General features: G+C 68.4%; 35 protein-coding genes (1 of these 35 cut by a window edge). 19 read left to right on the top strand and 16 right to left on the bottom strand.

Going from position 1 to position 46,200, the window contains the following annotated elements; translation table 11 throughout:
• Nucleotides 1–233 precede the first annotated feature (233 nt).
• The 3 genes from HGB44_RS20865 to pglW form a co-directional block, all read right to left on the bottom strand.
• Entirely contained in the window at nucleotides 234–1,487 is a 1,254-nt protein-coding gene (locus tag HGB44_RS20865) for a phospholipase D-like domain-containing protein (RefSeq protein ID WP_168444087.1), read from the bottom strand.
• A 136-nt stretch (nucleotides 1,488–1,623) separates the two neighbouring features.
• Nucleotides 1,624–5,082, bottom strand: a complete 3,459-nt coding sequence (locus HGB44_RS20860; RefSeq protein ID WP_210751931.1) for a serine/threonine-protein kinase — start codon at nucleotides 5,080–5,082, stop codon at nucleotides 1,624–1,626.
• A gap of 827 nt (nucleotides 5,083–5,909) precedes the next feature.
• Nucleotides 5,910–10,178: a BREX system serine/threonine kinase PglW gene (gene pglW, locus HGB44_RS20855; protein WP_061080237.1), complete on the bottom strand. Its 4,269-nt coding sequence runs from the start codon at nucleotides 10,176–10,178 to the stop codon at nucleotides 5,910–5,912.
• 235 nt (nucleotides 10,179–10,413) lie between these two features.
• Between pglW and HGB44_RS20850 the strand changes: the two genes are divergently transcribed.
• The 5 genes from HGB44_RS20850 (at nucleotide 10,414) to HGB44_RS20830 (ending at nucleotide 15,184) form a co-directional block, all read left to right on the top strand.
• Nucleotides 10,414–11,028, top strand: a complete 615-nt coding sequence (locus tag HGB44_RS20850; protein WP_061080236.1) for a restriction endonuclease — start codon at nucleotides 10,414–10,416, stop codon at nucleotides 11,026–11,028.
• Entirely contained in the window at nucleotides 11,025–11,807 is a 783-nt protein-coding gene (locus HGB44_RS20845) for a CBS domain-containing protein (RefSeq protein WP_061080235.1), read from the top strand. Before HGB44_RS20850 ends, HGB44_RS20845 begins: the two co-directional genes overlap by 4 nt.
• A gap of 220 nt (nucleotides 11,808–12,027) precedes the next feature.
• A complete protein-coding gene (locus HGB44_RS20840; RefSeq protein ID WP_061080234.1) occupies nucleotides 12,028–13,797 on the top strand; it encodes a hypothetical protein in 1,770 nt (589 codons plus the stop codon).
• Nucleotides 13,798–13,801: 4 nt separating this feature from the next.
• Nucleotides 13,802–14,344, top strand: a complete 543-nt coding sequence (locus tag HGB44_RS20835; protein WP_061080233.1) for a hypothetical protein — start codon at nucleotides 13,802–13,804, stop codon at nucleotides 14,342–14,344.
• Nucleotides 14,345–14,467: 123 nt separating this feature from the next.
• Nucleotides 14,468–15,184: a DcrB/PsbP domain-containing protein gene (locus HGB44_RS20830; RefSeq protein WP_168444086.1), complete on the top strand. Its 717-nt coding sequence runs from the start codon at nucleotides 14,468–14,470 to the stop codon at nucleotides 15,182–15,184.
• 74 nt (nucleotides 15,185–15,258) lie between these two features.
• Here the strand turns inward: HGB44_RS20830 and HGB44_RS20825 are convergent, their stop codons facing one another.
• Nucleotides 15,259–15,774: an SWIM zinc finger family protein gene (locus HGB44_RS20825; protein ID WP_061080231.1), complete on the bottom strand. Its 516-nt coding sequence runs from the start codon at nucleotides 15,772–15,774 to the stop codon at nucleotides 15,259–15,261.
• Nucleotides 15,775–15,898: 124 nt separating this feature from the next.
• Between HGB44_RS20825 and HGB44_RS20820 the strand changes: the two genes are divergently transcribed.
• Entirely contained in the window at nucleotides 15,899–16,198 is a 300-nt protein-coding gene (locus HGB44_RS20820; protein ID WP_061080230.1) for an NIPSNAP family protein, read from the top strand.
• 114 nt (nucleotides 16,199–16,312) lie between these two features.
• Here HGB44_RS20820 and HGB44_RS20815 read toward each other — a convergent pair whose 3' ends face one another.
• Together HGB44_RS20815 and HGB44_RS20810 are read right to left on the bottom strand one after the other, a co-directional pair.
• Nucleotides 16,313–16,831, bottom strand: coding sequence for an RloB family protein (locus HGB44_RS20815; protein ID WP_061080229.1), 519 nt, complete (start codon nucleotides 16,829–16,831; stop codon nucleotides 16,313–16,315).
• A 34-nt stretch (nucleotides 16,832–16,865) separates the two neighbouring features.
• Nucleotides 16,866–18,278, bottom strand: coding sequence for an AAA family ATPase (locus HGB44_RS20810; RefSeq protein ID WP_168444085.1), 1,413 nt, complete (start codon nucleotides 18,276–18,278; stop codon nucleotides 16,866–16,868).
• Nucleotides 18,279–18,791: 513 nt separating this feature from the next.
• Here HGB44_RS20810 and HGB44_RS20805 point away from each other — a divergent pair.
• The 9 genes from HGB44_RS20805 (at nucleotide 18,792) to HGB44_RS20765 (ending at nucleotide 29,409) form a co-directional block, all read left to right on the top strand.
• A complete protein-coding gene (locus tag HGB44_RS20805; RefSeq protein WP_061080227.1) occupies nucleotides 18,792–19,145 on the top strand; it encodes a DUF6507 family protein in 354 nt (117 codons plus the stop codon).
• A 130-nt stretch (nucleotides 19,146–19,275) separates the two neighbouring features.
• Nucleotides 19,276–21,609: a hypothetical protein gene (locus HGB44_RS20800; RefSeq protein WP_061080226.1), complete on the top strand. Its 2,334-nt coding sequence runs from the start codon at nucleotides 19,276–19,278 to the stop codon at nucleotides 21,607–21,609.
• An 8-nt stretch (nucleotides 21,610–21,617) separates the two neighbouring features.
• Complete coding sequence (locus HGB44_RS20795; protein ID WP_061080225.1) at nucleotides 21,618–21,941, top strand: hypothetical protein; 324 nt, start codon at nucleotides 21,618–21,620, stop codon at nucleotides 21,939–21,941.
• A gap of 121 nt (nucleotides 21,942–22,062) precedes the next feature.
• The gene (locus HGB44_RS20790; RefSeq protein WP_210751930.1) at nucleotides 22,063–23,574 is read left to right on the top strand and encodes a DUF6177 family protein; all 1,512 of its coding nucleotides are present in this window, start codon (nucleotides 22,063–22,065) and stop codon (nucleotides 23,572–23,574) included.
• 60 nt (nucleotides 23,575–23,634) lie between these two features.
• Nucleotides 23,635–24,657: a hypothetical protein gene (locus HGB44_RS20785; RefSeq protein ID WP_061080224.1), complete on the top strand. Its 1,023-nt coding sequence runs from the start codon at nucleotides 23,635–23,637 to the stop codon at nucleotides 24,655–24,657.
• 374 nt (nucleotides 24,658–25,031) lie between these two features.
• On the top strand, nucleotides 25,032–25,301 hold the full coding sequence (locus tag HGB44_RS20780; protein ID WP_061080223.1) for a hypothetical protein: 270 nt from the start codon (nucleotides 25,032–25,034) through the stop codon (nucleotides 25,299–25,301).
• Entirely contained in the window at nucleotides 25,294–25,905 is a 612-nt protein-coding gene (locus HGB44_RS20775) for a DUF6879 family protein (protein ID WP_061080222.1), read from the top strand. The genes HGB44_RS20780 and HGB44_RS20775 overlap by 8 nt, the downstream gene beginning before the upstream one ends.
• Nucleotides 25,906–25,966: 61 nt before the next feature.
• Nucleotides 25,967–28,342 (top strand): ATP-binding protein, encoded by a 2,376-nt coding sequence (locus HGB44_RS20770; RefSeq protein ID WP_061080221.1) that lies wholly within the window; start codon nucleotides 25,967–25,969, stop codon nucleotides 28,340–28,342.
• A gap of 503 nt (nucleotides 28,343–28,845) precedes the next feature.
• Nucleotides 28,846–29,409 carry a hemerythrin domain-containing protein gene (locus HGB44_RS20765; protein WP_061080220.1) on the top strand — a complete coding sequence of 188 codons (564 nt, stop codon included), beginning with the start codon at nucleotides 28,846–28,848 and terminating at the stop codon, nucleotides 29,407–29,409.
• 225 nt (nucleotides 29,410–29,634) lie between these two features.
• On the opposite strand, the gene HGB44_RS20760 is transcribed toward HGB44_RS20765, so the two are convergent.
• Nucleotides 29,635–30,045 carry a hypothetical protein gene (locus HGB44_RS20760; RefSeq protein ID WP_061080240.1) on the bottom strand — a complete coding sequence of 137 codons (411 nt, stop codon included), beginning with the start codon at nucleotides 30,043–30,045 and terminating at the stop codon, nucleotides 29,635–29,637.
• 619 nt (nucleotides 30,046–30,664) lie between these two features.
• Here HGB44_RS20760 and HGB44_RS20755 point away from each other — a divergent pair.
• Nucleotides 30,665–31,633, top strand: coding sequence for a hypothetical protein (locus tag HGB44_RS20755; protein WP_061080219.1), 969 nt, complete (start codon nucleotides 30,665–30,667; stop codon nucleotides 31,631–31,633).
• Here the strand turns inward: HGB44_RS20755 and HGB44_RS20750 are convergent.
• The 4 genes from HGB44_RS20750 to HGB44_RS20735 form a co-directional block, all read right to left on the bottom strand.
• On the bottom strand, nucleotides 31,582–32,205 hold the full coding sequence (locus HGB44_RS20750) for a hypothetical protein (protein WP_061080218.1): 624 nt from the start codon (nucleotides 32,203–32,205) through the stop codon (nucleotides 31,582–31,584). The genes HGB44_RS20755 and HGB44_RS20750 overlap by 52 nt on opposite strands.
• 215 nt (nucleotides 32,206–32,420) lie before the next feature.
• On the bottom strand, nucleotides 32,421–33,434 hold the full coding sequence (locus HGB44_RS20745) for an SEC-C metal-binding domain-containing protein (RefSeq protein ID WP_061080217.1): 1,014 nt from the start codon (nucleotides 33,432–33,434) through the stop codon (nucleotides 32,421–32,423).
• 170 nt (nucleotides 33,435–33,604) lie between these two features.
• A complete protein-coding gene (locus HGB44_RS20740) occupies nucleotides 33,605–34,042 on the bottom strand; it encodes a hypothetical protein (protein WP_168444084.1) in 438 nt (145 codons plus the stop codon).
• Between the two features lie 114 nt (nucleotides 34,043–34,156).
• Nucleotides 34,157–34,864, bottom strand: coding sequence for an MgtC/SapB family protein (locus tag HGB44_RS20735; protein ID WP_061080215.1), 708 nt, complete (start codon nucleotides 34,862–34,864; stop codon nucleotides 34,157–34,159).
• Nucleotides 34,865–35,127: 263 nt separating this feature from the next.
• On the opposite strand from HGB44_RS20735, the gene HGB44_RS20730 reads away from it, so the two are divergent.
• Nucleotides 35,128–37,272 (top strand): N-6 DNA methylase, encoded by a 2,145-nt coding sequence (locus HGB44_RS20730; protein ID WP_061080214.1) that lies wholly within the window; start codon nucleotides 35,128–35,130, stop codon nucleotides 37,270–37,272.
• Nucleotides 37,273–37,348: 76 nt separating this feature from the next.
• On the opposite strand, the gene HGB44_RS20725 is transcribed toward HGB44_RS20730, so the two are convergent.
• The gene (locus tag HGB44_RS20725) at nucleotides 37,349–38,311 is read right to left on the bottom strand and encodes a helix-turn-helix transcriptional regulator (RefSeq protein WP_061080239.1); all 963 of its coding nucleotides are present in this window, start codon (nucleotides 38,309–38,311) and stop codon (nucleotides 37,349–37,351) included.
• 63 nt (nucleotides 38,312–38,374) lie between these two features.
• Here HGB44_RS20725 and HGB44_RS20720 point away from each other — a divergent pair, with 63 nt between their 5' ends.
• Nucleotides 38,375–39,517 (top strand): epoxide hydrolase family protein, encoded by a 1,143-nt coding sequence (locus HGB44_RS20720; RefSeq protein ID WP_061080213.1) that lies wholly within the window; start codon nucleotides 38,375–38,377, stop codon nucleotides 39,515–39,517.
• A 117-nt stretch (nucleotides 39,518–39,634) separates the two neighbouring features.
• On the opposite strand, the gene HGB44_RS20715 is transcribed toward HGB44_RS20720, so the two are convergent.
• From HGB44_RS20715 to HGB44_RS20700, 4 genes are all read right to left on the bottom strand, one after another.
• On the bottom strand, nucleotides 39,635–40,930 hold the full coding sequence (locus HGB44_RS20715) for a purple acid phosphatase family protein (protein WP_061080212.1): 1,296 nt from the start codon (nucleotides 40,928–40,930) through the stop codon (nucleotides 39,635–39,637).
• 98 nt (nucleotides 40,931–41,028) lie between these two features.
• Nucleotides 41,029–42,690, bottom strand: a complete 1,662-nt coding sequence (locus HGB44_RS20710) for a hypothetical protein (RefSeq protein WP_061080211.1) — start codon at nucleotides 42,688–42,690, stop codon at nucleotides 41,029–41,031.
• Nucleotides 42,691–42,820: 130 nt separating this feature from the next.
• Nucleotides 42,821–43,255 carry a YchJ family protein gene (locus HGB44_RS20705; protein ID WP_061080210.1) on the bottom strand — a complete coding sequence of 145 codons (435 nt, stop codon included), beginning with the start codon at nucleotides 43,253–43,255 and terminating at the stop codon, nucleotides 42,821–42,823.
• 168 nt (nucleotides 43,256–43,423) lie between these two features.
• Nucleotides 43,424–44,383 (bottom strand): serine hydrolase, encoded by a 960-nt coding sequence (locus HGB44_RS20700; protein WP_061080209.1) that lies wholly within the window; start codon nucleotides 44,381–44,383, stop codon nucleotides 43,424–43,426.
• 578 nt (nucleotides 44,384–44,961) lie between these two features.
• On the opposite strand from HGB44_RS20700, the gene HGB44_RS20695 reads away from it, so the two are divergent.
• On the top strand, nucleotides 44,962–46,200 hold the 5' portion of the coding sequence (locus HGB44_RS20695) for a VMAP-C domain-containing protein (protein ID WP_061080208.1). Its footprint extends 651 nt past the window's final position; 1,239 of the gene's 1,890 nt are visible here — the first part of the coding sequence; the start codon lies at nucleotides 44,962–44,964; its stop codon lies off the right edge, out of view.

The following is a 46,200-nucleotide window of genomic DNA, read 5'->3' as shown; positions in this document are numbered from 1 at the left end:
TCGACCAGCTCGCCGTTTTGATGCGCGCTCGACTCAGACCCATGCAGTACCGTCCCGAGCTGCTCAAGGGGTGTCTGGCCGGAACTGGACTGTCCTTGGAGATATAACCCCACAAATTAAAAGTCAGCACCAGGCCCCTCCACCGACGGACACCAGAGAACTTAAGGTCAGGCGAACCTCCGCACCCTACGACCGGCGAGCTCGAACTTCACCCCGAGAGACCACTCGAAAAATCAAAGGCGGTTATTTTCAATTTGCCCAACGTAACTCCCGAACTGGGCATCAACAATATCGTTCCCCCGAACCAGGGTACCCTCTTCCATTCGATACGTACGGTCCCGAGACCCCCGGAAGCTTAGCCAGTTGAAGCTCGTGTTGATCCAGACGTCATCAAAAATAAGAATCTTTGCGTGCGTACTCTTCACTCGCACCAGGGAAAGTTGTTCCGGATAACGCTTTTCCAGGTTGGCCAAGCGCTTCAAAGCGTGAGCATCGGAATCGGAATCGTCCCCGTCCTTCCTGATTCCGTACGCGATACGCACATCAACCTTACGCTTAAGGCACATCTCTAGCTTTCTGATAAACTCCGTATCCACAATGGCGTTCTTCACCCATGGTGAGATGATCAGGATTCTCTTCTTGGCCTTCAGAAGTGCTTCGCTGAGCAGTTCGGGGTGCTCATACACGGCCACGGCTCGGATTTCTCTCTCCGGGGTAACATCTCCAGCATCAGCTTCCTTGAGAGCTGGCCCAGGAGTCGCCTGCCGGGCGACCTCCTCCCTGAGTTTACGAGTGACCTCATGAAGTGGAATCCGGTCGCGCTCCAAAATCGGATCCAACTGAGGACGCTGCTCTGGGGCATCTACCTTGATACCCAGTGCGTCCGCTCCACCTGATTCGATCAGAGACAACTCGTGATCATTGCTGATTTCACCGTCGACGACTACCCCAATCTGAATATCGGAGCGCTCACTGTCCGAATACAGCAGCACCTGAACCGGAAGGAACCGCCGCCCTCTACGTTGACTTACGCCTTTCACCATCAGGATCTCGCGCTTGGAATCACCTCGATCGCGAAGTAGCGCGTTGATCTCCGACGGAGAGATGTCCGATGGCCCCAGACGTTGCTTCCGCAGGCGAGGAAGCATCAGCAAACCGTCATCCTTTGCCCTGGACTGGGATATGGTTTCGTTCCGACGAAAGGGACCGATTTTACAAAGAAGCTCATCGTAGACCAGATCCAATTCATCCTGAACCGGGGCGATGGAAGCCAGCTCCTTGGCAGCGATCCGACCCCTCGGTGTCAACGCCAAACGGCGACCGCCATCATCCGCCCCGCGGGGACCGCTAGCATAGGTAAGGTAATCCGAAGAGAAATGGTCCGCGATGGTCTGTGTAACCAGACTCATTGGCAGACCGAGAAAATCTCTAATAGATTGCCCGGTATTGACCCCAGAGTCGACCAGGCGAAGAACAAACTCTTCCATTAGTGGAAGATCCTTCCGGTCCTGCGCTAGGACGTCTACGGTGATCTGTCCTACTGGGAGGGCTGCGTCAACAATAGCCACCAGGTCCAACCCCGAACGGGAATCGCCGAACTGAGAAGCCAGGACACTATCAGGACTAAATGTTGACATCACGAACCTCGCATTCTTCAGGGTGATTTCTCATGTAGTCAAGGACATCACGGAGTGCGCCTTGTTTGCTACCACTGAAGGCAGCGTCACCAACAACGACAAGTCCGTATCGAGCCCTCGAGAGCGCAACGTTGATACGCCTCCAATATGGTTCTCCCAGAAATCCGAAATCACCACGATTGTTGCTTCGCGTGACGGAGAATACTGCCAAGTCACACTCCCTGCCCTGCACCGCATCAACAGACAAAACTTCCGCATCAATATTACTCATTCGAACCGCAGCCAGGGAACGTTTGAGTTCGTCCACCTGGCGAGAGTAAGGCGCGATCACCAAAACTTCGAGCTTTTTCTTCCCGGAAATCTTGATGAGACCACGGCCAATCGACTTTTCCAGCGTTTCCAGATGCCTGATCGCGATCTTGGCTTCTGTCCGATTGGAGATACTCGTCTGCGCAGCACTACGCTCGGACTCAAGACGCTGATTACCAAGACGGCTGGTGTCGAGCCACAGAACCGGTTTGCTCACCCTGTCGTAGCCAGCAAGCTGTTGGCGACCCGGAGAACGCAGCTCCCCATTGTAGAAACAGTTTGAAATCAAGTTCCCGATCGCGGGGGTCATTCGATACTGTTCACGCAGCATGTGCTTGACCGGAGACTGAGTCTTTTCTGCCAGATATTGAAAGAGTGTGGTCTTGACCAGCTCCGGATCGAGTTGGTACTCCACCATCAGCGGCCGGTCACGAAGAATTTCTTCGTCGATGGGAGGCAGCTGCCGAGTGTCACCGACCAGGACCCAACGCTGTGCACGGGCGAGTGGTACCAAAGCCTCGGTTGCCGTCGCCTTGGATGCCTCGTCAAAAATACACAAGTCGAACTGAAGATCTCGCGCGGCTGGATGTCCAAGGAAACCCAGCGCGGTCCCGCCAATGACTTTGCTATCCTTCAGGAAGGACGATACTAGATTCTGATCACTACCGATACGCTGAAGCCACTCCCCCTGGAGTTCGACAAGGCCCATCAGCCTCTGACCATAGCCATCATTTCCAAGTAGCGCCTCAACACCAGCCCTCGCCTCACTGGACGACATCTCCTCCCGAAGAGTCAGATCACCGTCCAGAACAGCCTGAGTCCTGTCGAAAAGCTCACGGCGCTGGTCCCTTAGTTTTTCCCGTCGTTGTCGGGCATCGACCATCTGCTCACCCAGTTCCCGGGTGGAAGTGGTTCGTTCTGAATAGGTACGATCGTCCAAAGATTCCAGATGCTTTTCGACTGTTGTGAGGGTGTCGGCGACTGATGCCAATTCTTGTAGCAGCAATGCAGCCTTGAGATGGCGTGTTTCCACCCCTTGACTTCCAGCCAGTCGGTCCATGTGGGCTTCAGCTTTGGAGCGAACCTCCTTGGACCATCGCTTCACTCGCTTGTCGAGCAGGAGGTGTTGAGCACTGTCCGCCACTCGCGAATCATCGGGACGCCCAAGGCGTACCAGTCCGCTAATGCCAGCATCCTCGAGTCGGAGCAGGGCGTTATCGATGGCAATGTGCGTCTGGCTAACAATCAGGATGCGAACGTTAGGTGAGCGCTTGAGCGTCTGCTCAACGATCTCAGCGATGACTGTCGTCTTACCCGTACCCGGAGGACCTTCGACCAGAAGAAGATCCTGCGTTCCCAGAGCGTGCTTCACCACCTCACGTTTGCTACCGTCAAGATCTTTTCGAAACCATTGACTGATTTCCGCAGGCGGCCCTACAGAGATTTGTGACGGATCCTCGATAACCTCACGCAACAACTTATTCTTACTCTGCCCGTGAGCGACACTGTTCAGGGCAGATTTTTGACGGTTGAGAGCAGTTTGAGTAGGACCCAAGTAAGGCTTTAGGAAACCCTTTTGAGGCATGCGAACGTCGGCCTTGCTAAACCTCAGAGTAACCGATTTATCTCCTTGGCGCACAACTTCACCTCGGTCCAAGGAGCGCCTGTTGGTGTAGTCGAATACAGTCCACTCCTCACCTTGCATCACAACGTCATTCGGCAAGGTCAAATGAAACTCGATACTGCGCCCCTGCCCGGAGACACGTTCGTATTCAAGTTGTTTTCGCCCTCCGGCGGCTGATTCCTCACGAGCATCGAGCAGCCTCCGCCAACCCTCGAAAAGATCTCCAAGGTTCTGCGATCGGAGTGACTCTTTGGATTTCTGGCGAAGATCGCTGTGCTCCTTCAAACGATCCATCAGGGATTTCAATCCCTCAACTGCAGCATGCTCACCTGGATCAGCAAAGGCCCAGGTCAGTGACAGCCCAACGGGGTATGCTTTTTCTCGCTGCCGTTCAATCCACTCGTCGCCCTTGTTCAGGACGGTGACAATAACAGCGCGGTCGTCAGAGTCATCAGCAAGCTTGAGAAGATAGAGGCAGGATCGACCAATGAGCCTGATCGTATCGAACTCGACCTCTTCAGACTGCCTATTGTAGCTGAACTCAGCATGCACCTGGTCGCTCAGGTCATTCAGAATGGCGCTCTCCGCCTGATCCCAGTTAACGTCATCCCCCCTCTTCAACCCGAGAACCTTTTCTGCGGCGCTTCGCGTGCACTTCATCCACAAGGCATTACGCTTGCGTGACTTTCGGTCCCCGCAGACCCTGAATGCCTCTCTAATTCTCTGCTCGAGGATCGTTGCGTTAGCAGGCCGCCGCGCCGGGTTGAAATCAACACAGTCCCGCAGGATATCGCGGAACTCTGAATCTACATCCATGCCTTCCAGAGTCGGCGTCAGATCTGTATGGCTTCCGATCTTGCTGCCTGTTATCGCTTGAATAGCAAGCACGCCATAGCTGAAAACATCACGCACGTAGGGAACTTCGTCTTCACCCCCCGGCGGGGCGTAGAGGCTGGACCGGAAGTCAGCCACAGTTTCGTCTGACTCAAGCACCTTGGAGCGGATTTTGGCGATTCCGAAGTCGGCAAGCTTCGGCCGCCCCTTCGAATCTATCAAAACATTGCCGGGTTTGACGTCTCGGTGCTCGATCTCCAGGGAATGAGCATGCGACAGGGCCTCCACCAGGGGGATGCCGATTTTCTCGAAGTAGGACTCCCAGGCCATGGGACTCCCTTCGGGAAGAACATCCTTCAGGCTGCGATCAACCCACTCCAAGGCAATGTAATACTGCCCAAGAGTCTCGTCCCAACCCGAGTCCAGCATCTGCACAATGTTGGGATGACGAAGTTCCTTCAAGGACTCCGTCTCGCGATCAAGGAAAATCTTGATAATCTCATCATCGCGCTTCCTGAGCACCTTTACAGCTACAAAGACACCGTCTTCACTGTTGGTATCCACCGCCTTCTTGACTTCCGACAGGCCGCCAATACGCGGGGATACTCCCAGCAGAAGAAACCTGTCGCCAATCATGTTTTTCACGCAGACACCTATCTCAAGAAGGGGTTTATTCACTTATTTAGGATTAAATATAGCACTCGACAGAAGCTCATTCAAGACCCTTGCATAGATATTCCTTGAGCAATTTCGCCTTCACGACAGGACCACAATTAAGCATTGGACACGGACTCAACCCGATTCAGTGCTTCCACCCTCCGAAGCCAATGACCAATCATTCGACATGGACTGTCGGATAGATTTTTCACATTAGGGCGTAAGCTGGCGGAGACAGCGCATCTCATACCCCGGCCAGGTACCACTGGGCCTTCAGGTCCGGGGCGGCCATGTGGACCTCGTGCCCGTCCCACCACTCCAGTCCCCGCATCCCTCCACAGCCTCGCCGCGGTCCGCCCGGCCGAGCACGCGCACGACCCCAGCGCGAGCTGGGCAGCTATGAACACACAGCGAAGTCGTTCGGGACCGTACGTCTCCGGTACGAGGGAGCACACGACGTAGATCTGCCGGTGGGGATGCAGCCATTCCCCGAGCCGGAGCAGCTGCCGGAGGTCGTTCGTGGCGAGCCCGCACCCTCGGGCCTGCACGCAGGTGAGGGCCCCGTACTGGCCGGCCACGATCGCGAGAGCTGCGGTCATGGGACCCGGGGCAGCGTGGCGCTGAAGGGCGCGGCCCTGGAGCACGGCGGGACCCTGAGCGGTATCGCGCTGGGTGGCACGGTGTTGCGCAGGGCTCATACCCTCAACTATCGGCGTGCGCCCACGCGCCACGGCCGGCCTCTCACCTGTAGACAACCAGCCACCCCCTCGGCGAACCCCCGTCCCGGAGTCACTTTCGATCGCCCCCATGACTCGGCGAAGGGGCTCACCGTGCAGCGCATATCCGGTTCACCCCACCGGTGCGGCCTCCGGTGCCGCGAAGCCCTTCGGCAGCAGCACCTGTTCGACGTCGCTGATGATTCCCGCCGGGTGACCGTCCAGGGTCGCGGGCCCCTGGGGGCCGCGCATCGGGCACAGCAGCCACAGTCCGTACGGACTGGTGCCCGCCTCACGTGCCTCCTGGACGAGGGCACCCAACAGGGCGCGGCCCGGCGCGTAGCGAGCCAGGGGGGTCGCCCGGTACAGCAGTACCACCGCGTCCTCGCCGGGTCCCGCGGGCCCCGCCGAACGCACCCGGTGGCCGAGCCGTTCGAAGACGTCGCTCAGCATACGCTCGAAGGCCGCGGGACGGCTGTTGTCGGCCTCGGCCAGGACATCCCAGTCCAGGCCGCCGCCGATCTCGCCCAGTACCTCGTCGACGACCGCGACGAACTCGGCGGAGACGTCGAAGGGCACCACTCCGGGGGTGCGGGCCAGGGCCTCGGCGCTGCGCTCGGTGTCGGGCATCCACGTCTTGAGCGCACGGAAACCCCCGCTTCCCACCGAGGCCTCCAACTGCTGCCAGGCTCGGGCGGAGGCGGCGTCGAGCTGCCCCGGAGCATGGTGCGGCCCCGTGTGCGTGGAGGGCTGGTACGTGGTCAGCTCCGGCTCCAGGTACCAGTAGGTGGTGCCCTGGTGTTCGCGCCTGCGGAGCTTGGGGTACTTGTCGGCCAGCAGGTTCCACAGCTGCCCGTCCCCGGGAGCCTCGAGCGCGGGGAAGCGCGCCCTCACCCGGTCGCGTACCTGCTGCGGGGTGATACCGGGCGCGCCCAGGTAACCGACGGCCTGGGTGAGCTGGAGCGCCCGTTCCAGGTCCAAGTCGACCGGGTAGAGCTCCAGCCGGGGCGTGACCTCGGCACGGCCGGAGGCCACCGCGGCCAACTGCACCAGGTCGGTGTCGCTCAGGGGCTCCATTCCCTCGGGCGGAGTGACGGCGCGCAGCGCCTGTCGGACCGTGGCAGGGGTGGGCAGGGGCTCCCCGGGCCGGACGCGGACCAGCTCGTCCGCGCGGTGAGCGAGCGCCTCGGCATAGTCGAACAACTCACCCTCCACCGGGACGGAGGGGTCGTCGTCGATGACCTGTGCGACCAGGACCCTGCGGTCGTAGCGGCGAACGACGAACCTCTGGTCGGTGCGGCGCTCCTCGCACTCCACCGCCACGCGCAGCGCCGCCATCGCGTAGGCGGCGCGGGCGTCCCCCTCCAGTGAGGTGCCGCGCAGGGTGAGCAGTTCCGCGGCGATCTGCCCGACCTCGCGGACACGGCCGTTGCGGGCGAGGATCTCCACCACGTCGTCGCGGACCGAGCTCAGGAGCGAGGCGCTCTTGGACCAGTAGGTGACGGCGTGTTGCAGGTCCCGGTCCACGAGTTCCTGGGGAAGCCCCACGCGCTCGGCGACCCTGCGATGGGTGGGCCACCAGCCGGTGCGGGCCGCGGCCTTCTCGGGGATGCCGAGCAGTTCGCGCACCGCCCGTACCCACTGCCCGTTGGCCTCGGTGGAGGTCGGGATGAACTGGCGGATCACCTGGTCGAGGGTGGCCTTCCTCTTTTCGTCACCGTCAGCGCCGCGGGGCAGCTTGGAGCGTGTGGCGACCGCGTACTCGGCCACGTCCAGGCGCTTGCGCCAGTCGGTGACCGCTTTGACCAGTTCGTTGCGCGTGGGCAGGGAGACACCGCGCAGGCGGTGGAGTTCCCGGACGGGTTTGGTGAGCAGGTCGCCAACCGTCTCGCACTTCAGCACCCGGGTGGCGGTGTCCAGGGCGAGCGGGGTGAGCCCGGCCAGGTGCAACGGCGTGTTCAGGTCCGCGCTCTCGGCGTTGCGTCGGCGGGTCTCCTCGCTCTCTACCACGGCCTCGGCCACCGGAGAGGCCGCGTAGAGGGCCGCCTCCCAGGCACTGCGCATGTCCTGGAGCGTGGCAAAGCGCCGCTCCACCCTGCGGTGCAGCGCGCGGTGGAAGAAGGAGAGCAGGAGGGACCGGTTCTGTTCGGGGAAGGCGTCCTCGGAGAGTCGCGGAAGCTCGACGTCGTCAGCCAGGAACTCGGGGCCGACCCCGTCGTCGTCCCACACGGGGAGTTCTCCGGTGGCCATCTCGTGCAGGGTCACGGCCAGGGCGTAGCGTTCGGCGGACTCGTCGTAGGGGCGGTCCGGACCCAGGAACGGATCGAGGTAACCGCGCGTCCCCGCCGCGGTGTTCTCACACGGTGTCCTGGACAGGGAGAAGTCGAAGAGCATCAGGGTACGACCCTGTTTGGGGGGCTCCTGGACACCGAGGTTGGCCGGCTTGATGTCGCGGTGGAAGACCTTCTTGCTCTCCAGGTGCTCGACCGCGTCGAACAGGTGCTGCCCGAACCGGAGCAACTCACCGGTGCCCAGGGCCCCCTGGCGGGACAGATAGTCCGCGAGCGTGCTCTCCCCCGCGTGTTGCAGGGGGAGGACGGTGCGCTCGCCGATCTCGCGCACACCCGTTTCCTGGTCCGCTCCGGCGGAGGCCAGGGCCACGATCCTGGGACCGGAACCGACGATCCGCAGTGTCTGGGCCTCCCCCCGCAGCGCGGCGGCCGCCGAACCGGAGTTGAGGGCGACCTTGTGGACGACCTCCACACCCTTCGGCCCGCTCATGAGCAGGGCGCGCGCCGTGGCGCCCCTGCCCAGGACCTCCCGGACCCTCCACCCCTGTTCGGTCTCGTCGCCGGGTCGCGCGGTGAGCGGGTCGGTCTTGACCTCGGGCTGGGTCAGGTACTCCTCGACCTGGTCGAGCATGCGTAGGAAGGCCTGGACCGTCGACAGGCGGTCACCGGGGGAACGGCGGGTGGCCTCGCGAACGAGCGTGTCCAACTGGGGGACGATGTCGTCGCTCACCGCGGCCGGGGTGAGGCAGCCGTGCTCCTGGATCTGTCGGCTCATCTCGCGGCGGTTGCGGCCCGGCGGTTGGCCGGTGAAGACGAGGTAGGTGAGCGCACCGAGGCCGAAGATGTCCTGGGGGGCGGCCCTGCCCCCGTAGTCGGGGAACTCCGGTGCCAGATAGGCCTGGGCGGCCGCCTCGACGTGCGCGGCCAGGGCGCGTTCGCCCAGCGCGGCCTCCAGGTGCTCCGTCGCGGCCCCGCCATCGGAGGTGTGACGCGTGTGGCCTCCGCTGCGCAGGCGCAGGCTCTCACGGGAGGCCACCTGCCAGTCGGCGATGTACAGCCGCGGGAAGGAGCCGTCCAGCTCCACCCACACGCTGCGCGCGGCCAGGGCACGGTGGAAGAGGCGGTTGCGGTGGGCGTGGTTGACCGCCTCGGCCAGTTGGCGGACCATCTCCATCCGGGTGTCGATCTCGAGGTCGTCCCCGTGTTCGGCCATGAAGTGGTCCAGCCGCTTCCAGGAGGAGTGGTGCCGGAAGGCGATGCCCGGACCGATCTGGTCGACGACCCCGAAGTACTCGGCCTTGACGATTCCCTCGTGGGAGATGCCCTCCAGGGACATGTACTCGCGCTTGGCCGCACGCTCGACCGAACGGCGGTCGTCCTCGCTCGGGGACTCGCCGTAGTGGTAGAGGCGCACCCGGCTGCTGCTGCCCAACTGCTGGTGCCGGGCCCGGTAGTCGGTCCAGGTGGGTCCGCTGTCGAAGGAGCGCTTCTCCAGCGTGTACTCGCCCAGTTTCAGCGCGCGGTCCAGCGACTGGACACCGATCGTCTCCATCAGGAGCGAGACGTTCTTGAGAAAACCCGGGCTGACCGTGGTGTGGGGGCGGCCGAGCAGACCGCTCCAGATGCCGTCCAGGCCGGTCTGCTTCTCCAGGCCCTCCCGGCCGTAGACCTCCGCCAGCTGTACCTCGTCGAAGTCACAGCGCAGGTCGTCGGCGGAGAGGAAGACCGCGGCCTTGATGAAGGGGATCCGCACGTTGTCGGGCAGGCCCAGTTTCCTGGCCGCCCACTGGAGACGATCCTTGAGTTCCTTGGCCTTCTGCTCAGTCAGGTGCAGCGGGTTCGTGATGGTCCGGCGGTGGCCGTTGGTGAAGGTCCACTCACTGCCCCGGTTGGTGGCGCGCCCCGGGTGGCTCTTGATTTCGACGAGGAAGGCGCCGGTGGGGGTGACGGCGAACAGGTCGCACTCGCGGACGCGGTTGTTGCGCGCGGTGAAGGACATGCCCTGCCAGGCGCGGTAGGGCTCCCGATCGGGGAAGTACTCGCGGATGTGGTCCAGGGCCGACTGTTCCCAACGGAACTCCGAGGGTTTACCCCACCATCGGTTCGCCATCCGGCCGCTCCCTCTCCAGTTCTGCCCCGCCTGACTGCCCGTCCAGCATAGGTGGCAGCGGTGACAGAGGCACGTCCGGACCGAAAAGGTACGCGTGGCAGCCCACGAAGGCCGTGCCTCTCATCGTCCACGCAACGATTCTGATCTCGTTCTCCTCGGTGGTCGCGACAGGCGATAACCTCTTGCCCCGCCCACCTCACGATCGTGCCGTTTTCGTGGGGAAGAAGCGAAGTCCATGAGCGAGGTTGCCCCAACCGCCTGGTTGATCCGGTCCGGACACCATGGCGGGCGCGAGAGCATGTGCCTCCGGGAAGGCATGGTCATCGTCGGCTGGCACATCGGCGATATCAACGAGTGCCGCACTCGGGGGGAACTGAAGCGCCGGGTCCGCGCTGCCTACCCGGATGCGACCAAGGGCAGTGTCGTCAACTGGACGGGGCAACTGTGGCGCTTCGCCCGCCTCATCCAGGAGGGCGATCACGTGGTCATGCCGCTCAAGAACTCTTCCAAGTCCTCCCAAAAGGTGGCGCTCGGTCAGGTCGTTGGCCGCTACGCGTACGGCGACCAGGTTCCCGAAGGGTTCCGCCACATGCGCAGGGTCGAGTGGCTGCGCAAGGACGTCCCCCGCACCGCGATCCAACAGGACCTGCTCGACAGTATGGGATCCCTGCTCACGGTGTGCGGGCTGACCCGGTTCGACGCCGCCCGGCGTGTGGCGGTCCTGGCTGGGAGAGATAAGGATCCCGGAGCTCCGACCGTGGCGGAGAAGGAGGAGTGGCACGAGGCCGAAGGCCACGCCGAGGTTCTGGCCCAAGCCGCGGCGAGGGATCCCCACGACCCATCACGATGACGATCCGCAAGTTCCCGTCCTACTGGAACGTGGCGCGACGTACCCCTTCCTCCGAGGCGGCGATTCAAAGCGACCTGGAGGAGAAGGGACTGACCACACAGCCCTCGTTCACCGAAGGATGGATCGACAACACCATCGACATCGTCCGGGCCGGGGAGGAACCCACCAACGAGGAAGCCACGTCCACTCCGCTACGAGAGAACGAGGTCGAGGAACCCTTCGAGTCCACGTCGTCCACGCTCCGGGGCGGGGGTCTGGAGGCCGCGAACCGGAAGGTTGTCTCAGTCAGGCCCCAGGACACGGTCCGCAAGGCGGTCACCACCATGATCTCCCGCAACTTCTCCCAGTTGGCGGTCATCGCCGATGACGGTCTCCGCCATGGAGTGGTGAGCTGGGAGTCCATCGGCAAGATGAGGCTGGGCGGTTTCGAACCCACGTCCGTGGACCAGGTGAAGGCAAGCGTCCCCGTCGTCGAGCAGGACGACCTGCTCTTGAACCAGATTCCGCACATCTACGGCCACGGCTTCGTTCTTGTGCGCAACTCCGACCTGAAGAGCGTGTCAGGCATCATTACCACGGCGGTTCCCCCGCGCCAGGGGCGAGGGTCAGGACACCGAATCCGCCTGGTCCGCGCGAGGAATCTCCGCGTCTCTGACTTCCGAGGAGATTCGAGGATTCCCAAGGATTTTTCCCCAGGACACCAAAGGCGACTGTTCCCCCAAGACCCCACAAGGTTACAGAATTACGCCAGAACCACACCTTGCCCCCTTACCACATGAATACTGATGTTTTTATAGTTACTCCGGCCAGATGGCCTGCCCCTCCCTCCATCTCGAATTCGCTCTCCAATGACCAGAGAAATTCACATATGCTGAGCACCACTCGCTCCCAAGACCTGGAGTCGACTTCCCCTCCGTCCCTGGCAACCCCCTGGAGCGACGCGTGGCCCGACCGAATCTCCCCGACAGCACCATGGGAAGCACGTCGCCCACACCGCCCGTGCCATCCACGTCGCCCCTGCCGCCCACCGCCTCCTACACCCACAGCAAGGCCACCCGCCTTCTGTGCGCAGGGGCCTACCTCGACCCCGAGTTCCGCGAAACCGCCATCACCGAACTCATCGAACACCCCGAACGCACGGTCCCCCCGTCCCTGGGCTACGACGTCGCGACCGTGCTCCGGCACTGCCTGCGGGCCAGGAGCATGGACATGAAGGCCGCGAGCCTGGTCCTGGCGATCGTGATAGTCCTGGTGGTTTGGGGCCTGGTGGCTGGAAGCCTGAGGATCGAGAGCCTGGTGGCCCTGTTCTCGTTGATCAACCCGCCCGACTTCCTGATCCTGTTCGATGCGACGGACCCGCCCGAGTTGACGGACCAGGAGAACTCGACCGCGAGGGCGATGGGAACGGCCGCACTCATCTCCTTGGCCCTGTTCGCCTTCGTCGGTCTGTTCTCCCGACGCCGCCAGAAGCTTCTGGGCCGGAGTGCACCATTCCTGACGGCGAGCGGCCGACGCACCACCGGTCCGGTCAGCCGGGGCCGTCGCTTCCGCGCCCTGGTCCTGGCCCTCCTCAACCTGGCACTGACGGTGCTGTGGATCCTGTTCGCGTATTCGTTCCTTGGAGCAGGCCACGTTCCCGTGGCTCTGGCCCTCCTCTCCCCGCCGGCGCTCCTCCTCGCGATCGGTGTGTGGCACCAACTCGACCTCTCCAGGGTCCTGTGGACGGAACTGACCCGCCATTCCTTCACCGGCACATCCCCGGAGGTCGCCCCTTCCCTGTTCACGAAACAGCGCGCGGGCACCATGGCCGCGATCGACAGGGAGCAGTTCTCCCGCCTCATCCTCTACAACGAGGACGATCCCTTCCTCGGCGCCGGCGACCCCTACCGCCCCTGGTCGTTGGCACTGGAACTCGAACGCCGCCCCGACACCCCGGACAGCGCCAAGCCCCTGGACGGCCGCCGCGTCCTCGACCTCATCACCCCGCGGTTGGCGAAACTCGCCGAAGTCTCCTCCCGGACCAGCAGGGACCGGCTCAAGGACATGGAGCTACAGGAGTGCGTCCTCCTCCCCGCCGCCCTCCCCACTGATGCGCGACGCGCCAAGCTTCCCTACGGGGACGGCAACATCCGTAGACACCTCGAAGAAGCCACCGGTGAAGGCGCGGAGCAGCGGCGGCACTTCCTTCGGATCCGGGTGGGCGGTTGGGGAGAGGAGGTCGTCACCACCGTCTTCGTGCGGGTGCACACCCAGGGCGATCTCCTCATCCTCGAAGTTCTGCCCTACGTCCTGCCACCGCTGCGGAGCGCCTTCCACGAGGTGGACACCCTCACCGAGCGGTCGACCCGCTTCCGGATGTCGGCCCTGGTGGCCGCGCCCGCGATGACGATGACCGTCCTGGCCCGCGGGACGGGCACCCTCAGGTCGTGGTGGTTCGAATGGCGCGGGCCCGCGGGTGGGAGGGCCCAGAGGGCGCCTCAGCTCAGCGTCCGCGAGTTGGGCTCACGCGGCACACGGTCGATGCTCCAGGAGATGGACGTCAAGCGGTACGTCAAGACCATCCAGGACCGCATCACCTCCGGGGCACACCAGGCCCTGGCCGAAGCCGGCTACAAGACCGAGGAGTTCCAACAGCAGGTCGTGAACATCAGCCGCGGAGGCGTGTTCATCGGCGGTTCCATGACCGGATCGATCGCCACCGGGGCCAGCGCGCAGGCCGTCACCGGCACCGATCCGACAGCCACGGCAAAAGAAGAGGACAAGAGGTAACACCATGGCCCACGACGACACCACACCGGCCGCGGGCTCGGTGTCCATCGACGGCTCGCTGCACGGCGGAGCGGTCTCCACCGGCACGGGCGGCTCCGCCGAGGCGTCCGCCCCGGCGGCTGCCGGCCCCAGGGAGGAAACCCGCCGGAGCGGCCCGGTCACACCCCCGAGGAGGACAACCAGGAACCGCGCCCCCGGTTCCGTCACCATCGGCGGCGACGCCCGGGAGGTGGCGATCGCCACCGGGGACCACGGCACCGCGCGCTTCGAGGCCTCCTCCGACGCCGTTCTGGACGAGCGCTACCGGGAGCTGCTGGAACAGGTCCTCCTGCTGCGCCAACAGCTTCCCCTGTTCGCCGGCGCGGAGGGGGTCGCCGAGGTGGAGGCGGAACTGGTCGAGGCGGAGGAGGAGATCACACAGACCGGTACCGCAGCCCCAGGCCGGCTGCGCAGGTTGTGGGAGCGGTTGGAGCAGGCGAACACCGCACTGGGCGCACTGTCCTCGGCGACCGCTCTGGCCGAGACGGTGCGGCAACTCACCGGTTGAGGAGGAGCCATGTCCGATTCCACGGATATGCGTTGGGACCCCGACCAGCAATGCTGGGTCGAAAGAACGCGCCCGGGGTCTGCTGGAGGCGGAAGAGCGAAGCAGGTGAACATATCGGCCCTGGTGCTGGTGTCACTGCTCGTCGTGCTCGTCGTGTTGGCGGCCGGTGTCTACGCGAACGCCCCCGATACGAACGCTCCCGACGGGAACGGCTCTCCCCTCGCGGGTGGGACCGGTGCCACGGAGCCGCCCGAAACCCCGCCCGAAACCCCGGATGAGGACGGGTGCGCAGACGGGTTGGGCGGTGAGCACTGCGACGACGAGGCGAGCCCGGCAGAAGAAGACCCGGCAGCAGAGGACCCGGTACCGGAGGGGTACGAGCTCCACGAGGACGCCAGGGGATTCGCTTTCTACCTCCCCGAGGGGTGGCAGCGCGATGACGAGGGACTGTCGGAGGACATCTTCTATTACCAAGGTAGCCGGAACCGCCTCATCCGGATCACCGATTTCGGGGGCGCACACGACTCTCCCGAGAAGGCCATGCAAGCCTTGGAAGCCGACCACCAGGACAGGCCCGGGTACTCCGTCCACGAGAGGTCACGGCGGTACCTGGGCAGGGAATCCCTGAACATGGAGATCGACTACGCCTACCACCTCAACTACCTCTACGAACACCCAGAACTCGGCCCCCGGGATGTGTACGCACGCACCTTCCTCGGCGGAGACGGCAAGGTCTACATGGTGTCGGCCGCCGGACCGCAGGACGACTGGGGTCCCACCGAGAAGCTCTACGCGAGGGCCGCGGACTCGTTCTGCGTGGCCGACTACGACTGTCCCTGACCGGGACGGCCTCTCCAGGGCTCCGCTTGCCGCCCCGCGCGAGGGCACGCCCGGCCGCCTCAGGAGCGGCACGATCAATCCGTCATACGGCCGATCCGCTCGTACATGGGCGCCAGCCGGGAGGCGACGCCCGGGGTGGAATCCTCCCAGTGCGCGAGCGGGTCGAAGGAACGGGGCGGGGCCAGCCGCACGGGCTCGCCCACGGCCCAGAAGTCGGCGACGTGATCGACCAACGGCGCCACCTCCACTCCCAGTTCTCCGCCCGGCCCGCTCCTGCTTCTCGAGGCGTCCAGGGCGGCGATCACCTCGTCCTCGGCCCTTCCCAGCCACGCGAAGAGCAGCAGCGGGGCGTCGTCGAGCGCCGAAGCCCACGTGTACAGGACCGCGGCGCCGTGTTTGCAGGGATGCCCCCGGTCCGGGCAGGTGCAGTGGACGTCGAGGTCGTCGGCGGAGTCGGGGAAGAGCCGCACCCCGTGGCGGGCGAACACCTCCTCGGCATCCCCGGGAAGTTCGTCGGCGAGCAGGTCAGTGGTGGCGTCGGGGTCCTGTGCCAGGTCCTCCAGGATCCGGTCCCACCGAAGCCGGTACATGCCATCCCTCCGGCCCGGGCTGGGACCACGACCTCACACGGGCATGACCAGCGGGTACGTGCGCGGGAACCCGCGGGACCGGCGCTGATCGATCCCGCGTCCACCACTTCGGAGAGGCGACAGCATGGCCGTCACCACCCAGGTACGCACCTACACCGTCCGAGAGGGTCTGCTCGACGAGTGGGTCCGGCGTTGGAGGGAGGAGATCGTTCCCCTGCGTCTGGAGTTCGGCTTCTCCCTCGGCGGCGCCTGGATCGACCGGGAGAGCCACCACTTCATCTGGGAGATCTCCTACGACGGCCCCGAGTCCTTCAATGAGAGCAACCGCCAGTACTGGAACTCCCCCAAGCGCGAGGCGATGGACCTGGACCCCGAGGACTACCTGGTCTCCACCGACGCCCGCGAGGTCACCCGGGTCCACTGACCCCGCGTCTCCTCCTCAGCGATGGCGAGCAGGTGCGCGCGGCGCTCCTCCGGAGTCAAAGCCCGGAAGGTGCGCCGCCGTGCCACGCGCGTCAGTTCTGATCACTCCGCGTCCTCACGCGTGGTCGAGAAGACCGCGAACCAAACGGTGGACGTTCGTCCAGGGGTTCTTCTTGCTCGGGTGGAGGGTCTCCTGGTGCCGCTTCTCCAACAGTTCGGCGCGTCTGATCGCCTCCTGCTGGGGCTGACCGAGGAAGTGCTCGGGATCGAAGTCCTTGCGCCTGCTGTAACAGCACCCCAGCCCCTCCATCTTCGCGATGGCCTGCTCCGTGGTCAGGTATCCCGCGGGCTCCCTCTGGTGCAGGTACAACCAGAGCTCGAAGCACGGATTGGCGTAGGCGATCTCGATCCCGCTGTCCCGCGCCAGGCCCATCGCCCGGTCCAGCGAATCATGGGGACGGGGTGCCTCGACGTCGATCACACACCACACCTCGTCGTACTCGGTGCCCTGGTCCCCGCGCCGCCTGTGCGCGAACTCCTGTCTCTTCTGCGCGGCCAGGACCAGGCCGTACGGCTCTCCGTGTCTGTCACCAATGTCGATCGACACGTTCGAGAAGCGCTGCTTCTCCTTCATCTTCGTGAAGTAGGTCGTCCCGCCATAGGTGTCCTCACAGAAGATGAGATATCTGCGCTTGAGGTTCTTCGTCCCGGTTTTCTTCGGGCTGAGAGAGGTGTTTCGCTTCTTCTTCGGCGCCACACCGGCACGTTAGCGCACGTTCGGCGACAAGACGGGTGAGTTCGTCACTTATGCCGCCATCGAAAACCGGCACAGCGGAAAAAGCGCCCAGAAGGTACTTCTTCACCACATCATCGCGGTCATCGCGCACCTTGTACTCGCGCAACGCGACCAGTTCGGTGGCTCCGTCCGCCCCCTTCTCGGTGAACCACGTCTGGTCCCGGGTCAGGTATCCGAAGGAACGACGGCTCAGCAGAGTGACGTCGTGGGTGTTGAACACGAGCTGGGCGCCACGGGGGTTGGTCTCCGGCTCGGAGAAGAGCCGCACCAGCTGTCCGGCCAGGTTCGGGTGCAGCCGTGCGTCCAGTTCGTCGACGACGAGCACACGCCCCTGTTCCAACGCCCGGACCACCACACCGACCAGTTCCAGCCAGGTGTGCGTACCGTGGGACTCCGCGCCGTAGGGCAGCTCCACGCTGCCGCCGGGGGTCCGGTGCTCGACGACGATCTCGGGTGACTGGCGCCAGCCCTCCGGGTCCGTGGGGGGCCCTTCGGGGTGGAGCACCCGGAAACCCGCCGCGAAGTGCGCCGTGGCCTCCTTGGGCATCTCCTTCTCCTCCGAACGAACACCGGTGATCCCCAGGTCCGCGTATCTGAGCAGGAGGGTGCACAGGTCCCGTTCGGGCCCCGTGAGCATGCGCAACGTCAGGTCCAGGCGTACGGGAGCGTTCGTGTCGAAGGCCATCGTGATCCGGTCGACCCAGTCGTAGACGCTGGTGAGCAACGGGTGGTTGCCCGCCGCTCCCGCTGACACGAAGAGGCTGTTGGGACGGACGGACTCCTGGACCATCCGGGTCCGGTTTCCGAAGCCCCGACGCAGGCCGGGGCCGAGCTCGATCTCCTGGCCCTCACGTTCGAAGAGTGTCCGCATACGGCCGCGCGGCCAGCTGTACAGCCACTCCGAGGTCACCGCGCCGTCGTCCACCGCGAAGCCGTACTCGTGGCGATCACCGTCAAGGACGAAGTCGAAGGCGAACTCCGATCGCCTGGCCACCGCGGCCTCGTCGAGGAGGAAGGGAACACGGCCGGTCCCACCGCGGGGGTGCCACCGGTTGTGCGAATACCGGACGGCGTCGCGCGCGTAGGCCATCGCCGTCATCAGGTTGGACTTTCCCGAGGCGTTCGCGCCCAGGACCCCGACCACGGGCAGCGCCTTCAGCCCGGTTCCGGGAATCTCCCGCATCGCAAGGTCCTCGTGATCGTCGGCAGCGACCAGGCTCAACTCCTGTTCGTCCCGGATGGACGCCCAGTTCGCCACACGGAACCGCAGGAGCACGGTCGCCACCTCCCTGACTCTCACAAAGGATTTCGCTAGTCACCGTAGCCCGTCCGACTCACTTCTATGCATCTTTCCAGCATCAAATTCGGAGAATTTTTCCCTGAACCAATCTGGAACGAACACCGGCAAGTGCGCTCAGTCCCATGAGGCGGCCTGGGACACCGATGCCGCGCTCGGACCCCGGAGTCCAGGACCTCGATGACCGCATCCGGCCATATCCCCAGCGCCGATGCGCACGTGCGTGACCTGGGCGTACTCCCGGGAGAAGCTCCTCCACCACGCACCCTGGGCAGTGACGTGCGCCACTCGGGCTCCACGCCCCTCCTCGTGCTTCCCTGGTCATTCCTCGTCTTCACCTGCACATACGCGCATATCTATGCCACACCGACCTGACCTTCGGAAACCACGCAAAGGATGGGAAAACGTCTCACCCCTGTGGAACTCTCGGTGAGTGCGCGGCCACCAGACATGCGGTCCGCCACCGCCCTCCACCGCCCCCGACGGAGAAGGAGCCCCCACATGTCCGCGTGGAACATCCAGGTGTCCGAGGTCAACGGAGTCCTGCGCAACGTCTCCGGTCTCATCGGTGACGAGGAGGGCACCACCGGGCTGTCCGGTGAGTACACCGACCTCGGCACGCGCTTGGAGGAGGTGAACTCCGCGGCTTCGAGCGTCCCCATCAGCATCGCGCTCGGGGAGTTCGGCACGCACTTCCTCGGCGTCGTCGGGGAGATGATCACCCTGAGCGCGAGCGCCACCGGAGGCGCGGGCGAGGCCACGATGCACTACGCGAACGGCAACCTGGAGATGGCCGAGAACGCCCAGGCCAACGCCGGAACGGTGCCCGACCCTCCCGCGATCCAGCCGCACTGACCCTCCGCCCGGATGCTCCCCAGGCCCACCGGCGCGCCGGGCAAGGCGCCGCGGCCAACGTGCCCCTTTCCATCCCCGTCTCCCCTGATGCCCCTCCGGCCCTCTGCCCTCCCCCGTCCCCAAAGGCCCCATGGAATTCACCTCCTTCTCCACAGAGTCGTGCGCACCCGCCAGCGACGGCGGGATCGTACCCGGCTTGGTCCCCATCCCCAACGTCGATCCCGACGAGCTCGAAGAGGCCGCCGGCCGGCTGCGCGCCGTCGGCGAGGCCATCGAGGAGTCGGGTGAGGGCATCACCTCCACCTGGGCCTCCCTCACCGGCATCTACGTGGCGCCGGAGGCCGACACCCTACTCAGCGCCTTGGACCCGGTCTCCTCCGACGGGTCCGCGGTCGCGTCCGGCGTCAGAGACGCCGCCGGTGCGCTGGAGACCTTCGCCGAGACCGCGCGCGAGCTCAAGTCCCGCCTGACCGGCCTCAAGGCGGAGGCCGAGGCTTTCCGCGCCGACGTGGGCTGGGACAGGGAGTGGCTGGAGGACGAGGACGAGCGCGAGCGCAACAACGACCTGAACAACCGGGTCGCCGCGGCCGTCCACGAGTACCAGGAGGCCGAACGCGCCTGCGCCAACGCGATCGGCCAGCACTACGGCGGTACCTTCTTCACCGGCCACAGCGACAAGGCCAACCACGACCAGACCTCCACCGGCGGCGACCGCACCTGGCAGGTGTACGGCACGGCTTCGGCCCCCGTCGACCAGGCCAACCCGTGGGGTTCAGCGGTGGACGAGCCACCCGGCGCCCTGGAGAACCTGTTCTGGAGTGTGGGCGACATCGCCATCGGTGCGGTGGTCGGCCTGGGGGTCACCACCGGGCTGTACCGGGACGGCCGGTTCGTCTATCCCTTCGGTACCGAGCACGGCCAGAACCTCCTTGCGAACTGGGAGGAGGCCAAGAGCAGCTTCTGGGCATTGGCAGGCTCGGACGGACAGGGCGAGTGGATCGCGCCGGACAGCCTGGACGCGCAGTACGCCAACGCGAAGGAGGCGTGGCAGGCGTACGGCGACTCCATCGTTCCGGTGAGTGAGTGGGACCACCGGCCCGAGTACACCATCGTGAACGGAGCCGGGAACATCGCGCTCATGGCTTCTCCCCTGGGCTGGAGCAGGGTCTTCCTTGACGGCCCCGACCTGGGGTCAGGGTCCGGGTCGGGATCGGGATCGGGGTCCGACGGTAACGGCTCCCCTGGCGGCGGCCACAGCACCCACGGTGTGAACGGCGCTGGCAACGGGCTCCGCGGCACCGACACGGTGGGCATGGCCACCACAGCCCCCGCCGCAGGTCAGCCCGACCCGGGCGGTGCCGTAGGCGGGATGCACGAGGCCCTGGCCGGTCTGGAGAGCCAGCTCGGCGGATCTCCCAGTACCGAGGGGACACCGCACGGCTCCCCGCCCCCGGCAGCTCCTCCGGCACCGGAGACCCCCACCGCTCCCGTGGGAGACGCTCCCTCCCCGAGCGGGGACGGAACGGTCCCGAGCAGCGAGGGCACCCCGGTGGGGGGCGAGGCCGATGCGCCGAGGGAGACCAACGCCCCGACCGCCCGGGAGCTGCATGAGGGCACCTCGGACAGCGGCGCCGGCACCTCCCGTGACCCCTGGGCGGCCTCCCCCGTCGATGACGGCTCCACCTCGGGGCAGGAGAGTCCCGCGGCCCCGGTCACCAGTCCCACCGACGCGGACAAACCCACAAGCGACACTGTTGCCAACAAAGATGCGGTTGGCGCCGACAGCAACCCGAACGGAGGGCACAGCGGCCATCCGGACGGCGACGCGGCCACCCCGGCGGAACCCGGTGGAGGACACAATGGTGGAGGGCATGGTGATGGCTCCGACGGACCTCCCGTCAGCCCGGATGACGGGCAAGGGGAAGAGCCCGACGATAATCCAAGCGATGCCCATTCGAGAGGCGGACCAGCACAGCGGGTCCTGCTGGATGCATTCAATGGCTCCATTTCCGACAGCACGCTCCCACCCCCGGAAAACCTGGCGCCCGGACGCTACAGGGAAGAACAACCAAAATTCAATGACATCGAGAGCAGGATCGGCGAAGGATGGGAGCACTTTTCCGAAAAAGAGAAATCCATTGCGAGCTTCCTGGAGGACCACGGAATCAGCACACTCTCGGTCGACGAGTCCACAATAGAAGGCAAAAAATCACCAGAATCCGTGATATCAGGAACCCAGCTCACCCTTGAGTTCAAGACAGCCGAATCCGACAGCAAAAACGCCGTCATTCAGAACATCCGCAGCGGGAAGAAGCAGTCCAGCCGCCTGGCCATCGACCTGCGAGCAGCGGGGACCACCCAGGATACAGCCTTTTCAGCACTACGGTCAGCACTCCCCAGAAATGGCGGAGACATTGATGAGCTCATTTTGATCGGTAATGACTACGTGATCACCTGGCCATAAGGAGAAAAGTGGCGCGCTCAGAATTTATCATGACTTCCGAAGGAGTGGACGAAGTCGTCGCCAAGATCCGCTCCATGCCGGACTATGAACACGAGAAAGCAATCGTCGACACGGTCGAGGTTCACCTGGGGGGGATGATCCTCGATATTGAAGAGCTCGACATCTATGATGGGTTCAGCACATCCATAGAAGTTTACGGATCAGACTGGAACGAAGTATCGAGGAATGCTGAGTATATTTTTCACCTACTGGAAAATGAGACCGGCTGGCGCCTGGGAATGCGATTCGACGGAGATGACAACCCTACATGGGAGCGACCCGGGCTGCCCTGAACTCAGAGCACGTTAAATGTTTCCGGCTGACTCCACGAGAAACTGCGTGAGGAAGCCGAGGGCAGAGCCACCGAGTAGGACCAGCCACGTCCCCGCATCCGTTCTTGAAGGAGCTTTTCCCGTGAGCCGCACCCTGGTCGCCCTCCTGGAGCACCCGCCGGGCGTCCCCGGGCTGACACGCGCCCTTGCCGCGGCCGGGCCGTCACTGCGCGTGCGCCTGGTCGCCGACGGCGCGCTCGTCCAGCTACGCGACGGGGCGGGGCACCTCGTCGCGGCGGTGCACGCCGCCCAACGGCTCGCGGTGTCGGCCGAGGCCGAACGGCTCCTGGACACCACGCTTCCCGACACCCTGCCCGCACAGCCCTGGTGGGTGGAGGCCCGCACCACCGAGGCGGGTCTGGCCGACCCCACCACCCGGCAGGCGATGCGCCGCTTCGCCGACACCCTGGTGGAGTGGTACGGCGGGCTGGTGTGGCAGCCGGAGCAAGGCCTGCCGCGGCTCGACGGGCTGCCCGTCCGGGACACAGGGCATCCGATGGTCTCCGCGCTCACCGAGGAGGCCGCCGTCGTGGTCGAGGACCGGCCCGTCGTCCCGGTCTCGGCCTGGCTGACCGACGCCCTGGCCGCTCACGCGCGCCAGGGCCGAGCCCTTCAGCTGGTGACGCCCCCGGGTTCACGCCTCACCGAACCGCTGGCGACCCTGCTGACCGCGCCCCTGGCCCGCTGGGCGGTGGCCGACGGAGACGGGTTCCGCGACGGGTTCTCCGGCCGCCCGCTGCACTGGGATGAACGCTACGGCCTCATCGCCGACCCGCCCGGCACCCCGGTGGCCGACTCCCCGCTGCGGACCGAACCGGCCCCGGAGGAGACCGACCACCAACTCCAGGTCACCCTCAAGGCCGACCACCCGGCCGATCCGAACCTGGTCCTGGGCCAGACCGTCGAGCTGCTCACCGAGACCCTGGCCGGAGCCGCGCCCTCCCTGTTCGGCCCCACCGAACCCGCCACCCTGGCATGGGAGACCGACGCCCTCACGGACCTGTGCCGGAACCGGTCTCCCCGTCCCTCGTGGCTGGTGTTCGCCGGACCGCCCGGGTCGGTGCGTCCCGAGGGCGTACGCGCCTTCTGCGGCACTCTGCGGGTGCGCCGGACCCGGGAGGGCGTCCGCGAGACCGTCACGCTCACGGTGAGCCATCCGCCGGGGGACGAACCGGATGTGTCCTCCCTGGTGCCGATCGTGCGGGAGCTGACCGAGTGGGGCGTACTGCACGTGATGGAGGTGCGCCGCCGCCGAGGCCGCGCGGACCTGAACCGGAGTCCCCACCGGACGGGCGGACCGACACCGGTGGGCGTGGCCCTGGGGGTGGAGACCGTCGCTTCCCTGGGAGTCGACCGCGCCCTGGACGCACCCGTGCGCGCCGTCCCGGTCGGACCTGCGATGACCCCGGCCGTCTGGTACGACCTCACCGGTGGCGGTGGCCACGGCGGCGGGGGCTGGGCTGGCTTCGGCGCGCTCCTGACCCACGTGGACCCCGACAGGGAATCCGGGCAACAGTCACCGGGACAGGGCGAGGAAGCGGACACGGACACCGTCCCGGTGATCAGGTTCCGGATGCCCGCGACCACCGACTGACCGGAGCCCCTCAGAGAGCTCTACGATGCCGGGGAACCGGAACCGACGAGAGGGGACCCGATGCGGGAGACGCGTCTGCTGGGCGAGGACTGGCACGGGGCACGCCTCCAACTGGTCAGAGACACCTTGCTGGTCGTCGTGGACGACGAGTCCGAACTCGGTCTCCTGAACGACGGCTTCCTCGCGGCCGCCTTCGACTTGAGGAGCCGCCGCCCCCTGGGCCCCGCGCTCTCCTTCGCCTCGCCGATCCACCTGGTCGACCTTCCCGCACTCGGACCCGAACCGGTCCTGGCGTTCACCACCTCCAAGGACCTGGTGATCGCCGACGTGCGTGACGGGTCCGTCCTGGAGACCTTCCCCCTCCCCGGCACACGGACGGGGGAACAGGTCTACGACATGTGCTACCTGGCCCTGGGCCACTACGGTGGCCGTGACCTGCTCTTCCTGCATGAGGGCGGCTACGGGACCTACGACCACTGGGTGTCGGCGATGGACCTGGCCACCGGCGAGCCCGTCCCCGCGATGACCTACGAGCACTACCGATACCGGGAGGTCAGCGAGCGGCTCACCCTACGGCACGGTTACCTGGCTTGGCCCAGCACCGAGGAGGTCGTCGAGTTCGGGGCCGAAGACTTCAGCGTCTTCGACAAGTGCTTCGTCTACGTGCAGCGGGCGGATGACGGCGCATGGGTGGGAAAGGTGGGTCTGTACAGCGGGGTTCCCGAGGACCGGGACGTCGAGATCGCTCACGCGGCCGGACGCACCTACCTCGCCGAGGCCGGGAACATCGTCACCCTGCCCGACCTGGAGCCGGTGTTCCCGGAGGATCCGTGGGTGCTGGTGTCGCGGGTGACCGAGTGGGGCGGCCGTCCGGTCGCCGTCCTCATCCAGAGGCGGCGCTACCTACAGGAGCCTTCGGGACAGTTGTGTCATCTGTTCCTGGACACGGACGCCCCGGAGAAGGCCGTCATCCCCTGGTCGGTGCCGCCACAGGTACACGACCTCCTGGCCACACCCGACGGCACGATCGTGGTCTCCTCCGCCGAGGGCGTCCACGTGCTCGACGTCGACCCCGTGCCGTGACGGAACCGTGCGCGCCTCGTATGCGAATCCGCCATAGGTTACCCGCGAACAGGGAATTCAGGGACCAAAGACCCTTGTTTCCCTCCCGCACCATGGCCGGATGCGGACAAACCACATTTCACTTCAGCAAAAGCCGAGAAACAGTCTCACCGCCACACCAGAAGGCAAAAAGCCACCCTTGGCACCACACACCCCCTGACCTGTCCTTCAGGCGACACGGCAAGCTGGGACCGATTCAAAGGAACACGGAACGCCTGGCGGGGAAAGACGATAGTGTCCGTGGGCGACACGATCATCACCCAGGCAATACGTGCTTTCGTGTTATTTTCGTCAGGCGCACGTACACCCCCGAACAGTGCGTGGAAGGGCTCACGATGACACGTCCCTGGGAGGCGGATCCCGCCGCGGACATGGCACGGAGGCTGGGCAGATCACCGGCGGAGCTGGGCAACACCGACCACGTCGACGGATGCCCCGACATCTGGGAACTCTCCAACGGTGACATCGCGGTGATCGGCCGTGACCTGACGCGGACCTATGCCCATCGGCTCCCGAACGGGGCCGCGATCGCGGAGGACGAGCGACTCGTCGTCATCCCCCGTTCCACACTGATCTCAGCGAAATCGGATATTCCCGATGCTTGACACCATCGACTCCCTTCCCGGCGATCACCTGGCGCTCACCGACTACTCCAGTGACTTCAGGAACCGTTTCGGGTCACTCAGGGACACCGACGTCTACAAGCTCGAACGGCAGCAGGAGTTCCATCAACCGGAAAGCAGGAGTTGGCTGGCCTTTCTCGACGGGCGCCGGGACGAGTCCCTGCGCCTGTTGGAGGACAACCGCCCCGCTCTTCGGAAGGAGTTCGCCCGCCTCGCCCGGGCGGGGTGCGGTGTTCGCCGGGTCCGGGTCGTGGAGAAGCCCTTCCCCGTCTACCTGCTCTGGGAACTGCACTCCCTGCGGGTCCGGGCCCAGTGCGGCGAGGACATCCGCGTCGTCTCCCCCGAACGGCTCGCGTCCTTCGAGCAGGACCGCCCCGTTCCGGAGGTCGTCACCCTCGGAGACGAGGTGACCTACAAGATCCTCTACGACGAGCAGGGCGTGCTCCAAGGGGCGGTCCGATTCGCCGATCCCGACGTCACCGCGCAGTGCAGGTCGGAGATAGCGGCCCTCCACGCGGCCGCCGAGGCCTTGGAGTCCTACTTCGTCCGCGAGGTGGGCGGGGCGGACATCGCCGGTGTCCGATAGAGGCACGCCCCGACACGGCGAGGAAGCGGAGGAGGACCCGTCCGACGGCGCACGGTCGCGGATGGCGGACGTCTCCGGCCGCGCGGTCCAGGCACGCGACGTCCGGGGCGGGGTCCACTTCCACGGGCACGGGTCGGACCGATCCCCCGCCCCGGTGCCCCGGCAGCTCCCCGGTGACGTACGCGGGTTCGTGAACCGTACCGGCGAACTCGAGATCCTCAGCACGCCGGTGCGGGGAGCCGCACGAAACGAGGACGGCCCCTCCGAGGCCACGGTCCATGTCATCGCCGGTACCGCCGGAGTGGGCAAGACGGCTCTCGCGCTGCGCTGGGCCCACCGGGTTCGGAGCCACTTCCCCGACGGACAGCTCTACGTCGACCTGCAGGGGTACGGTCCCGGGCTGCCCATGGCCCCCGAACAGGTGCTGGACCGGTTCCTGCGGGCGTTCGGGATCCCCGCGAGCTCGATTCCCCCCGACACCGACAGCCGCTCCGCCCTCTACCGCTCCCTCCTGGCCGAGAAACGCGTCCTGATCCTGCTGGACAACGCCTCGACCGCGGCACAGGTCCGCCCGCTGCTGCCGGGTTCCTCCGACTGCGCGGTCGTGGTCACGAGCAGGGACCGGCTGTCCGGCCTGGTCGTCAGGGACGGCGCGCAGCGCCTCACCGTGCGCACCCTGGACCCCGCCGAGGCGGTGGAACTCCTGGAGCACGTCACGGTCCGCCACCGGCCGCAGGACGACCCGCAGGAGGTGGCCGAGCTCGCCCGGCTGTGCGGACAGCTCCCCCTGGCCCTGCGCATCGCCGCCGAGCGCGCGGCGAGCCGCCCGCACATGCCGCTGGCCGACCTCATCCAGGACCTTCGCGACGAATCCTCGCTGTGGGACGCCCTGGCCACCGATGACGAGGAGGAGGCCGGCACGGTCCGCTCCGTCTTCGCCTGGTCCTACCGGGCCCTGCCCGAGGGCGCCGCACGCCTGTTCCGGCTGCTCGGCCTGCACCCCGGACGGGACTTCACCGCCGGAGCCGCGGCGGCCCTGGCGGACCTGCCCGCCCGTCGGGCCCGGCGCACCCTGGACACCCTGGCGGGCGCCCACCTCCTGGAGCAGACCGGCCCGGACCGCTACCGGTTCCACGACCTGATCCGCTCCTACGCGATGGATCAGGTGCGCGACGGGGAGGAGCCGGGTCCGCGGAGCGAAGCCCTGGATCGGCTCCTGACCTGGTACCTGCGCACCGCGTACGCCGCGCTCGGGGTGGTCGACTCCAATCTTCGGCGTCCCGAACCGGACGGGCTGCTGCGCGGCGAGGCGCACGGGAGCCCCGTCCTCACCGACAACGGCGACGCGGTCCGGTGGTTCGAACTGGAAGGAAAGAACCTGATGGCCGCGGCGGCGACGGCCGCCGCCAGCGGTCTGGACGGCCTCGTCTGGCGGTTTCCCCTGGTCCTGCGGCACTTCCCCGCCTTCCACAGCCTCGGCGCGGAGTGGACCGCCGCTGTCCGCCGCGGTCTGGAGGCGGTACGACGCGAACGCCGCCCCTCGGTCGAGGCCGACCTGGAGGAGGGCCTGGGCATCGCCTGTCTGCAGTCCCACCAGCCCGATGACGCGATCACCCACCACGGGCGTGCCCTGGAGCTCCGGCGCGAGCTGGGCGACGATCTCGGTGCGGCCATGTCGTTGAACGCCATCGGCCTGGTCCACCTGCGCGAGCACCGGCTCGGTGAGGCCCGTGACCATCTGGAGCGTTCCCTCGGGTTCGCCGGGGCCCTCGGGGACAGTCTCTGGGAGGGGATCATCCAGGGAAACCTGGTCCGCTGCCTCCTCGACCTGGGCAGGCCGGAGGAGGCGGCGGCCCTGGCCGAGCAGGCCATCGGCGTCCATCGACGGACCGGCAACCGTATGAGCGAGTTCGCCTGTCTGACCTCCCTGAGCGCTGCCTGGCGGGAACTCGGCCGGGCCGACCGATCACTGGGCTTCATCCAGAGGGCCCTGGAGCTGGCCCAGGAACTCGAACACACCGTCCGGGAGGGGTACGCGCTCCTCGAACTCGGCAGGACCCACGTCCTGCTCGGGCACATGGAGGAGGCTCTGTCCTGCTTCCACGAGGCGGCGGTCCTGCACCGCGCGATCGCCGACCACGTGCGTGAGGCGGAGGCCTTCGAGGGGGTGGGCGAGGTCTACGGTGCGCTGGAGCGCCCCGAGGAGGCGGCGAAGTTCTACCGGCAGGCGGCCAGCGGCTACCGCAGGTACCGGGACCGGTGGAGGCTGGCGGTGTGCCTGGACCGGCTGGCCTCAGTGGTGGCCGCCAGCGGTGACGCGGAGGCGGCTCGCGGACACTGGCGCGAGGCGCTGGAGGCCCTGGAGGGCTTCTCCGATCCCAGGGCCGTGCGCCTGCGCGAGGAGGTCGGCGCCCAGGTGCAGGGCACGGACTCCTGACACCGGGCGTCCGCTCCACATCGGAGAGCACCCGTACGGTGTCGGCCCCGGTTTCGCCGTGCATCGGATCCGACAGGACCCCTCCGGTGCGGATGTCGATCGCGACGCTGCCCCGTTGGCGGGCCAGGTTCTGCGGGACCGCCACCTGTCCGACCGCGGCGAAGGCCCCCGTGTACGAAGCCCCGTTCGCACTGAACTCGTCGGTGTGGTCCCCCCGGGCCGGATGCCACTGCCCCTCACCTGAGGAGGAGTTCAGGCTCACCATGGCCGCGTCACTGCCCGGGCACCCGAAGACCGCCGCCGCACCGGTCGGGGCGAGGAACCCGTCCTGGACGCCGGTTCCGACCAGCCCTCCGGCGGGTCGCGTGAACAGATCGGCCGTCCCGGTCCGTCACACCGCAGCCACCCCGTGGAACGCGACGAACCGCGACTGCCGTGTTAGGAAGGGACCGTCACGGGCAGTGGTCATCGACACCGCTATCCGTGATTTCAGGGGGAGACACATGGCCGCGGAAGCCCAGAAGCCCGACCTTGTCGAGGTCATCATCTCCGACCACCGCCAGGTCGAGCGGATATTCACAGAGCTGGAGGGCCCGCTTTCACCTGAGGCGCGCAAGCAGCTCACAGAACACGTGATCACTGAGCTGGTGAGGCATTCGGTCGCCGAGGAGCAGCACATGTACCCGGCGGCGCGCCGGGTGCTGGACGACGGTGACCAGATCGCCGACCACGAGCTCCAGGAGCACGCCGAGGCCGAGCAGGTGATGAAGGACCTGGAGGGCCTGGACGCCGACGACCCCGAGTTCCAGCGGCTGCTGAACACGCTGATCTCGGATATCCGCCACCACATCGAGGACGAGGAGAGGGACCTGCTGCCGCGCCTGCGCGCCGCGTGCACGCCGGAGGAGTTGCGGGACCTGGGCGCCAAGGTGGTCAAGGCCAAGGAGTGGGCGCCCACGCGCCCCCACCCCAGCGCGCCCGACACCCCGCCCGCCAACAGGATCCTGGCCCCGGGGGCGGGGCTCATCGACCGGATGCGCGACGCGCTCTCGAACCGCAACTCCTGAACATCCGCCGCACGGCCCCGTTTTCGGCACGAAAACGGGGCCGCTGTGTGCGTGCGGCGTGTGGACTCAGACCTGGTCGGCGCGCATGCGGTCCCCGGAGGCCGGGACGGCGTCCCCGCCGAGCCACGTGTCCGCCTCCCACCAGATCACCGGCACCCCCAGAGCGCCGAGCAGCGCCGGGGCCGACCACCCCTCCTCGGGAGGAGCGGGGAGGACGCACCTCCCTCAGGCGACGGCCACGGCGACGGCGAGCTGGGCGACCGCGGCGATCCCGGACACGATCGTGGCGGCGGAGACGACGGCGGGAAGGGCCCTCTTCCAGCTGGCGAAGACCTTGGCTCGAAGCTCTCCCCAACCGCCCGTGCGCACCATCAGTTTCGCCGTCTGCCACCGGTGCTGCTCGATATGACACCCCGGAAGCAGCCCCGGGGAGTTGTTGCGGCACCGTGTCTTCTCGCCGCGGTTCCAGGCGCCGCACGGCAGCGGCATCTGGAAGAAGACGTAGAGGACCGAGACCGCGGAGGCGACCGCGATCCATATCGGCCCCACTTCTGGAAGAAACCATTCAAAAAGGGCAAAAACAATGATCGTCACGCCCCAGTATCGCCAGGGGCCGCGCGTTTTCCTCTTGGCCATACCGACAATCCTCAACCGGACGCGCAATCCCAGCAAGAGGATCACGCGCTCCGAAAATAGCCGACACAGGACGCGAGCACGACACATGAAAGAAGCAAGTAAAGGGAAAGCCGCAGTGACATAACGGCATACCATTTCCTAACAGGACAATCCTGAATCTTCCTCTGTTCGATGGATGTGCCACCCTCTGCCCCCATCCTCCCGGCAACCCCGCCTGAGGAGCGAACCGGCAGCGGCAGCGCGGGGAGCGAGGCCACAGCGCGTCCTCGGCCACGCGAGCACCTCAGGGAAAACAACAGCCACAGCATGCACACATTCGGTGACCTCAACCGGCCACGTGGGATTCGGTGAACGAACTTCGGGCAGAAAGCAGGCGAACGCCGACGCGGAACCACGAGGTGAAGCGGTGCCCCGTTCCCCCAGGCCGTCCCCGTCCGCCAGCCACGCCCCATCCGACCCCCTCGCCGCCGTACGCGGCCGGATCCTTCTGCATGTCAAGGGCACGGCCAACGCACCGCTGGACAGGGTTTCCGCCGAATTCGGAGGTGTGGCGTTCTCCGGAAGGCGCGCACAGGAAAAGGCGAAGGAGTTCGCCAGAAGAACGGGTCCTAACTGCCCCGTGGTCCTGGATCCCTCCGCATACGAGGACTTCTACGCGACCCCCGAGGAACCCTTCACGCTCGAACGGCAGCTCCGCATCGACACACGCCGAACCGGCGTCGGAGCGACCCTGGAACAGTTGGCGTCGAACCCCGTCGACCTGGTCCTGACCCCCACCCGGTACCTACGGTGTGACGACGCGGGAGGGCGGGCCCTAGACGAGGCCGTCAGACAGGTGAACGAAACGGACATGCGGGGCGTGGTCTTCGCGGTGCCCATCGACGCGCGGTGGCTCACTGACCGCCGAAGGCATCTCATCGCCTCCCTGCGGCGTGTGCGTGCGCCCAAGGCACTGGTCCTCGGGGACAGCGGGAACCCGGTGGGCTCGGCGATCAGGGCGAGGATGCTGCGGGAGGTCCTCCGCACCTGTCCGGGGACAGCACTGCTCAGGACCGATCTGACCGCGCTGGACGCGATGGTGCACGGGGCGGCGTTCGCCTCCATCGGCGACACCGCCTCGGTCCGCCACGCGGTTCCTCCGGGGAAGCAGGGCGGCGGACCGGGCCCGAAGTCCAGTCCCGACGTCATCATGCCCGTCCTGATGGGCTACTTCCGCGGCTCCACCCTCGCCGAGCGTCTGCGGGAATCCCGACCATGTGACTGCCTGCCCTGTGTCGAATGGGGCGAGGCACGCAACAACGGTGAGGTGGGCAGGCCCCTCACCGACTTCCAGGACACCTCCGACACGGAAGGGGCCCACGCCCACAACATGGCGCTCTGGTCCCGGTGGTGGAGGGAACTGCGCTCCGAGCACTCCCCCGAGGGCATGAGGGCGCGGTGGCGGGGAATGTGTCAACGTGCCCATCTCGAATACGAGTGGCACAACAGGGCGATCTCCCCCAGGCAGGACACGTTCACGGTCTCGGACGCGCTGGGCTACTGGGCGGGAAAGAGGGACGAGGAATTTCGCTCCTCCACGGCCCGGTGAACACGCTCGGCGAGGCGCCAGCGGAGCGCCGCGGCGGACTCGGGAACCTCCGTGCGAGGCCTCACCAGAACCCTCACCCCATCGCCGTCGAGCTCCGCCAGCCCAACCCCGTAGAAGTCCGCCTCCAAGCACGCCCGCTCCCGGTCCTCACCGAGCGGTGGACACACGGCCGTGCGTGGCGCGACGGGGCCGAGCACGCAGGCCCGGTCGAGTGCGTCGAGCCATCCCTCCCCTCGGGTGACGAGCAGGTCCAGCCGCACGGGGGTGTCCGCGATACGAAGAACCCGCCCGCTCCTGCGTGAGCGCGTCCACGCGGGAAGTGCGGGGAGGATGCGCTGTTCGCGTTCGGTCAGGGCGTCGACCGGAACCCACTCCCCCAGGGGAAGCGCCTGAAGCACCTGGTAGAGCCCCAGACGCGAACCGAGCACCCTGCTGCCGCCCGCACGTAGCCTGCCCTGTTCCGCGACGGGACGGTACACGGCCGTGACCGCACCGCCGCGCACGCACAGGTCCACGGCCCGCGCCTCCGCGGAGCCGACGAGCGCACGAACGTGGTGAGACCGGAGTTCCATTCCACCGATGGTGGCAGAGAACCCGTGCCCTGTCCGTGGTTGTCCGCAGGCGTGGTCGTCAAGCGCGGCGGGAGCGCGTGCCGGTCGGCCACCGGAGCAGCCGACCCGTGGGCGGCCCGAGAGACGGCGCGTGTCGCTGTGGGGTCCACGCCGCCGTTGGCAACAGTCACTGCCTTCTGAACCGAGATCGGTATCTGCCTCGGAGGCGGCTCAGGTCACCGGTTGGACGGTGAGCCGCAGCACTTCTTGTACTTGCGCCCCGCTCCGCACCAGCAGGGCTCGTTGCGTCCGGGCGGCCACGACCGCAGCCTCGGGTCGTCCGCGCTGAGCTCCAGGTTCACCCAGGACCGGACGGTGTCGTCGTCCGCCGGGGCCAGGCCGGAGCGTTCGGCGAACTCCGCGACCTCCTCCACGCCGTGCAGCACCACGCTCCGCCGCGTTCCGGGGTGTTCGCGGTCGCGCTCGCGCAGGCCCCGTTCGGCAGCGCGGTAGTAGGCGTCGGCGCCGTGCTCGGCGGTCTCCCCCGCGAGCAGTCCCCGGGCACGGGCCCCGTCGAAGGCCTCACGGGAGTAGAGCGCCTCCACCTCCCGGTCCGGGCCGTCCTGCTCCGGCCAGCCCTCTTCGTAGGGCAGTCCCAGCGCGCTCTCCGCCTGCTGCTGGGCCACGACCATGGCCACCTCGTCGTGGCGGTCGCGCGGCAGGCCCAGCTTCATCCGCGCCAGCAGACGGTTGACGAGCGGGGACAGGGAGAGGTCGTCCTCCCCCGCGAGCTCCTCCGGCGGCTCGGCGAGCAGTTGCCGGGCGGCGATGTTGAAGCAGAGCAGCGCCTCGTCCCAGCGCTCCAGCTCCCGCATGTACTCACCGAGCAGGTCGGCGGGCCCCTGACCCAGGTGGCCGGGGCGCAGCAGCTCGGAGGTGATCCGCTCCGCCTCGGCCGTGTCCCGCGGGTCCTGGCCCTTCCGCAGGAGGTCGGCCAGCTCGACGGAGGCGTACTGGCCGTCCTCGGAGGTGGGAGGGTGCTCGCGCACGGTCTCCAGCAGGCGGCGGGCTTGGTCGTCGCGTCCCGCACGGCGCAGTTCCGCGGCCGAGTCCATGAGGACCTCGCCGGTGTCGTCGGGGTAGGCGGCCAGCTCCTTCAGGACGCGGCCGGGCAGTTCCAGTTCCCGGAGCGCGGCCGTCAGGGGCGTGTCGCCGCCGACCGGGGCGGTGGAGGAGGCGTGGTCGTTCATGGCCACCAGGTTAGAAGCCGTTGGAACGGCGGACGACCCGTTTCCGGAACCAGGGGTGGGCGGATGCGCTCCCGAGACGGCACACGACCAGGAGCGAGGCATTCCCGTGCGGTGTGCGGCCGGACGCCGTCACCGGGCGCGCGGGCGCGCGGGCGCGCGGAGGCGCCGCCTCAGTACGGCCGGTGGGGCGCGCGGCCTCCAGCGGTATCGGTGGTTTCGAACCAGTCCTTGGCGGCCCGAGTCTCGGCGAGGACCAACGCGGCCGCCACGAGGGCGAAACCCAGGAAACCGGAGCCTTGCACGACGTTCATGAGTGTTCCGACGGCGGCCGTGACCAGCGCGACGCGGAGCAGGGTCTGGCTCTTTCGGCCACCCGCGCCCATCCGCACGGCGGCGGTGGTCTCCAGCACCAGGACACCCACGGCGAACAGCATCCCCAGGGTGAAGAGCCCCATGGGGGTCCCCGTCGCTCCCACCACCCGGGCGAGGGACATCCCGGACGCGGACAGGAGTGCGAAGAGGGACACCAGTCCGAACGCGGCTATCGCGACGTGGACGAACAGGATCACCCGGACGGCGGTGAGCTGACCTGGCATTCGGGGGTGCACGGCGGCTCCTCGGGGATCGGCTTCCCGTGCTCGGGGTTCACGTCGCGAAACGATACAGAACTCCGCGGGGGAGCCCCCGTCCGGAGCCCTCGCCGGGAGCCGCCGGGGCCGCCCTCACTCCGCCTCGTCGTCCAGCTCCTGCCAGCGCACGGACGAGACCTCCGGTTCCAGGCTGAGCCTCCTGACCAGCTGCTCCACGGCCTCGTCCTGGTGTCCGGCCGCGTAGACGTCGGCGTACACGGACACCAGGTCCTCGTCCTCGTCCAGGTGGCGGCAGTCCAGGGAGCGCAGTGTGAACTCGGTTTCGGACAGTGCCTGGAGCAGCAGGGCCCGTACGTGGGGGTCGTGGGCGTCCGTGCACACGATCCGGACCCGGTAGACGGTCTCGCTGTCCTTGGAGTTGGCGGGAGAGCTCTTCTGCAACCGCCGGGCCACCGGGCGCAGCAGGACGTTGGCGGCCACCACCGCCACCGCGCCCATCGCCGCGACCAGGTAGACGCCGCTTCCGGCCAGGACGCCCACGGCGGCGGCGCACCAGATCGTCGCGGCCGTGTTGATGCCGCGGATGTTGATGCCGTCGCGCAGGATGACGCCCGCGCCGAGGAAGCCGATGCCCGACACCACCTGGGCCGCGACACGCGTGGGGCTGACCTCGTCGACGGCGTAGGCGGCCAGCAGGACGAACAGCGCCGATCCCACGGCGACGAGTGCGTTGGTGCGCAGGCCCGCCATGCGGGCCCGCCACTGGCGTTCGACGCCGACCAGCGCGCCCAGTCCGAACGCGCAGCCGAGTCGGAGTGCGGCCTCCCACCATTCCAACATCCGCCCACTCCCCCGCAGGTCGCCCGTTCGGTCCGCTTCGGAGGGGTCCGCGGCGCCAGAACGCCGACACGCTCAGGACATCGCGCCCGTCCCATCGGATACTGGACACGGCTACCCGCTCCTCCCCCGCGTACACCCGCTCTTGTGTGAAGGCGCCCAACCACCACGGACCACCAGAGCAGAAGCCCACGAACAGGGTTTTCACCAGGCGCGTGTGTATAGTCGTGACCGGTCTGCTGTCGTCCCGGATGGGTGGGGAAGCCATGAGCACCGGTGAGGTGGAGGTGAGCTCGGCCGACATCGCCAGGATCGCGGGTGTGAAGCCGACGGCGGTGAGCAACTGGCGGCGCCGCCACGACGACTTCCCCAGACCGGTGGGGGGCACAGACCGCAGCCCCCGGTTCGACCTGGGGCAGGTGGAGGAGTGGCTGTCCACCCACCGCCAGGTGCCGAGCATCGACCCCGACCAGCGCCTGTGGCAGGCGCTCGACTCCCTGCGCGCCTCCGTCCCCGTCGACGCGGTGCTCGTCCAGGCCGGGGTGCTGCTGTGGCACCTGAGCCGCACCCCCGAGGCCGGGGGGCGCGGCGCCGGGGAACAGGACGGATCCGCGCTGGCGGTGCACGCGTGGCGGAGTTTCGAGGACCTCCTCGAAGGCGCGGGGCTGGCCGTTCTGTCCGGGCGCCGCCCCGAATCCGTTCCGGACGCCCAGCTGGGTCCGTTGGCCGACGCGGCGGTGCGCGCCGCGCGGGAGAGCGACCCGCGGACCGCCTTCGAGCACCTGCTCAATCGCCTGGACCAGCGCTCCCCCTCCGGCTCGCACACGGTCCCGCCCGAGTTGGCCGACCTCATGGTGAGCCTGGCCGGAGTCGGAACCGGAGTCGGGAACACCGGGGACGGGGACGCCGGAACCGGCCCCGCCGGAACCGTGGCCGACCCCGCGTGCGGGCGGGGCGGACTGCTGCTCGCCGCCGCGCGCGGCGGCCGGCGCGCCCTGCTGGGGCAGGACCGGGACGCCGCCTCGGTGTGGCTGGCCGCCCTGCGCCTGGCCTTCGCCGGGGCCCTGACCAAGGGCACGGGCCTGCGTGTGGCCGACGCGCTGCGCCTTCCCGCGTTCGCCCCGACCACACCGGACGGCGCGGACGGCGCCGGCGCGGTCGTGTGCGCCCCGCCGTTCGGCGAGCGCAACTGGGGCGGCGAGGAACTCGCGGAGGACCCCCGGTGGACCCACGGGGTCCCCCCGCGCCTGGAGTCCGACCTGGCCTGGGTCCAGCACTGCCTGTCCCTGCTCCGTCCGGGCGGTTCGGCGGTCGTGCTGATGCCCCCGGGCGCCGCCCAGCGACCCTCGGGTCGGCGCATCCGCCGGTCGCTGCTGCGCGCGGGCGCCTTCCGCGCGGTGGTCTCGCTCCCGCCCGGGTTCGCGGCCCACTACGCCGTTCCCCTCCAGCTGTGGGTGCTGCGCCGTCCGGAGCGGGACACGGTTCCCGCTCCCGTGCTGCTCGTGGACACCGCCCCGCACGAGCCCGGGCAGACCTCCGCGCCGGGCGGGGTCCTCGGCCGGATCGACCGGCTCTGGCGGGAGTACCTGGCCGACCCGGAGGGCTTCGACGAGCATCCGGGGGTGGCGCGGACGCTGGAGGTGGTCGACCTGCTGGACGAGGACGTCGACCTGACCCCCCGCACGCGCCTTCCGGTTCCGCGCGCCGCGGCGGGTGACCTGGATCTGTTCGCCGAGCGGCGCACGCGCCTGGAGGGCGCGCTGCGCACACTGCGCACGCTCCTGCCCGAGGCTCCCGGGGCCGAGCCCGGCGGCGAGGCGGTCGGGGTGGTCACGCTGGGCGAGCTGGCCCGGGCCGGGTCGGTGACGATCCGGCGGCCCCTCCCCCGGCGTTCGGCGGAGGAGGCGGGCCCGCGCACCAGCGCCAGGGTGGTCACCGGTGAGGACGTGGTGCGGGGGGCGGGGGCCTCGCGCACGGAGGAGGTGGACGCCGACCCGATGCGCAACCCCCCGATCCAGGAGGGCGACGTCCTCATCCCGGCGGTGGCGCCGAGGCCCGCCGCGCGGGTGGCGACCGGGGACGACGCGGGCGCCCACCCGGGCGGCGGCCTGTACGTGGTGCGCACGAACCCGGGCGCGGTCGACCCGTGGTTCCTGGCGGGGTTCGTCACCAGCTCCGGGGAGAGCCAGAACATCACCCGGGTGAGCAGCAGCATGCGGGGGCACCTGAGGATCGACCCGTCCCGGATGCGGCTTCCGGTGCTGCCCGTGGAGGAGCAGAGGCGGTACGGGGAGCTCTTCCGGAAGGTCGCGCGGTTCCGGGAGGCCCTGCTGGAGTTCCAGGGGTGGGGCGAGGAGCTGGCCGACCAGGCCGTCGACCTGGTCGCCGGGCGCTGGGAGACCTCCTCCTAGCAGCCGCGGGGGGGCACCGGCCCGCTCCCTCGGGCAGAGGCACCGCAGCAGGTCCTGGAAGCCACCCGGCCGGGACTCACGTCGTGGACGCGCCACCCGCCGCGCGGCGCAGCCTCGTCGCGAGGCGGTCGAACGCCGCCGCGAGCTCGTCTCCGTCGACCACCTCGATGTCGGCGTCGAGCTGCGTCATCCACAGCGCGAGCCGGTCCGGGTCGTCGGAACCCAGCTCGACACGGCACGTGGTCTCGTCGACCGCCTCGATGTCGACCGGGACGGGGATCTTCGCGGCGACCCTGGCGGCGGGAGCGTGCACGAGCACCCGGGCGCGGTACTTCCAGGCCGCCTTGCTGACGCGTCCGACGACGTACTCCACTGCATCGTCCCCCGGGATCACGCGCGGCCGGAACCGCACGCCCGTCGGTGCGTGCGGAACCATGCGGTCGACACGGAAGATCCGCCAGTCGTCGCGGTCGAGATCCCACGCGAGCAGGTACCAGAGCGGCCCCCAGCTCACCAGCCGTCGTGGTTCGGTGTGGCGTGCCCCTTCGCCGCCCCCGGGCTTGGTGTATCCGAACCGGAGCCGTTCGTGGCCGCGGACCGCGGCAGCGACCGCGCCGAGGAGCGAGAGGTCGAGCGGCGGTTCGGCTCCCGGAACGACGCTCGTCGCCTCGCGTACCGCCTCGACGCGCCGACGCAGGCGCGAGGGCAGCACCTGCTCCAGCTTCGCGAGCGCGGTGAGCGACGTCTCCTCGACGCCGAGCCTCTGGGTCGCGACCGCGCCCAGTCCGACCGCGACGGCGACGGCCTCGTCGTCGTCGAGCAGCAGTGGGGGCATCGCCGTCCCGGCGGCCAGCCGGTACCCGCCCGCGACGCCGGGGCGCGCGTCCACGGGATAGCCGAGCGAGCGCAGTTTGCCGATGTCGGTGCGCACGGTCCTCGTGCTCACACCGAGCCGGCCGGCGAGCTCGGAGCTCGTCCAGTCGCGCTTGAGCTGGAGCAGTGACAGCAGTTCGAGCAGGCGGGCCGAGGTCTCCAACATGTCCCCCAGCATTTCGGCAATCGCGGAAGCTCACCTGCCGCATTGCCTGGAAACGTCGGTGCCATGAACGCGAACAACGCACTCACACCGTTTTGCATCGACATCCCGCAGGCCGACGTCGACGACCTGCGCGACCGGCTGGCGCGCACGCGCTGGCCGGCCCCCGTGCCGGGCCGAGAAGACCGCACCGACTTCAGCCGCGGCATCCCGCTGGCGTACCTGAGGGAGCTCGCCGAGTACTGGCGCGACGGGTTCGACTGGCGTGCGCAGGAGGAGGGGCTCAACGAGTACGGACAGTCCACGACGGTCGTCGACGGCCAGACGTTCCACGTCGTCCACGTGCGATCGGCGAACCCGGAGGCGACCCCGCTGATCCTGAACCACGGCTGGCCGGGCTCGTTCGTCGAGTACCGGCGGCTCGTCCCGCTGCTGACCGACGACTTCCACGTGGTCATCCCGTCGCTGCCCGGCTTCGGGTTCTCCACCCCTCTGTCAGGGACCGGCTGGGAGCTGGCGCGGACGACGGAGGCCTACGCCGAGATCATGACGCGTCTGGGCTACGAGAGGTTCGCGGCCCACGGCACCGACATCGGTGCGGGCACCGCCGGCCGCCTCGCGGCGCTCCACCCGGAGCGCGTCATCGGCACGCACATCGGCAGCGACCCCCGGTGGCTCGGGCTGCTCGGCGACAGGTTCCCCTACCCCGACGGTCTGTCCGACGACGAGACGGCCCAGATCGAGGCGGTGCGCGCCGAGGCCGCGGCCGAGCGCGGGTACCTGGCGATGCAGGACCACCGCCCCGACACGATCGGCGCGGCGCTCACCGACTCGCCGGTCGGCCAGCTCGCGTGGATCGCCGAGAAGTTCAGGACCAGATCCGGCGGCGCCTACCGGACGCCGGACGAGACGGTCGACCGCGACCAGCTCCTCACGAACATCAGCCTGTACTGGTTCACCCGCAGCGGCGCGTCGAGCGCGCAGTTCTACTACGAGTCCGCGCACTCCGGGGTCGACCTGGTCACGGCCTCCGACGTGCCGTCCGGATGGGCCGTGTTCGACACCCATCCGCTCATGCGCCGCGCGGTGGACCCGGGGAAGGCGATCGGCCACTGGAGCGAGTTCACCGAGGGCGGTCACTTCCCCGCGATGGAGGAGGCGGAGCTGCTCGCGGACGACATCCGCGCCTTCTTCCGCGGCCTTTCCTGACTCCGAGTCAGGGCCCCAGGGCCGCGAAGACCGTTCGGGGCCCGGCCGGTCCGGCACGTCCGGGGCCGCGCCGACCCCGGACCCGGCGGCGTTCGGTGGTGCCTCGACAACGGCGGCTCAGGAGCCGTCCGTGACGCGCCTGCCGTCCCCGTCCTTGACGATGGTGAAGGAGTCCACGGCCTGGCCGTCGGCGGTGCGGGAGCGGTACTCCAGGGTGGCGCCGTCCACCGAGACCGTCTGGAAGGTCTGGGTGTCGGTGCGCTGCACGCGCACCTCGGCGCCGTGGTCGGTCCAGTTGTCCTCGGCCGCGTCGTACGTCTTGGGGCCGGTCACCGCGACCACGTGGACCGGGCCGGTGTGCGTGTCGGGGTCGTCGGTCCGGTGCTCGGTCATGTTGCCGCGGGTGTAGGAGTGGTCGTGCCCCTGGAGGACCAGGTCCACGTCGTACTCCTCCAGCACCGGCAGCCACGCCTCGCGCAGCGGCTCGTTGTCGCGGTCGGGGTCGGCGGAGAAGACCGGGTGGTGGAAGGTGACCACGGTCCACTCGTGGGGGTTGTCGGCCAGCACCCGCTCCAGCCACCGGCGCTGCGTGTCCAGCCACCGCCCGGCCTCGTCCTGGGGCACCTCGCGGTAGTTGGAGTTGAGCACCACGAAGCGTACGCCCTGGTAGTCGGTGTGGTAGACCGTCTCTGCCAGGTCGGCGCCCCGGTCGGGTCCGTTGCCCGCGCCGGGGAACTGCGGGACCCAGTGTTCGCTCAACCCGTCGTCGTACTCGTGGTTGCCGGGCGTGGCCACGTGGTTCATGCTTCCGGTGGCCGGGCCGAAGGCGTCGAACCACTCGTCCCACTCGGAGCCGCTGTCGGCCGAGTCGACCAGGTCGCCGGAGTGCACGGCCAGCTCGGCGTCGGGTGCGGCCTCCAGTCCGGCTCTGACGACGGGGGCGGCCTCGTCGGTGATGTCGTTCTGGAGGTCGCCGAAGTACAGGAAGCTGAAGGGTTCGGCCCCCTCTGCGGCGGTGGTGAAGGTGCGCCAGTCGCTCACCGCTCCCCCCGTGTCGCCGCCCTCGCTGCCGCCTCCGCCGCTCTCCCCGATCCGGTAGCGGTAGGCGGTGTCCGGCTCCAGGCCGGTGGCCGTGGCCGCGAAGGTGGAACCGGGCCCCTCTCCTCCGGTGGCCTGCCCCGGGATCCGGGCGGGTTCCGCGGACCCGTCCTCGGGACCGATCTCCAGGAAGGCCTCCTCCGCGTCGAAGGCGCGCCAGGTCACGGTCTGGGAGGTGCCGGGGTCGGCGGTGGGTGAGAGGAGGACGCGGTCGACGGGCTGCTCGGGCGGGGCCTGGGGGGTGCAGGCGCACAGCCCGACTGCGAGGACCGCGCCGCTGAGGGCCGCGAGCGCGCGGGACGGAGCGTCGGGCATGAGGGGACCTGTCCTTTCTGGCGGCGGAGCGGTGCCGCGGGCGCGCAGGGGCGTCGGGGAGCCGCCGACGCGGCGGCTCCCCCGGTCTGCCCGGTCAGCTACCCGGCCAGGGAGTCGAGCATGGGCCCGAACTCCTCGTCGGAGGTCAGCAGCGAGACCGACCTGTTCTCGTGGTCGATCCTGGCCCCCACGGGACGCAGGTCGGGCGGCGTGCCCTGCTCGCGCGAGCGCGAACCGGGGTGCCACCAGTAGAGCTGGGCGCTGACGGGCTTGTCGCCGTCGGCGGTGAACCGCTCGGCGATCTGCTGCATGTGGTCCATGGCGGCGATCGGGTGGCCCTGCCCCAGGGGGTGGGCGAGGAGCACCTCGGGGACGGGGAAGGCCACGAGCGCGCCGTGCGGCAGGTCGCCGAGGTAGCGGTCGAGGGCGTGTACATGCGCCGCCACGTAGGGGTGCTGGCCGCCGATGTGCACGATGTGCGCCCCGTTGACCTCGTGTTCGCTGACCTCGACGGTCTCGGCCACGGAGGCGGCCACGGCCTCGGCGAAGACCTCGCCGTCGGGGCGGCCGGAGCGCTCGTGCACCTGCCGGGGCAGCGGCCGCAGCGAGTCGGAGGCGTCGACGACGACGGTCTGCCACAGCCCGGGGGCGATCTCGCGGGTCAGGAGGGACTCCAGCACCTCCTCGGGAAACGCGGAGGCCGGGTAGAGGCGTGCCCGCAGCCGTCCGTCGGTGTCGCCGCCGCCCTGCCCGGTGGCCTGGCTCAGATGCTCGACGGACGTGCGCGCGAACTGGGCGGTGTTGTGCGCGATCTGCTCGGGGGTGGCCCCGTTCAGGGCGGCGCGCAGCCCGCTGATGTCGGCGCTGGCGTGGTTGCCGTCGGGCAGTGTCACGACGAGCGTGTCGGCGCCCTGGAAGGCGGCACTCACCCCGGCCTCGGCGAAGGCCTCCGCCAGGGAGGCGGCCACCGTGTCGTCGGGGTCCGCCGGGGTGGGAGGGCCGGCCGGGTCGGCCGCCGGGGCGCTGTCGGCGGGGTCCGCGTCGCGCGTACCGGCGGAGGACCCGCCGGCGGCCTGCTCGCGCTCCCGCGCGGCGCGGGCCATGAAGCCCGCGAAGTGTGCGGCCAGTCCGGTCCGATGCTCGTCCGTGGTGATGGCGGCCTGGTCGAAGGTGTCCCTCATGTCGGCCTCCATGAGGACCGTGCCCCCGGAGTCGAACACGCGCAGGCGGGTCGGCGGCAGGAAGTCGGCGCGCAGCCCCTCCCGCTCGCAGGCCCGTACCAGGGCCGCGCCGAACTCCTCGCGTATCCGCTCGGGCTCCAGTTCGCGTGCCTGCTCCAGCCGGGCGCCGAGCCAGTCCGGGATCCGGTCGTGCGAGCGCGGGAAGCGCTCCAGTTCCTGGGCGTAGACGAGCGGGCTCGTCCCGGGCGGCAGGTCGGGCTCGGTGTCGTGGTTGTACTCGACGTTGAACTGGTGCGAGTGGTGGACCGAGAGGATCACGGAGAGCCAGGTGCCCCCGCCCTCCTGGAACCCGGACCGCTTGAGCGCGTCGACCAGGTCGTCGACGCCGGCGGGCACCTCCAGCTGCCGGACCTGGCCGTCCGCCTCCTGGACGGCGAGCATGTCGCTGCGGTGGGCGCCGATCACCCTGGCCAGGTAGGTGAGCTGCTGCCAGCCCTGCGGGACGACCGCGACCAGTCGCCCGGCGAGGTCCTGGAGGATTTCGCCCTGTTCCAGGGGGCCGGGAGGTTGGGGAGTCATGTGGGGCTCCGTGTCCGTGTGGGTACGTTCGGTCGGTTGCGCGCTCCCTTCCTATCGTGTCGGGGGGACAGAGTGTGACCTCGTCCGCACCTCGCGCTGTTCGCCGTGCACCGCACCGTCCGGAGCGCCCTCAGTCCGCGAGCGCGTCGAGGTAGACCCAGGCGCCCTCGTGGCGGACGAAGCGGCTGTTCTCGACGAGCGCCTCCTCACGGCCGCCCTCGCGGTACGACGCGCGGAAGGCGACCGTGCCCTCGTTGTGGAACGGGGTGCCCCCGGTGGTGGACAGGATCTCCAGGCGCATCCACTCGGTGCCGGGGTCCAGGTCCAGGCGCCGCGGCCTGGTGCTCGGGTGCCAGGTCCGCAGGAGGTGGTCACGGTCGCCGACGGCGAAGGCGCTGTAGCGCGAGCGCATGAGCTGTTCGGCGGTGGACGCCGTGGCCCGGCCGCCGTGCAGGCGGCCGCAGCAGTCCTGGTAGGCCGCGGGGCCGCCGCAGGGGCAGGGCGCCTCGGGGGCGGCCGAAGGCCGTGGCGGGGACGTGCGGTGGCGGGTTCTGCGCTGCGACATGCCTTCCATTGTGGCCTCCGGCGTCCCCGTGCCGTGACGGGTTCGGAGCCGGGCCGCTCCGGGGCCGGTCCGGGTTCCGCCCGGAGGCGGCCCCGGGTATCGCCGAGCGAGCCGCACGGGCCGGTCACGCGCACCGTGCCCCTCCCCTCGGGGGAACGGGCTCCGGGCTCATGCGCGGCCCGAACCGTCGGAGCCGTCGGAGCCGTGGGAGAGGGACCGCGTCAGCCCGGTCGGCGGAACCCCCGCCCGGACGTCCTGGCCGCTGAGGCCGGAGTGCACCTCGGCCGCCACGGACTCGACGGTGTCCACCCCGTAGCGCATCCCGTCGTTGCCGTCGGTCAGGACCACGACGTCGTAGTCGCCGACCGGGGTGTCACGGAAGCCGCCGATGCTGTGCACCCGCCAGAGGTTGGTGTCGGTGTGGGGCAGCCAGCCGTTCTTGAGGTACACCCCGGCGTCGGCGGGCGCGCCCGAGGACACGCCCCAGCGCTGTTCCTCGGTCACGTCGCCCATGAGGCCGCGCGCGAAGTCGCGCTCCTCCTGGCCGAGCACGTCGTTGTCCGTGCGCAGCAGGCGGAGCAGGGTGAGCTGGTCGGAGACGGTGATCCCCATCAGGCCGACGTAGCCCTCCGGATCCGGTTCCGTGGCGTCCATGCCCGCCAGGTCGAGGAAGCGCTGGACGCGCTCGGGGCCGATCCGGTTGCGCAGCTCCGTGGCCGCGTCGTTGTCCGAGACGGTGATCATGTCGGTCGCCAGGTCCTTCTCCTCGGCGGTGAGCTCCCGGTCCTCGTCCATGGCGGTGCGCAGCAGCGCGCCGAGGACGACGACCTTGCCGACGCTGGCCGCGTCGAACTCCGCGTCGGGGTCGAGCCCGCAGGTGAGGTCGCCGCCGTGCGCGGAGACTCCCACAGCGATCGTCCCCTCCCGCTCGTCCACTCGTTGGCGGATCCGCTCGTCGAGCCGTCGCGCGACGTCGGGGTGCGACTCGGAGGCGCAGACCGGCTCCTGCGCGAAGGCGGCCGTCGGCGGCGCGGCGGCGGTCAACCCGGCGGTGAGCGCCGCGGCGATGACCACGGCGGCGGACCGTGCCGGGCGTCGGCGCCCGGCGAGTGTGCGGTCGGCGGACATGGAAGGGGTTCTCCCTCGTTCGGCGGAGCGGGGCGGCGGAGCGGGCCTCGGGCAGGGCAGGCAGGCACCCTTCACACCCGTACGAACACACAGGGTGACCCACCGGCGCCCTTCGATTCTCGGTGCCCGCGCTCCGCCAGGCGCGAGCGACACGGGCTCCGCTCCCACCTCTCCGTTCCCGCCCCTCCGGCAGCAGCACGCCGGGGCCGGTCGCCGTGCCTGGCGCACGTGTCTCCGGTCTGGGACGCAACCTCCGGCACCTGCCACCAAGCCGGGGGTTTCGGAAAGCGCGGAATCCGTGGCCTCCCGTCCGAGAGAACGGATCAAGGGGCCGGGCACCGGGCTGGTCACCGCTTGGCGGCGGTTTCCGTCAACCGCCCACATCCGGTGTGGCGGTGTGCTTGCATGTGACCCCGTGCTCTGCTCCTCCCCCGTACAGCACAGCCGCCAGGAGGCCCCGTGACAGGACCGGCCCGACACCGAACCGGTCAGGCAGCCTCTGCCCCCGGCCCGTCCGACGGTCCTCGCGACGTGTCCGCCCCAGGCGGACGGAGCGGGCGGATGACGGAGGCCGTGTGATGTCCGGCCCGGCGTCCGGCTTCTCCTGGCGCGCCCGCCTGTCCGTCATGGTGGAGAGGGGTGGCGAGGAGGCCGAGGAGCCGTTGGGCGCGGCGTTCCTGGTCGGTTCCCGCCACGTGGTCACCTGTGCCCACAACCTGGAGGGGCTCGGTGAGGAGACCGACGTGCACGTGTGCTTCCCCCTCCCCGGCAGGAACGGTGTCCACCGGTTCGCCCGGATCGCGGTGCGCGCGGACTGGCGAGGCGGGGAGCCCGACGTCGCCGTCCTGGAGCTGGACGAGGACACCGACATCCGCCCCGCCCTCCTGGCCTCTCCCCACGCGCTCCTGCCCCCCGGCGTCGGTCCCGCCACCGGGCACGGCAGGATCGAGGTGTCCGCTCTGGGGTTTCCCACGTCGGCGGCCGGGGGGACGTCCCCGGACGGCCGGTCTCCGGAGCCGGTCTTCAACGACCACGACGGGACCGTGCTGGACCTGTTCACCAGGCAGGACAAACACCTCACACAGGACAGGTGGCAGGTCACCCTCGCCTCCGGCGATCCGGGGACGATCAGCCACGGGTACAGCGGCGCGGGCGCCTACCTCACCGGAGCGTGGTGGCGGGGCTGGGAGGAGGACGACCGACACGTCGTCGGCATGATCAGCACCGGTGACCGGCGTGTCAGGGGCCGCAGCGGCACGATGATCCCCCTGTCGGCGATCGGCCGCGTGTGGGAGGAGATCGACGACCACATCGACCTGGGCTGGTTCACTCCGGACGCCCGCAGGCGACTGCGCCGGATCGTCACCGGACTCGGCGACGAGGTCGACTTCCGCGGGGTCCACGGACTCTGCTTCCCCCACTTCCAGCACGACCCCGTCGACGTCACGCCCGCCACGCCCTGGCAGTGGGTCCGCCACACCGCCGAGAAGGGCCTGTCCGGCGACCGCGAAGGCGACCTGGGCGCGTTCCTGCGGCGGGTCCACGCCAGTCTCCCACCCGACCGCGGGGACGGGCTGCGCACGTGGCTGGAGGAGTACTGCGGCACGGGGTCCGCCGATCCCGAAGCCCCCTCCTACGTCACCGTGACCGCGCACAGGCTGCTCTACGACGACACCTACACCGTCACCCTGCGGCGCGAGGACGAGGGCGTACCCGGCGCGTCCCTGGAGCTGGCCGAGGTGCCCGAGGACGGGTTGCAGGACTCGGTCGAGCCTCACCTGAACGCGCTGCTCCTGGGCTATGACAGGCACGACGCG

Source organism: Nocardiopsis alborubida (genome assembly GCF_012396365.1).
GTDB lineage: Bacteria > Actinomycetota > Actinomycetes > Streptosporangiales > Streptosporangiaceae > Nocardiopsis > Nocardiopsis alborubida.
The sequence above is the reverse complement of the archived record's forward strand: the minus strand, read 5'-3'. Positions and strand labels throughout refer to the sequence as shown.

Coding starts and splice junctions, on each gene's coding strand:
- HGB44_RS20850 (WP_061080236.1), top strand. CDS start 10,414: ATGAGCGAGGTTGCCCCAACCGCCTGGTTGATCCGGTCCGGACACCAT.
- HGB44_RS20835 (WP_061080233.1), top strand. CDS start 13,802: ATGGCCCACGACGACACCACACCGGCCGCGGGCTCGGTGTCCATCGAC.
- HGB44_RS20815 (WP_061080229.1), bottom strand. CDS start 16,831: ATGAAGGAGAAGCAGCGCTTCTCGAACGTGTCGATCGACATTGGTGAC.
- HGB44_RS20845 (WP_061080235.1), top strand. CDS start 11,025: ATGACGATCCGCAAGTTCCCGTCCTACTGGAACGTGGCGCGACGTACC.
- HGB44_RS20705 (WP_061080210.1), bottom strand. CDS start 43,255: ATGTCGCAGCGCAGAACCCGCCACCGCACGTCCCCGCCACGGCCTTCG.
- HGB44_RS20770 (WP_061080221.1), top strand. CDS start 25,967: ATGGCGGACGTCTCCGGCCGCGCGGTCCAGGCACGCGACGTCCGGGGC.
- HGB44_RS20710 (WP_061080211.1), bottom strand. CDS start 42,690: ATGACTCCCCAACCTCCCGGCCCCCTGGAACAGGGCGAAATCCTCCAG.
- HGB44_RS20730 (WP_061080214.1), top strand. CDS start 35,128: ATGAGCACCGGTGAGGTGGAGGTGAGCTCGGCCGACATCGCCAGGATC.
- HGB44_RS20725 (WP_061080239.1), bottom strand. CDS start 38,311: ATGTTGGAGACCTCGGCCCGCCTGCTCGAACTGCTGTCACTGCTCCAG.
- HGB44_RS20715 (WP_061080212.1), bottom strand. CDS start 40,930: ATGCCCGACGCTCCGTCCCGCGCGCTCGCGGCCCTCAGCGGCGCGGTC.
- HGB44_RS20775 (WP_061080222.1), top strand. CDS start 25,294: ATGCTTGACACCATCGACTCCCTTCCCGGCGATCACCTGGCGCTCACC.
- HGB44_RS20785 (WP_061080224.1), top strand. CDS start 23,635: ATGCGGGAGACGCGTCTGCTGGGCGAGGACTGGCACGGGGCACGCCTC.
- HGB44_RS20825 (WP_061080231.1), bottom strand. CDS start 15,774: ATGTACCGGCTTCGGTGGGACCGGATCCTGGAGGACCTGGCACAGGAC.
- HGB44_RS20735 (WP_061080215.1), bottom strand. CDS start 34,864: ATGTTGGAATGGTGGGAGGCCGCACTCCGACTCGGCTGCGCGTTCGGA.
- HGB44_RS20750 (WP_061080218.1), bottom strand. CDS start 32,205: ATGGAACTCCGGTCTCACCACGTTCGTGCGCTCGTCGGCTCCGCGGAG.
- HGB44_RS20865 (WP_168444087.1), bottom strand. CDS start 1,487: ATGGAAGAGTTTGTTCTTCGCCTGGTCGACTCTGGGGTCAATACCGGG.
- HGB44_RS20745 (WP_061080217.1), bottom strand. CDS start 33,434: ATGAACGACCACGCCTCCTCCACCGCCCCGGTCGGCGGCGACACGCCC.
- HGB44_RS20780 (WP_061080223.1), top strand. CDS start 25,032: ATGACACGTCCCTGGGAGGCGGATCCCGCCGCGGACATGGCACGGAGG.
- HGB44_RS20700 (WP_061080209.1), bottom strand. CDS start 44,383: ATGTCCGCCGACCGCACACTCGCCGGGCGCCGACGCCCGGCACGGTCC.
- HGB44_RS20800 (WP_061080226.1), top strand. CDS start 19,276: ATGGAATTCACCTCCTTCTCCACAGAGTCGTGCGCACCCGCCAGCGAC.
- HGB44_RS20720 (WP_061080213.1), top strand. CDS start 38,375: ATGAACGCGAACAACGCACTCACACCGTTTTGCATCGACATCCCGCAG.
- HGB44_RS20805 (WP_061080227.1), top strand. CDS start 18,792: ATGTCCGCGTGGAACATCCAGGTGTCCGAGGTCAACGGAGTCCTGCGC.
- HGB44_RS20765 (WP_061080220.1), top strand. CDS start 28,846: ATGGCCGCGGAAGCCCAGAAGCCCGACCTTGTCGAGGTCATCATCTCC.
- HGB44_RS20760 (WP_061080240.1), bottom strand. CDS start 30,045: ATGGCCAAGAGGAAAACGCGCGGCCCCTGGCGATACTGGGGCGTGACG.
- HGB44_RS20820 (WP_061080230.1), top strand. CDS start 15,899: ATGGCCGTCACCACCCAGGTACGCACCTACACCGTCCGAGAGGGTCTG.
- pglW (WP_061080237.1), bottom strand. CDS start 10,178: ATGGCGAACCGATGGTGGGGTAAACCCTCGGAGTTCCGTTGGGAACAG.